49 protein-coding genes, 1 tRNA gene and 1 pseudogene (1 of these 51 running past the window's edge) are annotated in these 57671 nt (G+C 62.5%); 21 read left to right on the top strand and 30 right to left on the bottom strand.

Annotated features, from left to right (window positions below):
* The 6 genes from FOZ70_RS09425 to pyk all read right to left on the bottom strand — a co-directional run.
* Positions 1-908, bottom strand: the 5' portion of a protein-coding gene (locus FOZ70_RS09425) for an L-threonylcarbamoyladenylate synthase (RefSeq protein WP_059552845.1). Its footprint begins 121 nt before the window's first position; the window shows 908 of its 1029 coding nt (coding positions 1-908); the start codon lies at positions 906-908; its stop codon lies beyond the left edge, outside the window.
* Positions 909-919: 11 nt separating this feature from the next.
* Positions 920-2113 carry a 5-(carboxyamino)imidazole ribonucleotide synthase gene (locus FOZ70_RS09420; protein ID WP_219705657.1) on the bottom strand — a complete coding sequence of 398 codons (1194 nt, stop codon included), beginning with the start codon at positions 2111-2113 and terminating at the stop codon, positions 920-922.
* A gap of 90 nt (positions 2114-2203) precedes the next feature.
* Entirely contained in the window at positions 2204-2725 is a 522-nt protein-coding gene (gene purE / locus FOZ70_RS09415) for a 5-(carboxyamino)imidazole ribonucleotide mutase (protein WP_021164114.1), read from the bottom strand.
* 16 nt (positions 2726-2741) lie between these two features.
* Positions 2742-3632, bottom strand: coding sequence for a phosphoribosylaminoimidazolesuccinocarboxamide synthase (locus FOZ70_RS09410; protein ID WP_021164115.1), 891 nt, complete (start codon positions 3630-3632; stop codon positions 2742-2744).
* Between the two features lie 233 nt (positions 3633-3865).
* The gene (fba, locus tag FOZ70_RS09405; RefSeq protein WP_021164116.1) at positions 3866-4930 is read right to left on the bottom strand and encodes a class II fructose-bisphosphate aldolase; all 1065 of its coding nucleotides are present in this window, start codon (positions 4928-4930) and stop codon (positions 3866-3868) included.
* A 315-nt stretch (positions 4931-5245) separates the two neighbouring features.
* Complete coding sequence (gene pyk, locus FOZ70_RS09400) at positions 5246-6682, bottom strand: pyruvate kinase (RefSeq protein ID WP_021164117.1); 1437 nt, start codon at positions 6680-6682, stop codon at positions 5246-5248.
* Here pyk and FOZ70_RS38020 point away from each other — a divergent pair.
* On the top strand, positions 6681-6809 hold the full coding sequence (locus FOZ70_RS38020) for a hypothetical protein (RefSeq protein ID WP_021164118.1): 129 nt from the start codon (positions 6681-6683) through the stop codon (positions 6807-6809). The genes pyk and FOZ70_RS38020 overlap by 2 nt on opposite strands.
* Positions 6810-6966: 157 nt before the next feature.
* Here FOZ70_RS38020 and FOZ70_RS09395 read toward each other — a convergent pair whose 3' ends face one another.
* The 3 genes from FOZ70_RS09395 to FOZ70_RS09385 form a co-directional block, all read right to left on the bottom strand.
* Entirely contained in the window at positions 6967-8163 is a 1197-nt protein-coding gene (locus FOZ70_RS09395; RefSeq protein WP_048024998.1) for a phosphoglycerate kinase, read from the bottom strand.
* Positions 8164-8443: 280 nt separating this feature from the next.
* Entirely contained in the window at positions 8444-8767 is a 324-nt protein-coding gene (locus FOZ70_RS09390; RefSeq protein ID WP_219705655.1) for an AzlD domain-containing protein, read from the bottom strand.
* A complete protein-coding gene (locus FOZ70_RS09385; RefSeq protein ID WP_042978151.1) occupies positions 8764-9519 on the bottom strand; it encodes an AzlC family ABC transporter permease in 756 nt (251 codons plus the stop codon). Before FOZ70_RS09385 ends, FOZ70_RS09390 begins: the two co-directional genes overlap by 4 nt.
* Before the next feature lie 205 nt (positions 9520-9724).
* Between FOZ70_RS09385 and FOZ70_RS09380 the strand changes: the two genes are divergently transcribed.
* The 6 genes from FOZ70_RS09380 (at position 9725) to FOZ70_RS09355 (ending at position 14290) form a co-directional block, all read left to right on the top strand.
* A complete protein-coding gene (locus tag FOZ70_RS09380; RefSeq protein ID WP_011353071.1) occupies positions 9725-10648 on the top strand; it encodes a branched-chain amino acid transaminase in 924 nt (307 codons plus the stop codon).
* A gap of 50 nt (positions 10649-10698) precedes the next feature.
* Positions 10699-10893: a zinc-finger domain-containing protein gene (locus tag FOZ70_RS09375; protein WP_006749970.1), complete on the top strand. Its 195-nt coding sequence runs from the start codon at positions 10699-10701 to the stop codon at positions 10891-10893.
* Between the two features lie 146 nt (positions 10894-11039).
* Positions 11040-12077 (top strand): lipopolysaccharide heptosyltransferase II, encoded by a 1038-nt coding sequence (waaF, locus tag FOZ70_RS09370; protein ID WP_027785312.1) that lies wholly within the window; start codon positions 11040-11042, stop codon positions 12075-12077.
* A 115-nt stretch (positions 12078-12192) separates the two neighbouring features.
* Entirely contained in the window at positions 12193-12639 is a 447-nt protein-coding gene (locus tag FOZ70_RS09365; RefSeq protein WP_006749968.1) for a nuclear transport factor 2 family protein, read from the top strand.
* Between the two features lie 33 nt (positions 12640-12672).
* A complete protein-coding gene (locus tag FOZ70_RS09360) occupies positions 12673-13710 on the top strand; it encodes a hydrolase (protein WP_021163738.1) in 1038 nt (345 codons plus the stop codon).
* Positions 13703-14290: a DUF2946 family protein gene (locus FOZ70_RS09355; protein ID WP_059649788.1), complete on the top strand. Its 588-nt coding sequence runs from the start codon at positions 13703-13705 to the stop codon at positions 14288-14290. The genes FOZ70_RS09360 and FOZ70_RS09355 overlap by 8 nt, the downstream gene beginning before the upstream one ends.
* 39 nt (positions 14291-14329) lie before the next feature.
* Here the strand turns inward: FOZ70_RS09355 and FOZ70_RS09350 are convergent, their stop codons facing one another.
* Entirely contained in the window at positions 14330-16024 is a 1695-nt protein-coding gene (locus tag FOZ70_RS09350) for a M48 family metalloprotease (protein WP_219705654.1), read from the bottom strand.
* A 273-nt stretch (positions 16025-16297) separates the two neighbouring features.
* Here FOZ70_RS09350 and moaC point away from each other — a divergent pair, with 273 nt between their 5' ends.
* On the top strand, positions 16298-16786 hold the full coding sequence (gene moaC / locus FOZ70_RS09345; protein WP_219705652.1) for a cyclic pyranopterin monophosphate synthase MoaC: 489 nt from the start codon (positions 16298-16300) through the stop codon (positions 16784-16786).
* A gap of 130 nt (positions 16787-16916) precedes the next feature.
* Positions 16917-17900: a site-specific integrase gene (locus FOZ70_RS09340; RefSeq protein WP_219705650.1), complete on the top strand. Its 984-nt coding sequence runs from the start codon at positions 16917-16919 to the stop codon at positions 17898-17900.
* A gap of 356 nt (positions 17901-18256) precedes the next feature.
* On the opposite strand, the gene FOZ70_RS09335 is transcribed toward FOZ70_RS09340, so the two are convergent.
* The 5 genes from FOZ70_RS09335 to FOZ70_RS09315 form a co-directional block, all read right to left on the bottom strand.
* Positions 18257-19048 (bottom strand): nucleoside 2-deoxyribosyltransferase, encoded by a 792-nt coding sequence (locus FOZ70_RS09335; RefSeq protein ID WP_219705648.1) that lies wholly within the window; start codon positions 19046-19048, stop codon positions 18257-18259.
* A 162-nt stretch (positions 19049-19210) separates the two neighbouring features.
* Positions 19211-20386, bottom strand: a complete 1176-nt coding sequence (locus FOZ70_RS09330; protein ID WP_219705647.1) for an FRG domain-containing protein — start codon at positions 20384-20386, stop codon at positions 19211-19213.
* A 71-nt stretch (positions 20387-20457) separates the two neighbouring features.
* Complete coding sequence (locus FOZ70_RS09325; protein WP_219705645.1) at positions 20458-22254, bottom strand: DUF262 domain-containing protein; 1797 nt, start codon at positions 22252-22254, stop codon at positions 20458-20460.
* A 190-nt stretch (positions 22255-22444) separates the two neighbouring features.
* Positions 22445-22759 carry a hypothetical protein gene (locus FOZ70_RS09320; protein WP_219705643.1) on the bottom strand — a complete coding sequence of 105 codons (315 nt, stop codon included), beginning with the start codon at positions 22757-22759 and terminating at the stop codon, positions 22445-22447.
* 34 nt (positions 22760-22793) lie between these two features.
* Positions 22794-24404 (bottom strand): lysozyme inhibitor LprI family protein, encoded by a 1611-nt coding sequence (locus FOZ70_RS09315; protein ID WP_219705641.1) that lies wholly within the window; start codon positions 24402-24404, stop codon positions 22794-22796.
* A 139-nt stretch (positions 24405-24543) separates the two neighbouring features.
* On the opposite strand from FOZ70_RS09315, the gene FOZ70_RS09310 reads away from it, so the two are divergent.
* Positions 24544-24786, top strand: a complete 243-nt coding sequence (locus FOZ70_RS09310; RefSeq protein ID WP_219705639.1) for a helix-turn-helix transcriptional regulator — start codon at positions 24544-24546, stop codon at positions 24784-24786.
* Here the strand turns inward: FOZ70_RS09310 and FOZ70_RS09305 are convergent.
* The 3 genes from FOZ70_RS09305 to FOZ70_RS38520 form a co-directional block, all read right to left on the bottom strand.
* Positions 24781-25380: a recombinase family protein gene (locus FOZ70_RS09305; RefSeq protein WP_219705637.1), complete on the bottom strand. Its 600-nt coding sequence runs from the start codon at positions 25378-25380 to the stop codon at positions 24781-24783. The two genes, FOZ70_RS09310 and FOZ70_RS09305, sit on opposite strands and share 6 nt — an antisense overlap.
* 174 nt (positions 25381-25554) lie before the next feature.
* A complete protein-coding gene (locus FOZ70_RS09300; RefSeq protein ID WP_219705635.1) occupies positions 25555-26682 on the bottom strand; it encodes a hypothetical protein in 1128 nt (375 codons plus the stop codon).
* A gap of 6 nt (positions 26683-26688) precedes the next feature.
* Complete coding sequence (locus FOZ70_RS38520) at positions 26689-28206, bottom strand: AAA family ATPase (protein WP_219705633.1); 1518 nt, start codon at positions 28204-28206, stop codon at positions 26689-26691.
* Between the two features lie 472 nt (positions 28207-28678).
* Here FOZ70_RS38520 and FOZ70_RS09290 point away from each other — a divergent pair, with 472 nt between their 5' ends.
* Positions 28679-29029, top strand: a complete 351-nt coding sequence (locus FOZ70_RS09290) for a hypothetical protein (protein WP_219705631.1) — start codon at positions 28679-28681, stop codon at positions 29027-29029.
* 141 nt (positions 29030-29170) lie between these two features.
* On the top strand, positions 29171-29506 hold the full coding sequence (locus FOZ70_RS09285) for a hypothetical protein (RefSeq protein WP_219705629.1): 336 nt from the start codon (positions 29171-29173) through the stop codon (positions 29504-29506).
* A 243-nt stretch (positions 29507-29749) separates the two neighbouring features.
* Here the strand turns inward: FOZ70_RS09285 and FOZ70_RS09280 are convergent, their stop codons facing one another.
* The gene (locus FOZ70_RS09280; protein ID WP_219705627.1) at positions 29750-32677 is read right to left on the bottom strand and encodes a hypothetical protein; all 2928 of its coding nucleotides are present in this window, start codon (positions 32675-32677) and stop codon (positions 29750-29752) included.
* Between the two features lie 618 nt (positions 32678-33295).
* On the opposite strand from FOZ70_RS09280, the gene FOZ70_RS09275 reads away from it, so the two are divergent.
* Entirely contained in the window at positions 33296-33670 is a 375-nt protein-coding gene (locus tag FOZ70_RS09275) for a hypothetical protein (RefSeq protein ID WP_219705625.1), read from the top strand.
* A gap of 665 nt (positions 33671-34335) precedes the next feature.
* On the opposite strand, the gene FOZ70_RS09270 is transcribed toward FOZ70_RS09275, so the two are convergent.
* A complete protein-coding gene (locus FOZ70_RS09270; protein ID WP_219705624.1) occupies positions 34336-39315 on the bottom strand; it encodes a type ISP restriction/modification enzyme in 4980 nt (1659 codons plus the stop codon).
* 344 nt (positions 39316-39659) lie between these two features.
* Here FOZ70_RS09270 and FOZ70_RS09265 point away from each other — a divergent pair.
* Positions 39660-39815: pseudogene (locus FOZ70_RS09265) on the top strand (cyclic pyranopterin monophosphate synthase MoaC); the annotation flags it as partial.
* Positions 39816-39906: 91 nt separating this feature from the next.
* Complete coding sequence (locus tag FOZ70_RS09260) at positions 39907-41112, top strand: hypothetical protein (protein WP_219705621.1); 1206 nt, start codon at positions 39907-39909, stop codon at positions 41110-41112.
* A gap of 126 nt (positions 41113-41238) precedes the next feature.
* Here the strand turns inward: FOZ70_RS09260 and FOZ70_RS09255 are convergent, their stop codons facing one another.
* The 10 genes from FOZ70_RS09255 to FOZ70_RS09210 all read right to left on the bottom strand — a co-directional run bounded on the left by FOZ70_RS09255 (position 41239) and on the right by FOZ70_RS09210 (position 50604).
* Positions 41239-41589 (bottom strand): TonB family protein, encoded by a 351-nt coding sequence (locus FOZ70_RS09255; RefSeq protein WP_048025009.1) that lies wholly within the window; start codon positions 41587-41589, stop codon positions 41239-41241.
* Positions 41590-42041: 452 nt separating this feature from the next.
* The gene (locus tag FOZ70_RS09250; protein ID WP_059552897.1) at positions 42042-43820 is read right to left on the bottom strand and encodes a Wzy polymerase domain-containing protein; all 1779 of its coding nucleotides are present in this window, start codon (positions 43818-43820) and stop codon (positions 42042-42044) included.
* A gap of 153 nt (positions 43821-43973) precedes the next feature.
* Positions 43974-44570: a pilin gene (locus FOZ70_RS09245; RefSeq protein WP_124589332.1), complete on the bottom strand. Its 597-nt coding sequence runs from the start codon at positions 44568-44570 to the stop codon at positions 43974-43976.
* 97 nt (positions 44571-44667) lie between these two features.
* Positions 44668-45372, bottom strand: a complete 705-nt coding sequence (locus tag FOZ70_RS09240) for a TerC family protein (RefSeq protein WP_048025015.1) — start codon at positions 45370-45372, stop codon at positions 44668-44670.
* A 161-nt stretch (positions 45373-45533) separates the two neighbouring features.
* Complete coding sequence (gene sucD, locus FOZ70_RS09235; protein ID WP_006477916.1) at positions 45534-46415, bottom strand: succinate--CoA ligase subunit alpha; 882 nt, start codon at positions 46413-46415, stop codon at positions 45534-45536.
* Between the two features lie 68 nt (positions 46416-46483).
* On the bottom strand, positions 46484-47650 hold the full coding sequence (gene sucC / locus FOZ70_RS09230) for an ADP-forming succinate--CoA ligase subunit beta (RefSeq protein WP_006477915.1): 1167 nt from the start codon (positions 47648-47650) through the stop codon (positions 46484-46486).
* A 68-nt stretch (positions 47651-47718) separates the two neighbouring features.
* Positions 47719-48327, bottom strand: coding sequence for a DUF2889 domain-containing protein (locus FOZ70_RS09225; protein ID WP_042975512.1), 609 nt, complete (start codon positions 48325-48327; stop codon positions 47719-47721).
* Positions 48328-48473: 146 nt separating this feature from the next.
* Positions 48474-49343: a recombination regulator RecX gene (recX, locus tag FOZ70_RS09220; protein WP_124469566.1), complete on the bottom strand. Its 870-nt coding sequence runs from the start codon at positions 49341-49343 to the stop codon at positions 48474-48476.
* Positions 49343-50413 (bottom strand): recombinase RecA, encoded by a 1071-nt coding sequence (recA, locus tag FOZ70_RS09215; protein ID WP_021160193.1) that lies wholly within the window; start codon positions 50411-50413, stop codon positions 49343-49345. Before recA ends, recX begins: the two co-directional genes overlap by 1 nt.
* 50 nt (positions 50414-50463) lie before the next feature.
* A complete protein-coding gene (locus tag FOZ70_RS09210; RefSeq protein WP_153488778.1) occupies positions 50464-50604 on the bottom strand; it encodes a hypothetical protein in 141 nt (46 codons plus the stop codon).
* On the opposite strand from FOZ70_RS09210, the gene FOZ70_RS09205 reads away from it, so the two are divergent.
* The 6 genes from FOZ70_RS09205 (at position 50603) to FOZ70_RS09180 (ending at position 57549) form a co-directional block, all read left to right on the top strand.
* Positions 50603-51331: a response regulator transcription factor gene (locus FOZ70_RS09205; RefSeq protein WP_059649778.1), complete on the top strand. Its 729-nt coding sequence runs from the start codon at positions 50603-50605 to the stop codon at positions 51329-51331. The genes FOZ70_RS09210 and FOZ70_RS09205 overlap by 2 nt on opposite strands.
* A 17-nt stretch (positions 51332-51348) precedes the next feature.
* Positions 51349-52896 (top strand): sensor histidine kinase, encoded by a 1548-nt coding sequence (locus FOZ70_RS09200; protein WP_219705619.1) that lies wholly within the window; start codon positions 51349-51351, stop codon positions 52894-52896.
* A gap of 225 nt (positions 52897-53121) precedes the next feature.
* Positions 53122-54780 carry an MFS transporter gene (locus FOZ70_RS09195; protein WP_219705617.1) on the top strand — a complete coding sequence of 553 codons (1659 nt, stop codon included), beginning with the start codon at positions 53122-53124 and terminating at the stop codon, positions 54778-54780.
* Positions 54781-54935: 155 nt separating this feature from the next.
* Positions 54936-55012 (top strand) — tRNA-Met (locus FOZ70_RS09190).
* A gap of 71 nt (positions 55013-55083) precedes the next feature.
* On the top strand, positions 55084-55236 hold the full coding sequence (locus FOZ70_RS09185; protein ID WP_155634979.1) for a hypothetical protein: 153 nt from the start codon (positions 55084-55086) through the stop codon (positions 55234-55236).
* A 120-nt stretch (positions 55237-55356) separates the two neighbouring features.
* Positions 55357-57549 (top strand): hypothetical protein, encoded by a 2193-nt coding sequence (locus tag FOZ70_RS09180; RefSeq protein ID WP_219705615.1) that lies wholly within the window; start codon positions 55357-55359, stop codon positions 57547-57549.
* Positions 57550-57671 lie beyond the last annotated feature (122 nt).

Below are 57671 nucleotides of genomic sequence, written 5' to 3'. Positions count from 1 at the left end.
CGCAGCATCCCGTACAGGTCGCGTGCATACGCCTGCGGATCTTCCGGCGCCGCGACGAAATGCACGCCATCGGCCTGCGCCCAGCGTCCCGCGCGCGACGCACGGGCGACGAGCGCGACACGCTCGCCGTCGGCTTGCGCGGCCGCGAGCAGCGGCTCGAGCGTGTCGAACGGCAGCAGCGCGAGCGGCGTGCGCGGCGCGTAATGCGCCTTCAGCGTGCCCGATGCGCGCGGCGCGGTCGCGTCGCTGCCGTCCGGCAGCTTCGGCGCGCGGCCGAGCACGTCGGCGATCTGCTGCGGCGTCACGTGGCCCGGGCGCAGCAGCGCCGGGAAACCGCGCGACAGGTCGAGAATCGTCGATTCGATGCCGACTTCGGACGCACCGCCGTCGAGCACGTGCACGGTGTCGCCGAATTCATCGCGTACGTGCTGCGCGGTGGTCGGGCTCACATGGCCGAACCGGTTCGCGGACGGCGCGGCCACGCCGCCATACCCGCCGCGCCGCGCGCTGAACGCGGCCAGCAGCGCCTGCGCGACCGGATGCGACGGGCAGCGCAGCCCGACCGAATCCTGGCCGCCGCTCACGGCGTCCGGAATGCGCGCATGACGCTTCAGGATCAGGGTCAGCGGGCCCGGCCAGAATGCATCGATCAACGCCTGCGCATCGGCCGGCAGATCGTCGGCCCAGTAACCGGGATCGCCGCCCGGCGGCAGGTGCACGATCACCGGATGATTCGCCGGCCGCCCCTTCGCCGCGTAGATGCGCGCGACGGCCTCGGGGTTCGCCGCGTCGCCGCCGAGCCCGTAGACGGTTTCGGTCGGAAAGGCGACGAGCTGGCCCGCGTCGAGCAACGCGGCGGCCGCGTCGATCTGCGCGGCCGTCACGGCGTTCGGGAGATCGATGGACATCGGCCGGCGCCTCAGTCGAGCGACACGCGCAGCAGCTGCGCGCACGCGGTGGCCGCGGCAACGGCTTCGTCGCGCGTTTCGGCCGTGAAGTTCACGTGGCCCATCTTGCGGCCGACGCGCGCGTCTTCCTTGCCGTACAGGTGCAGGTGCGCGGCCGGCATCGCGGCGACCGTGTCCCAGGGCGGCGTGACGGCATCGGCCGCACCGTTCGGGAACCACACGTCGCCGAGGATGTTCAGCATCGCGGCCGGCGAGTGCTGGCGCGGGTTGCCGAGCGGCATGCGCGTCATCGCGCGTACCTGCTGCTCGAACTGGCTCGTTGCGCACGCATCGACCGTGTAGTGACCGGAGTTGTGCGGGCGCGGCGCCATTTCGTTCGCGACGAACGAGCCGTCTTCCAGCACGAAGAATTCGACGCACAGCACGCCGACGTAGCCGAGCGTATCGGCGATCCGCACGGCGGCCTGTTGCGCCTCTTCGACGCGCGCGGCATCGGCGGCCGGCGCGGGCACGACCGTCAGCGCGAGGATGCCGTTGTGATGCACGTTCTGCGCGAGCGGGAACGCGGCCGAGCGGCCGTCCGCGCCGCGCGCGATCAGCGCCGACACTTCGTATTTCAGCGGCAGGCGCTTCTCCAGCACGCACGGTACGCCGCCGAGCGCGGCATGCGCGTCGCGCGCTTCCTGCGCGGTGGCGACGCGCACCTGGCCCTTGCCGTCGTAGCCGAGGCGCGCCGTCTTCAGGATGCCCGGCAGCACCGCGTCGAGCGCGGCATCGTCGAGCGCGGCGAGTGCCGCCGACGATTCGATCACGACGTGCGGCGCGACGGGCACGCCCGACGCCTCGATGAAGCGCTTCTCCGCGATCCGGTCCTGCGCGACCGCGACGCAGCGGCCGGCCGGCGCGACGAACGTCGTGCGCGCGAGGAAATCTAGGCTTGCGGCCGGCACGTTCTCGAACTCCGTCGACACCGCGTCGCACAGGTCGGCCAGTTCGGCGAGCGCGGCTTCGTCGTCGTACGCCGCGCGCAGGTGGCGGTCGGCGACCGCGCCGGCGGGGCTCGTCGGATCGGGATCGAGCACGGCGACGCGATAGCCCATCGACTGGGCGGCAAAGCAGAACATGCGGCCGAGCTGGCCACCGCCGACCATGCCCAGCCACGCGCCGGGCAGGATCGGGGAAACGGAATCAGGAGTTGCGGTCATGTCAGTGGTCGGTCGCGGCGGAACGCGAAAATGCCCGCCGCAGTGGAAAAATCCGGCGCCGGCCGCGTCGTGCGGCCGCGCGCCATGCCGTCATTCCAGCGGCGGCAGCACCATCGCGTGCGCGGCTTCGTTCTGGCGCACGCGGAACGCGGCGAGCCGGTTCGCGTAGTCGGTCGACGTGCCGGACAGGATCGACACCGCGAACAGCGCGGCATTCGCGGCGCCGGCCTCGCCGATCGCGAACGTCGCGACGGGCACGCCCTTCGGCATCTGCACGATCGAGTGCAGCGAATCGACACCCTTCAGGTACTTGCTCGCGACCGGCACGCCGAGCACCGGCACCGTCGTTTTCGCGGCCAGCATGCCGGGCAGGTGCGCTGCGCCGCCGGCGCCCGCGATGATCGCGCGCAGCCCGCGCTCGCGCGCCTTCTCCGCATAGTCGAACATCTCGTCGGGCATCCGGTGCGCGGACACGACCTTCGCCTCGTACGGCACGCCGAATTCCTGCAGGATGGCGACCGCGTGCTTCATCACGTCCCAGTCGGAACTCGAACCCATCAGCACGCCGACGAGCGGCGCGCTGTGCGTGTGGGCAGTCTGGATTTCGCTCATGTCGTATGGACCTCGATCAGGCGAGCGCCTGGCCGGTGATGCGCTCGAGCGCTTCCTGGTACTTCGCGGCCGTCTTCTCGACGACGTCGGCCGGCAGCGCCGGCGCCGGCGCCGTCTTGCCCCACGGCTGCGCCTCGAGCCAGTCGCGCACGAACTGCTTGTCGAACGACGGCGGGTTGGTGCCGACTTCGTACTGGTCGGCCGGCCAGAAGCGCGACGAATCGGCGGTCAGCACTTCGTCCATCAGGTACAGCTTGCCGTGGTTGTCGAGGCCGAATTCGAACTTCGTGTCGGCGATGATGATGCCGCGCGTCGCCGCGTAATCGGCCGCTTCCTTGTACAGCTTGATCGAGATGTCGCGGATCGTCGCGGCCAGCTCGGTGCCGATGCGGCGCTCGGTTTCCTCGAACGTGATGTTCTCGTCGTGCTCGCCCATCTCGGCCTTCGCGGCCGGCGTGAAGATCGGCTCGGGCAGCTTCTGCGCGTTCTGCAGGCCTTCCGGCAGCTGCACGCCGCATACGGCGCCCGATGCCTGGTATTCCTTCCAGCCGCTGCCGGCCAGGTAGCCGCGCACGACCGCTTCGATCATGATCGGCTCGAGGCGCTTGACGACCACGCCGCGGCCCTTCACCTGCTCGACCTCGTCGGCCGCGACGACCGCTTCCGGCGCATCGCCCGTCAGGTGGTTCGGCACGATGTGCGCGAGCTTGTCGAACCAGAAGTTCGCCATCTGGTTCAGCACGCGGCCCTTGTTCGGAATCGGCTCGCCCATCACCACGTCGAATGCCGACAGGCGGTCGGTCGTGACGATCAGGAGCTTGTCGTTGCCGACCGCGTAGTTATCGCGGACCTTGCCGCGACCGAGGAGCGGCAGCGAGCGGAGCGTGGATTCGTAAAGGGTAGACATCGTCTTTTCGCAGATAAGGAGCCAAACAAAAAGGGAAACGCCGTTCCCCGCGGCAGGCGGGAACGGCGGTCTTGCAATACGTCGGCGAACCGGCGGGCGACGGCGCCCGGCGGTTGCCGGCCGGCCCTTGTTCGGCCGGACGGAGCGGCTACCGGGGCCGGATCGGATCCGGCAACCGGGCGGCCAGCCCTTGCCCGGCGGCAGTACCGGGCGGGGGCAATCGTACTACAGTCTCAGCGCACGACCTGCGCGAGCGCGCCGGACTTGTACTGCTCGGCGATCTTGTCGAGCGACAGCGGCTTGATCTTGCCGGCCTGGCCTTCGCAGCCGAACGCGAGGTAGCGGTCGACGCACACCTTCTTCGCCGCTTCGCGCGCGGGCTTCAGGTAGTCGCGCGGGTCGAACTTGCCCGGGTTCTCGAACAGGTAGCGGCGGATCGCGCCGGTGATCGCGAGACGCAGGTCGGTGTCGATGTTGATCTTGCGCACGCCGTGCTTGATGCCTTCCTGGATTTCCTCGACCGGCACGCCGTAGGTTTCCTTCATGTCGCCGCCGAATTCGCGGATCTCGGCCAGCAGTTCCTGCGGCACCGACGACGAACCGTGCATCACGAGGTGGGTGTTCGGGATGCGCGCGTGGATTTCCTTGATACGCTGGATCGACAGGATGTCGCCCGTCGGCTTCTTCGAGAACTTGTACGCGCCGTGCGACGTGCCGATCGCGATCGCGAGCGCATCGCACTGCGTGAGCTTCACGAAGTCGGCGGCCTGCTCCGGATCGGTCAGCAGCTGCTCGCGGGTCATCGTGCCTTCCGCGCCGTGGCCGTCTTCCTTGTCGCCCTTCATCGTCTCGAGCGAGCCGAGCACGCCGAGTTCGGCCTCGACCGTCACGCCGATCGAGTGCGCCATCTCGACGACCTTGCGCGACACGTCGACGTTGTACTCGTACGACGCGACCGTCTTGCCGTCAGCTTCCAGCGAACCGTCCATCATCACGCTGGTGAAGCCGCTGCGGATCGCGGCCGTGCAGACCGCCGGCGACTGGCCGTGATCCTGGTGCATCACGACCGGGATGTGCGGGTACGATTCGACCGCTGCTTCGATCAGGTGGCGCAGGAACGGCTCGCCCGCATACTTACGCGCGCCGGCCGATGCCTGCATGATCACGGGCGCGCCGACCTGGTCCGCCGCCGCCATGATCGCCTGGACCTGCTCCAGGTTGTTCACGTTGAAGGCCGGCAGGCCGTAACCGTGCTCTGCCGCGTGGTCCAGCAATTGACGCATTGATACGAGAGGCATTGTGGAACTCCTTGGAATGAAAACCGGTGCGCCCTGACGCCGGCGCGGCGCTCGCTCCCGTTCGAACCGGGGTGGCGCGGCGCGGCTGAGCGTCGAATAGCCGCATTTTATCGCGAAGCGCCTCCGATTCCGACCGCCCGGTGGCGCCGACTCGCAATTTGTTACGTTCGCACGGCACAATGCGGGCAAAAAAGAGAAAAAAGCCGCGTGGGGCTTCGGACCCCACGCGGCTTTCGCGTATAAAACGGTGCCGGATCGATTTTTCAGCCGATCCGGGCGGCCGGCGCACTGGCCGGCGCGATGCTCAGTCGGTGCTCAATAGTGCTCGCCGACCCGCACGATCTTCAGCGTGTTGGTGCCGCCCGCCTGCCCCATCGGCTCGCCGACGGTCAGCACGACCATGTCGCCGTGCTGCACGTAGCCTTGCTTGACGACGATCTCGAGCGCCGCCTGCAGCGCCGAGTCGCGGTCGCTGTTGAAGTCGACGTGCAGCGGCGTCACGTTGCGGTACAGCGCCATCGTGCGCTCGCTGCCGACGCGCGGCGTCAGCGCGAAGATCGGCACGTGCGTGTAGTGACGCGACATCCACAGCGCGGTCGCGCCCGATTCGGTCAGCGCGATGATCGCCTTCGCGCCGAGGTGGTACGCGGTGAACAGCGCGCCCATCGCGATCGACTGGTCGATCCGCGTGAACGTACGGTCGAGGAAATCCTTGTCGAGCTCGACCTCTTCGGACTTCTCCGCCTCGACGCACACGGCCGCCATCGTCTCGATCGTGACGACCGGGTACTTGCCGGCAGCCGTCTCGGCCGACAGCATCACCGCGTCGGTGCCGTCGAGCACCGCGTTCGCGACGTCCGACACTTCCGCGCGGGTCGGCACGGGCGCGTGGATCATCGACTCCATCATCTGCGTCGCGGTGATCACGAGCTTGTTCGACTCGCGCGCCATCCGGATCATGCGCTTCTGCAGCGCCGGCACGGCCGCGTTGCCCACTTCCACCGCGAGGTCGCCGCGCGCGACCATGATGCCGTCGGACGCGTCGAGGATGCTCTGCAGCGCCGGAATCGCTTCCGCGCGCTCGATCTTCGCGATCATCTTCGGCTTGATGCCGTATGGCGCACCCGCGATGTTCGCGAGCTGGCGCGCCATTTCCATGTCGGTCGCGTTCTTCGGGAACGACACCGCCACCAGGTCCGCGCCAAGCGACATCGCGGTGCGGATGTCTTCCATGTCCTTCGCGGTCAGCGCGGGGGCCGACAGGCCGCCGCCCTGGCGGTTGATGCCCTTGTTGTTCGACAGCTCGCCGCCCACCTTGACGATCGTGTGGATCTCGTCGCCGAGCACGCGCTCGACGGTCAGCACGATCAGGCCGTCGTTCAGCAGCAGCAGGTCGCCCGGCTTCAGGTCGCGCGGCAGTTCCTTGTAGTCGAGCCCCACGCGCTCGTCGTTGCCGAGCTCGCAACCGGCATCGAGGATGAAGGGCTGCCCCGGCGTCAGCGTCGTCTTGCCGTTCTCGAACTTGCCGACGCGGATCTTCGGGCCCTGGAGGTCGGCCATGATCGCGATCTCGCGGCCGACCTTGCGGGCGGCCTCGCGCACCATCTCGGCGCGCTGGCGGTGATCGTCGGCCGTGCCGTGCGAAAAATTGAGCCGCACGACGTCGAGGCCCGCCTGCATCATCTGCAGCAGAATCTCCGGCGAACTGGAAGCCGGGCCGATCGTGGCGACTATCTTGGTGGCGCGCTGCATGAAACTCCTCATCTGGATCAAGGTGGATGCGCTGGGTGAAACGCTGCGAGAGCCGGAAGCGGCAGGCCCAGCGGCGGCCGTTCCGGGGGGCGTGCCGGTGCTTGCGCCCGGCATCGCTTTGTTCTGAATCTCGTGGTGCTGCTCGGCCGCGTCGCCGGCGGCCGCCTGTGCGCGCGGGGCGGTGTTCGCCCGCGCGGGCGCGCGTTTGCGCTTGCCCGCGCCGGCCGGCTGCTCCGCTTTCGCGGAGCGCGCGGCCTTCGTCACCCCTGCGCGCGCCGCCACGCTCAGGCCGCCCGCGTTTCGAGCACTTCCACCGCCGGCAGCTTCTTCCCCTCGAGGAACTCGAGGAAGGCGCCGCCGCCCGTCGAGATGTAGCTGACCTGGTCGTGGATGCCGTACTTCGCGATGGCCGCGAGCGTGTCGCCGCCGCCCGCGATCGAGAACGCGGACGATTTGGCGATCGCTTCCGCGAGCGTCCTGGTGCCGTTGCCGAACTGGTCGAACTCGAACACGCCGACCGGGCCGTTCCACACGATCGTGCCGGCCTTCTCGAGCTGGCTCGCGAGCGCCTTCGCCGTATCAGGGCCGATGTCGAGGATCATGTCGTCCGCTTCGATGTCGGCGACCTGCTTCACCGTGGCCACGGCCGTCGGCGAGAATTCCTTGGCCGTCACGACGTCGGTCGGGATCGGCACCGACGCGCCGCGCTCGCGCGCTTCGTCGATGATCGCCTTCGCCTCGGCGACGAGGTCGGCTTCCGCGAGCGACTTGCCGATCGACAGGCCGGCCGCGAGCATGAACGTGTTCGCGATGCCGCCGCCGACGATCAGCTGGTCGACCTTGCCGGCCAGCGACTTCAGGATGGTGAGCTTGGTCGACACCTTCGAGCCGGCGACGATCGCCACCAGCGGGCGGGCCGGGTTGCCGAGCGCCTTGCCGAGCGCGTCGAGTTCGGCGGCCAGCAGCGGGCCCGCGCACGCGACCGGCGCGTACTTCGCGATCCCGTGCGTGGTCGCTTCCGCGCGGTGCGCGGTGCCGAACGCGTCGTTCACGTACACGTCGCAGAGCTTCGCCATCTTCTGCGCGAGCTCGTCCGAATTCTTCTTCTCGCCCTTGTTCACGCGGCAGTTCTCGAGCAGCACGACCTGCCCCGGCGCGACGTTCACGCCGTTCTCGACCCAGTTCGAGACGAGCGGCACGTCACGGCCGAGCAGCTCGGCGAGGCGCTTCGCGACCGGCGCGAGCGAATCTTCCGGCTTGAATTCGCCTTCGGTCGGGCGGCCCAGGTGCGACGTGACCATCACGGCCGCGCCGGCGTCGAGCGCGGCCTGGATGGCCGGCACGGACGCGCGCACGCGCGTGTCCTCGGTGATGTTGCCCTGGTCGTCCTGCGGGACGTTCAGGTCGGCGCGGATGAATACCCGCTTGCCGGCGAGCTGGCCGGCGGCGATCAGGTCGGTAAGACGCTTGACTTGGCTCATGTTGAACAGATTGAAGTAGTGGATGGGGAAAGGGGGTTCACGCTGGACGTGCGCGGGCTGCCGCGAAAGGGCGCCGGATGCGGCCGTGGCTGGCGGTTCGCATGACGCGCACGGGTAAAAAATCTCGAACGGGCATTCTAGCCGATCCACCTGGCAGACTGACCCGTGCGGCGGCGAATTCCGCCTATTTGGGATCGCGCGCGGGAACGGACACATTGCCGCAACGCAGCAATGCACCTGCGCGAGCGGCCGGTGCCCGGCGGGCCTGAACGGCGGCTCATCAGAAGATCACGCGCAGCGCGGTGAACACGACCATCCCGACGACGATCGTGCCGAGCATGCTGCGGCGCCACAAAAACCAGCCGAGGCCGGCGAGCGCCGCGTAGAACGGATGGTTGGACAGCGCGAACGACAGCCCGGCCGGCGTTTCGAGCACGTCGGGCAGCACGACGGCGACGAGCGCGGCCGCCGGCGCGTAGCGCAGCGCGCGCTGCGCGCGTTCGGGCAGCACGGTGCGCTCGCCGCCGATCAGGAACAGCGCGCGCGTGACCGCCGTGACGATCGTCATCCCGATGATGACGATCCAGATCTCCGTCGCGCTCATTCGATCTCCTTCTCGTGCACGGTTTCGGTGCGGATGCGCCGCCAGTCGGCCCGTTCGACGAAGAAGTCGGCCGTGCAGCCGGCCGCGAGCGCGGCGAGCACCGCGAGCGGCAGCGCAAGCCGGTACGGCAGGTCGAACGCGACCAGCGCCACGATGCCCGCGACCGCGACGGCCGCGAGCGTCGAGCGGTTCGCGACGGCCGACACCATGATCGGGATCAGCGCGAGCGTGCCGGCCAGCTCCAGCCCCCAGCTCGCGGGGAAGAAGCTCGCGAGCAGGATGCCGGCGAGCGACGACACCTGCCAGGACAGCCAGCTCGCGAGCGCCATCCCCCAGAAATACGCTTCCTTGCCGGGCACGCGACCGTAGGCGAAGCCCTGTTTCTGGAACAGCAGGTAGATCACGTCGCCGTTGAAATAGCCGATCGCCAGGCGCCGCCACAGCGGCAGGTAGGAAAAATGGGGCGCAAGCCCGGCGCTGAAGATCACGAAGCGCGTGTTGACCATCGCGGCCGTGAGCAGGATGGTCCAGATCGGCAGCTTCGCCGCGAGGAGCGGCAGCACCGCGAGCTGCGACGAGCCCGCGTAGACCAGCAGCGACATCGCGCTCGCCTGCGCGAGTGTCATGACCGACTTGCTCATCGCGATGCCGGTGACGAGCCCCCACGAGAGAATCGCCATCAGCGTCGGGGAATAGTCGCGCGCGCCCTGGATCAGCGCGAAGCGGTCGGTGGCGGACAATCGAGCGAGCATGGGAAGCGGGCCGCGGCGGGCGGTTCGTCGGGCCGCCGGCGCCTCCTGCCGGTACGACCCGTCGTTATTGGAATCGGTACCGGGCGATTATAGCGCCGGCCCCGTGCCGACCGACCGGATCGCCGGCAAATGACGCTAAAATAAGCGTCTTTCCGGCTCAACGCTGCATACAACCCGCTGTACAACTGCTTCCCAGGAGAATCCTATGTCAATGGCCGACCGCGACGGCAAGATCTGGATGGACGGCAAGCTGATCGACTGGCGCGACGCCAAGATCCACGTCCTGACCCACACGCTGCACTACGGCATGGGTGTCTTCGAGGGCGTGCGCGCGTACAAGTCGGCTGACGGCAGCACCGCGATCTTCCGCCTGTACGAGCACACGAAACGTCTGCTGAATTCGGCGAAGATCTTCCAGATGGACGTGCCGTTCGACCGGGAAACGCTCGAAGCCGCGCAGCTGGAAGTCGTGCGCGAGAACAAGCTCGAGTCGTGCTACCTGCGCCCGATCATCTGGGTCGGCTCGGAAAAGCTCGGCGTGGCCGCGAAGGGCAACACGATCCACGTCGCGATCGCCGCATGGCCGTGGGGTGCGTACCTCGGCGAGGAAGGCCTCGCGAAGGGCATCCGCGTGAAGACGTCGTCGTTCACGCGCCACCACGTGAACGTGTCGATGGTCCGCGCGAAGGCGTCGGGCTGGTACGTGAACTCGATCCTGGCGAACCAGGAAGCAACGGCCGACGGCTACGACGAGGCGCTGCTGCTCGACGTCGACGGCTACGTGTCGGAAGGCTCCGGCGAAAACTTCTTCCTCGTGAACAACGGCAAGCTGTACACGCCCGACCTGTCGTCGTGCCTCGACGGCATCACGCGCGACACGGTCATCACGCTCGCGAAGGACGCCGGCATCGAGGTGATCGAGAAGCGCATCACGCGCGACGAGGTCTACACGGCCGACGAGGCGTTCTTCACCGGCACGGCCGCTGAAGTCACGCCGATCCGCGAGCTCGACAACCGCACGATCGGCAGCGGCGCGCGCGGCCCCGTCACGGAAAAGCTCCAGTCGGCGTTTTTCGATATCGTGTCGGGCAAGAACGCGAAGTACGCGCACTGGCTGACGAAGGTCTGAGCGCGCCGCGCCACCGACCGCCCCACAAAAGAGTGATAAGAGAAAGTCTCATGAGTGAAATCAAGGAAATGCCGCTGGTCGAGCTGACGGCCAAGGATCTTCCCGCGTACTGCCCGAACCCGGCCATGGCGCGCTGGAGCGCGCACCCGCGCGTCTTCATCGACGTCTCGCACGGCGAAGCACGCTGCCCGTACTGCGGCACGCGCTACAAGCTGCGCGACGGCGAGGTCGTCAAGGGCCACTGAGCCCCGGCGGCCGGGCCTGCAGGCTTGCAGGCCCGCCGACCCAAGGCGGCGCAGCCGGGCTTCCGGCGCGCCGCCGTTCTCCATTCTGGCAACCCGAACGCGGCGCCTGGGCGCCGCGCTTCATCAAGACATCGGAAGTCGACCTGATGCGTCGAGCGCTGGTTATCGCACCGAACTGGATCGGTGACGCATTGATGGCGCAGCCGCTTTTTGCGCTGCTGAAGAAACTCCATCCCCGCATCGCGATCGATGCCGTCGCGCCCTCGTGGGTCGCGCCCGTGCTCGAGCGGATGCCCGAGATCCACGATGTCTACGCGACCGATCTCGCGCACGGCAAGCTGCAGCTGCTGCGCCGCTGGCAGCTCGCGAGCGACCTGCGCGACGTCGGCTACGACGCGGCGTACGTGCTGCCGAATTCGCTGAAGTCCGCGGTGATCCCGTGGCTCGCGAACATCCCGCTGCGGATCGGCTACACGGGGGAGCACCGCTACGGGCTGCTGAACGTGCGGCACGCGAACCCGACCAAGTCGGGCGAGCGGCCGCCGATGACGACCCACTACGCGGCGCTTGCGTACGCGCCGGGCGCGAAGCTGCCCGAGTCGATGAAGACGCTGCCCGCGCCGCGCCTCGACGCGGACCTGAACGAGACGGCGCGCGTGTCCGCGCGCTTCAACCTCGATACGCGCAAGCCGCTCGTCGTGTTCTGCCCGGGCGCGGAATACGGCCCGGCCAAGCGCTGGCCGCCCGAGCACTTCGCGTCGCTCGCCACCATCGTCCACCAGTCGTTCCCGTACACGCAGATCGTCGCGCTCGGCTCGCAGAAGGACGCCGCGGCCGCGCAGGCGATCGCCGACCACGCGCCGAACGTGCGCAACCTGTGCGGGCAGACGTCGCTGTCGGAGGCATGCGCGCTGATCGCGCGCGCGAACGCGGTGGTCACCAACGATTCGGGGCTGATGCACGTCGCCGCCGCGCTGCGCCGGCCGCTCGTCGCGCTGTACGGCTCGACGGATCCGCGCCACACCCCTCCGCTGTCGGACCTGGCGAAGGTACAATGGCTTCATCTCGAATGCAGTCCCTGCTTCGAACGCGAGTGCCCGCTCGGCCACCTGAAGTGCCTGCGCGAACTCGGTCCCGAGCAGGTATTCGGCGATTTGCGCGGCATGCTCGTCGGGCAACGCTGACCCTGGCCGGCAGCGTCGCACGACGCGCCGGGCAATCCGATTCACCGGTGTACGGCGGCTCCATCCGGGCCGCCGTGCTGAATACGGCGCGCGACGCGCGCGAGAGATAACCCCGATGCCACGTTTTGCCCGCCTCTTCGAAGCCGCCGCCGATACGCTGAACGCCTATTACCAGGCCGTCGCCGATGCCAATCTCGACGCGCTGCTGGGATTGTGGATCGACGAGGATTTCGCCAGCTGCGTATGGGCGGACGGCGAGCATCTGCACGGCCTCGACCAGATCCGCAGCGGGCTCGCCAACCGGCTCGCCACGCGCCCCGTGACGATCGAGCCGCTCGACATCCGCGTGTACGACAGCCTCGGCACGGTCGTCTATACGATCGCCGAAGCGCATCAGCAGGCCGACCTGACGGCCGAACCCGACATGGTTTTCGCCACGTACGTGATGATTCACGAGCGCGGCGAGTGGCGCATCGCGCATATTCACGCGAGCCCGATTCCCGAACAGGCGGCCGGACAGTTCGCCGCGAAGATCCGTCACGGGCAGGGTCCGCTGCACTGACGAAGAACGAAGCAACGCATTAGCGGGGCGATCATGAGTACGGCTTCTCCGCCCACCTCGCCGCTGACCGGGGCCCCGGCCCCCAACGACGATTCATCGCGCTATCGCGCACCGCGCTGGCTGCCGAACAGCCATGCCCAGACCATCGTGCCCGCGCTGTTCGCACGGCGCCCGGCCGTCGCTTACCGACGAGAGCGATGGGAAACCCCCGACCACGATTTCATCGATCTCGACTGGGTCGCGCATCTCGACAGCGCGGCGCCGCCGCCCGATGCGCCGCTGTTCGTGCTGTTCCACGGCCTCGAAGGCAGCTCGGGCTCGCACTACGCGCTCGCGATGATGGCCGCCGCGCGCGCGAAGGGCTGGCACGCGGTCGTCCCGCACTTTCGCAGTTGCAGCGGCGAGATCAACCGCCAGCCGCGCTTCTACCATCTCGCCGACAGCGCCGAAGTCGACTGGATCCTGCGCCGGCTCGCCACGCAGCATCGCGGGCCGCTGGTGGCGGCCGGCGTGTCGCTCGGCGGCAACGTGCTGCTGCGCTGGCTCGGCGAGCATCGCAGCGACACGTCGATCCTGCGGGCCGCCGCCGCGATCTCGACGCCGATCGACGTGCATGCGGGCGGGCGCGCGCTGTCGCAAGGCTTCGCGATGGTCTACACGCGCAGCTTCCTGAAGACGCTCAAGCGCAAGGCACTCGCGAAGCTCGACCAGTATCCGGGGTTGTTCGACCGTGAAGCGATGCTGCAGGCCGTGACGATGCGCGACTTCGACGAGGTCGTGACCGCCCCGCTGCACGGTTTCGCGAACGCGGACGACTACTGGACGAAGGCGACGACCCGGCCGCTGCTGCCGGAGATCGACGTGCCGACGCTGATCCTCAACGCCCGCAACGACCCGTTCCTGCCCGAATCCGCGCTGCCGGGCCCGGCCGACGTATCGCCGGCCGTCGAGCTCGACCAGCCCGCGGACGGCGGTCACGCGGGATTCATGACCGGGCCGTTCCCCGGCCGTCTCGACTGGCTGTCGGCGCGGGTGTTCGGCTATTGCTCCAAATTCGTCGACCATGGATGACATCGTCAGGCAGGCCCTCGCCAAATGGCCGAACGTGCCGCACTGCACCGGCTGGCTGCTGCTCGACCGGCGCGGCGAATGGCGGCTGCGCGACGACGCGGCCCAGGCGGCCGGCGAGCTCGGCTCGCCGATCCGGCATGCGGCGCTGAACGCGTTCATCGGCCGCAACTACGAATGCGACGCGCAGGGCCAGTGGTTCTTCCAGAACGGACCGCAGCGCGTGTACGTCGAGCTTGCCTATACGCCGTGGGTCGTCCGCCTGGCCGAACACGACGGGCAACTCGCGCTCACCGACCAGACCGGTACGCCGTTCGAACCGGACGAAGCCTGGCTCGACGACGCGGGCGGCGTGCTGTTTCGCTCGGCCGGCACGGCGCCGCGCATCGCGGCGCTGCACGACCACGATCTCGGGCTGTTCGCCGATCACGCGGATTTCGACGCCGCACCGCCGGTACTGCGCTGGCGCGACGACCGCACGCTGCCGCTCGGCAGCATCGTCTGCGCGGACGTGCCTGCGCGGTTCGGTTACGTCGCCAGCCCGGCACGACAGGCCCGCGACGCGGCCGGCGGCGACGCCTGACCCGCAGCGGCTGCGCGCGCACCCGGCGCGCGCCGGACGCTAACCGCGGCCGTTCTTCTCGTCGTCGCGCTCTTCCTTGTAGCGCGCCTCGAATTCCAGCAGCCGCGCGCCGATCATCGACTGCTCGTAGAACGAGACATCTTTCGCGTCGCGCGCTTCCTTCAACTGACGAATCGCAGACGGCCACGCGCCGTCGAGCGCAAGCTTCTCCGCGAGCGCGCGGCGCCGCGCCAGCACGTCGCCCTTGCCGTCGCTCGCCTTCGCGAGATAGTCCCACCAGTCCGGCTGCTCGGGGTCGGCCTTCGCCTGCGCGCGTGCCTGCGCCTGCGCGTCGGCGAAACGGCGCGCCGCGATCAGTGCCTGAAGATGCCCGACGATCGCCGCGTGCGACGCCGGCCAGCGCCGCTGCGCGAGCGCCGCGAGCCGCACCGCTTCGTCGGTGCGCCCCGCACGGCGCGCGATGTCGGCGGCCAGCACGTCGAGGCTCGGCGAACTCGTCGCCGGATCGTCCTCGCGCCGCTCGCGCGCGTCGAACTCAGTGCGTGCCGACGCGAGCGCCTTGCCGGCCGCGTCGTACTCGCCGAGCTGCGCGTTCGCGAGCGCGATGCCGTACCAGTTCGCCGCGACGTTCGGCGCCGTGCGATCGTCGATCTCGGACTGCATCCGGCGCGCTTCGGCCGCGATGTCGGTCGGCACGCGGTTCTGCAGGACCCGCAGCCGCGCGCGCACGAACCCGTATTCGGGCGACTGGCGCGGCTGCCGGTACGGCGCGCGGCGCGCGCGATCCTCCATGTCGGCGATCCGCTCGCCGGTCAGCGGGTGCGTACGCGCATACGCGGGCACGCCCGCATCACCCATCGACGCGCGATCGAGCCGCTCGAAGAAACCCGGCATCCCGTACGGGTCGTAGCCCGCGCCCGCGAGCAACTGGAAGCCGACGCGATCGGCCTCCCGCTCGGCCGAACGCGAGAAGCGCAGCTGGTTGTCCACCGCGTACGCCTGCCCGCCCACCGCGATTGCGCTGCCGAGGTCGCCGCTTCTCGCGAGCACGCCGGCCAGCACGCCGAGCAGCATCGTCGCGAGCGCCGTATAGCCGGTCTTCTCGTTCGCGCCGATCATCCGCGCGATGTGCCGCTGCAGCACGTGGCCCATCTCGTGGCCGACCACCGACGCGAGTTCCGACTCCGTCTGCGTCGTGACGACGAGCCCGCTGTTGATCCCGATGAAGCCGCCCGGCATCGAGAACGCGTTGATCTGCGGATCGCGCACCGGGAACAGGTCGAAGTCCGGCGTGTAGCCGCCGATGAAGCGCGCGGCCGCCGCGGCCGCGAGCCGCGCCGCCATCGCATTCAGGTAGTCGCGCACGAGCCAGTCGTCGAGGTAGTCGGGATCGCGCCGCACTTCGCGCATCACCCGCTCGCCGAGCCGGCGCTCGGCCTGTGGCGTCAGCGAACCGCCGGAGCCGTCGCCCAGGTCGGGCAGCTCGAGCGCGCGCAGCGGCGCGCGCAGGCTCGCGGCCGGTGCCGATGCGCCGCCCGCGTCGGAGAACCGGCTCTCCGCGCCGCCGTACGTACCGAATACGCCGGCCGCGATGCCGGACGGCACGGTGGAAATCGACCGGGCGCCGTCGACCGCCGCTTCGAGCGGCGGTGCGGAGGCACGCTGCGCATGGCCGCTCGGCGGCAATGCGAGCGCCACCGACAACGACACGGCAAGCAACTGTTTGACACGCATGGCAGGATAAAAACGACGCCGTCCCGCGCGCCGGGCGCGCATCGCGGCGTTTGGTCTGAATATTCGGGCCATTGTACCGGCGCCGCGATGACTGTCCCGTGCCGCGCCGGCGCCATCTGCGCTCCGGCGACGCGAACGCCGCTGCTATGATAAGCGCCCGTTGAAGCGTTGCATCGGGTCGGGGAGCCGGTTTCGGATGCCGCGCGCTGCCCGATCGCGAAGCAGGATCGACGGACGTGCTCGTGCAAGCACGCCGTTCCACTGGAGCATGACATGTCAGGACTCACCCATTTCGACGCCGCCGGCCATGCGCACATGGTCGACGTCGGCGGCAAGCAGGAAACCCAACGCATCGCGATCGCGCGCGGCACGATCCGGATGCTGCCGGCCACGTTCGCGCTGATCCGCGACGGCAAGGCCAAGAAGGGCGACGTGCTCGGCGTCGCGCGCATCGCCGCCATCCAGGGCGCCAAGCGCACGGCCGACCTCATCCCGCTGTGCCATCCGCTCGCGCTGACGCGCGTGGCCGTCGATTTCGAGCTCGACGACACGCTGCCGGGCGTCCACTGCGTCGCGCAGGTCGAGACGTTCGGCCGGACCGGCGTCGAGATGGAAGCGCTGACCGCCGTGCAGGTCGGGTTGCTGACCGTCTACGACATGTGCAAGGCGGTCGATCGCGGGATGGTGATCACCGACGTGAGCGTGCGCGAGAAACGCGGCGGGAAGTCGGGAGACTGGAAGGCGGAAGATGTAAGCGATTGATTTACAAGCCTTTCCTTCAATGCCATACCGGCCACCCGGCGTCGTCATCGTCTGACGAAATCGCCCCGAACCTGACTGCTGGCACACAAAAAATCGGTCTTGTCCCACTCCTGTCCCACAGGAGACTGGAATGGCCTCAATTCGCCAACGAGACGGGAAATGGCAAGTACGTGTTCGGCGTAGAGGATTCGCCGACGAAGCAAAAACATTCAGCACTCGCGCAGATGCGGAACGATGGGCGCGATCTGTCGAAATTGAGATGGATCGCGGAAGCTTCGTCAGTCGTAGCGAGGCAGAAGCAAACACCCTCGAAGACATCATCAACCGCTACATCGACGACGTATGCCCGACACAACGTAGTGGCGCTGACGCAATCATTCGGCTTCGCGCCACCTGCCGCAACACGTTGGCAAAACTCAGCATGGCGGCATTGACGCCGAAGGCTGTCGCAGCTTACCGGGATGAACGACTCAAACAGGTGAAGCCTGCGACCGTGATTCGTGAACTGGCGTTCCTGTCGGCCATCATCAACCACGCTCGTCGTGAATGGGACATCAACATTACGAATCCCATCGCCCTGATCCGCAAACCGTCCACTCCCCAAGGCAGGGATCGAGTGCTGTCCGCCGACGAGGAAACACGGCTTCTTGCCGAACTGGTTCCGACTGGCCGCATCAATGTATGGCTGCTTCCGGCAACTATCCTGAGCTTGGAGACCGGTATGCGACGCGGCGAACTGGTCGAACTTCGGTGGTCGAACGTCAATCTCGAAGCCCAGACTGCGCATTTGCCGATGACCAAGAATGGGACAGCACGAACCGTCCCACTGTCTAAGAAGGCTATCGCCACGTTGACGGCGCTACCACGATCCATCGATGGCCGGGTCATTCCTGTCAAAGGACTCACGTTGCATGCAGCGTTCCGGAAAGCTTGCGTACGAGCAAGGATCACCGACTTTCACTGGCACGACCTAAGGCATACGGCCATCACGCGAATGGCGCAAAAGCTGCCGAATGTCATCGAACTGGCGGCTGTCTCCGGTCATCGCAGCTTGGCAATGTTGAAGCGGTACTACCACCCGTCCGCGACCGATTTGGCCCGGAAGTTGGGCTAGAAGAGTTCGTAAGGCAACCAATTCATCAGGTACCCACAAGTGCCGGATAAAGGAATTCGGCTCACTGCTAACGCACCGATACCGGATGTCAGTTATCTATCGGCAAGTCGCAATAACGCCATGTCTCGTTCGGCGAGTGCCTGTAGTTCGGTCGAATCAGCACTGTTCCGCATTCCCGACACCTGTACGTCGAACTCTCCCACCCTATCAATGCCGCATGAGTGCTCAGCAGCAAGTCACCGTTGAACGTTGCCAGTTCCCGGTGCGGGCATTTACGGCAGTCGGTGTCAATCAGCGCGGTGCAAGCGTAGCACGGTGTCACCAGTTCTCCTTTGTCAGAGAAGAAGGGGAACTGGTCAAAACGGAATGCTATCGTCGAGGTTTGTGTCTTCAGCCTTCTTCCCTGTCGAGTGGAAGGCAAATTTACCCTCATTCACCTCAATCCACTGCCAGCCATTTTCGGTCACGCAAACGCCATCGTAGGTGTCGTAGCTGCTGCCATCGCTCATCTCTTTTATCTCTACGAATTCTTTGCCTTTCAACCGTCTGAGACCAAGATTGAACCCAAGGTTGTTCAACCCCGCACGTTCGCAGTCGTTTTTTACCTCCCACAACGGCGTCGCACCATCGTCGCGAAAGACGCTACTGGCAATCACTCCGAGCACCGTTAGCTCCTGAGATGACAGCCCATCGATGCTAGCCACATTCGACTGTTCCGCCATCTCTTCCAAAACCTCCCCTTGCTCCAGCATGGCTTTCAGACGCTCAGTCAAATTGTTCTTGAACACCTGAAAGTCGCGTGAGGATTCTGTTTTGTAGGTGACGATGGCTCGATGCTGGATATCAAACGGGAACCGCTTCCCAGCCTTCTGCCGATCGTCCGAGCAGGCCATCACAACGGGGCGTCCGGCTGCGTACGCGAACCCGAGTTCGTACCAAACGTTCGGATTGTCTTCCGTGATGTCCGCAAGACACACCGCCGCACGCTTGATGTTTTTCTCAATTGCCTCGACCAGCACCGTCGCGGACGAATCCTGATCGACCCGATAGGCTGTCATCCCCGCAGCCTCGATGGCGGGTTTGTACAGGTCGTCGAATCGCTTGTTGTAGATGTCAGTGAACGGCTGAATCACAAAGCAAATCGACATGGCTGCCCTCGGTTGTTTGCCTGAATTTCGCATGATTTTACTGATAAGGCGCCACGCGCAAAATCCCCGTTCGACCTATGTTTCCAACTGATCCCATTCTCACCAAGCGCCCATCAAGCCACACACCCGCATCGATCAGCACATTGAACACTGGCATCCCCCCTACTCGGACTTTTCTGCGTCCGCCATCTCTTTGCCTTCACTGGGTCTCGCCGGTGTCGGCAACGCTTCGCGCCGGAACACCATGGCATGGCGCATCATCCGACATACGCCGTCGAGACCGGGGAATAAGCTAGCTGCGGTGAGACCCATGAAAGCCAAGTCTTCGAGTGCCTCACTTGCAAACGATACGGGAACCTCTGCTGCCATCAGGTATCGAGCTTCGTAGTGGCGCTCAATATTGCAGATAAACTGTTCGATGTTGCCAACGTTGGAAGCTAGAAAGCGTCCCTGCTGCGCATATAGCCGTGGATTGTCGCGCGGGGAGACCTGCAAGAAGCAGACATATGGTTCCAAGAAGGGAACTGTCACTATCGGTGGACTGAACCGTTCGACAAATGACCGCGTTAGTCCGTAGACCCGCACGCGCGTAGCGTTCGGTCGGGAAGACCTGTTCTCCAACGCATCCGAAAATGCAAAGAACGCCGCGATGTATGGCGAATCAGTCCAGTCAAGCAACGGAGTGGGAAGCCCGTGATGCTGTGCCAATCCAAGCAGTGTCGAATAGTCAGCAGAATCTCCGGGGTTCAGTCTACGGTTCGTTACCGCTTCGACATGTGAATGAAAGAGAGGCAGCGTTTCCGCGCAATATCGCCCAAGCTGGGTTCGACCCGCACGATAGAGACTCGTCTCCAATCTGAATGCATGCGAACCATGCCCCCGGAACGCCACCGCTCCCTCAGTGCGGACGCGACCGGCCCACTGCTTAAATTCATTCCATGACGCACACTGATGAACGTCCGCTAAACCTCCGCGTGACGGCAATGGCTTTAACGAGATTTTTCCACCAGGTCCATCTGCATCCAACCAGGTTCCGCTCATTCCACTGCGAGTCGCCTTGAGCATGGCTCGCGTGGACAACATCAATCGCTGCGCACGCTCACCAACAGGCGGTTCAAATACGTTACCGTGTTGGTTGAGGGTGAAAAGTTTCGCTGCCTGAAACTCAGAAACATTTCCCCTTTGTGCTACTCGCCTGCCGAGTACGGCAACCGCATGCGTCTCCGGAACACCCCACCAGTGGAGCATGATTTCGTCTGGGCGATCTTCATCGCAGCACATCATTGCGAATGCCTTCCCCTGACGCGTCTCAATCGATCCAAATAGCTGCTTTTCCATACGCGTTGCACTCCAACAGTGTCCGATGATTGCGTGACCGCTCGCAATCGACGTATCGACTACGGGTCGAGTTAAAGTCCCTCGTAGTAGCGCCGAATCTTCGAGGCCATGAGCTGCCGCCGCGCCTTCAGGAACTCGTCAAAGCAGTCTTCACCCATCTGGAAAACAGAATCAGGCACGCAGTTCGCGGCCAGGTTCGCATGCAACGTTGCAATATCAGTGATCGCACCGTATTTCACCTGTCCGCCGTTGCACTGATTCAATACGTGGTCAAAGTACGTCGATGGTGCCTTGTTGCCGATCTTGATGTTGGTCTCTTCTTGCGTGTAGGCATAGTTAGCGATCTGGTTGTACTGACTCCGTGACAACCCAGCCTTCTTCAGAAGATCACGCGGGAAGATGTGGTGGATATCGCCCAGATGGCTAACCAACTCCCTGACCGTGATGTCGCGCGACAGCAACCCCTTGTCATTGGCGCGAACTTGCGCAGCAACGAAGACCCAGAAATAGGGGCTGGTAGTCCCCGATGTTTCCAACTGCTGAGTCAGTCCGAAGTCCCAGAATGCGGGAGAGAGTTCTGCTTGCTCGATCTTCCCAAGAATTTCTGCAAAGTCACCGGTTGCAATCTGGCGGATGTCCTTGTCGAACTGAGTCTCTGACGACCCGGAATACCTCCCCGTCAGGATCGACATAACGAACCAACGACGTACCAGGGACTCGATCTTACCGTCCTGAACCCCACTAGCCCGAAGTCGCAGATACACGATATACGCGAAATTCAGCGCCCCACGCGTGCGGATCATGCTGCCGTCGATGAAGCCCGCCGACTTGATAACCATCACGAACCGGTTGAAATTCGATTCGTTGATGAAGTCCAGCACCCCGCCCGTCAGCTTCGCAAATGAAGCCTCCGCAATGGTTTCCTCATAGTCTTTGGTCTCGAAATTGCGTCCCGACAATAGACTCACAAGGTCAGGCAGCTTGCCACGGCCGAACTCTTTGGTGAAAGCCACACGTAACAGATCGTTGTAGGATGGATCGTAGAGATTGCCATTCTCATTCCGTAACCACGCCATCTTCTGGAAGTACGGGGTCTCCACGAATTCCGTGTCAGCTTCCTTGATCTGGGAGTAGAACTCAGGCGCAATCGCCATGTGGCAGAAGTAATCGATGCACTTCCGCAACTGCTGACCACCGTATTTCTGATCAGCCGCGATCTTTGACATGACGAAATCCGCTTGCGACAGCACCGTGCCCTTTGAGTTGATGCGGATGAAAATCTCGGTGACGGTTTCGATGTCGAGGTCGTGCGCAAGTTCGACGAGACCGATCTGCTTCTTCGCAATCGCCGTCAACTTTGCCAAGTTCTCTTCCACCACGTCTGGATCGGCACTCGGGTTCGCATCCATGTATTGCCGATGCGCTTTAATCAACCCCACCTGCCCACTGACCAACGGCGAGATGTCCGAAATCCATACGGCGTCTTTGGTGATCGCGGGGTTCGTAACCTCAAAACGCTCTTCGAGCGGATTAAACGCAATCGAAATCCTTACCTTGCGGTAATCCTTATTGATGACCTGTTGCCCAATGATCGCTGCCGTCAGCGCCGTAACCCGCTGCTGGCCGTCAATCAGTATCATCTTTCCCGATGCGGTAGTGCCGTCCTTCAACTGAACGTCAGGATTCCGCCACGCGATCAAGTATCCGACGGGGTACCCCTGATAGAGCGAATCCAGCAAATCGCGAACCTGACTACTATCCCAGACGAATGGGCGCTGTATTTCCGGGATCGCGATTTCATTCTCACGAACCTTGGCGAGAACACTCTCGATGAGATACTGATTGACGGCGTATTTCTGAGTTTGCATGGACCGACCCCGATTTTGGTCTTGTTAGCACTGTTTCCAACGATCATATCCCGAAAGTCGCCGAAAACAGTGCACCGCCAGCGGGGTGAAAAAGCGGTGCAGCCGACCGGTCACGCTACCCCAGTCCCGCCGCGAATGCAGCAATTCGCCATTCGGCGTGCCGTCGTCCCGCGATGGCCGCGTCGTGAGACTAGTCGTTGGCCGGTCCCATGAACTTTTTCCCGAACGCAGTCAGGCGCACATCCTTGCCGATGGTGTACTTCCGCGTCGTCGCGGGGCTGGCCCCGTCCGATTCGTCAACTTCAATGATGCCGTCGATGTCAGTGTAGTTCCAGCTTGCATTCACGCCCTTCTCGGTCGTGCTGGCTTCAAATTCGCAGCCGTTACACGAACGTTTGTCCGTCAGCGTAATGCGTTCGCCACCATCCTTGATGGTGCCGATGACATGTGCGTCCGCTGCTGTCATTCCAGCAGCCAGCAACAGACCAATAATCAATCGCTTCATTGCATTCCCCTCGTGTAGTCGTTGTCGAAAATCATCACAGCGCGGACAGGGCTTGGATTCGTGCGTCCGTCACGCGCACCAAGCAGGCCGCATCGTCACAGGCGTTGCGTTCCTTCAACCAGTCCCTTTGCTGTTGCTTCAGTGCTGCCGGATCGCTCGATTTCGCTATTGCCGTGCGGTAGACGTCGGCAAGTTGCTTATCTGCCGTCGCGGTTTCCGCGCTGGAACAGATCAGCTTCTCGATCTTCGAAGCAGCCTTGGTGCAGTCGAACGATGCGACGACTGAGGCTTGTGCGGGCTGTGCCGTTTCCAGTTGTGCCGTATTGTTGACCGGGGCCTGTGCACCATCCAGCGCGGGCGTTGCCGTTGCCGGAACATTCGACGCCACGGCCTGATCGCCAAGAATCGATGCAACGCTTTGCGTCATCGGGCACTGCTGGCCGAGGGACTGCACCAGCTTGTTGAGGTTGACGTAACGATTCGCAAACATGCCGCCTGCCTGCTGCGCGAAGCCGAATCGCCACATGTCCTTCTCGGGAACAACCTTTTCGAGTTCGCTGATCCGGCACGTGCATCGGTCAAGGTCGAACGTCTTGCTGCACGACTGGATCGCGTTGTCCTTGAATGTCTTGTCCCACGATGCCGCGTTGTTCGAACTCGCTGTAATATCGGCCCCGGACAGGGATAGCACCTCGTAGTACATCGCATCGGTCTTCAGCAGCTTATCGACTCGACGATCCTCTTCCGTGGTCAACGTGACAATCGGGCCGTTTTTCTGTTCGGCGGCATCCGAAGGCGTGGCAACCTGATACGTGATCGCCGCAGTGAACGTCGCATCCGACACCGGCGTATGGTTGCCAACCAGCATCACCGGGCCAAAGGTGTCCTGCTGCTGCGCACGTTCCAAGTCTTCTTTGGGGAAATCGATCACGAAGCTGGCCGCGCAATCGATGTTCTTGGACTCGTCATTTCGCGCCGTTTCCCGGATTGCATCAACGTGAAACTTGATCCGGTTATCGCGCAAGGCCCAGACCAGATCGGGAATGCCGGTCTTCATGAGCGGATCGGTGCCATACGCGTCTATGACGTATTGCTTCACGTTCGGCGCTGCACAGTCCAACTTGTTGCCGCTGCCGAATAGGCTGGCAAGACTGAAGGACGATCCGCTCGACGACTGATCGGTAGCCCCACCGCTGGTGTCGGCACCGCCGTGCGTCGCGACCAGCAGACCGAAGACGGCGGCGGCATAGGCAATGACGCATGCGAATGCGACCAGTAAGGGTTTCACCAGCGATTTCTTCGCATAGGTCTTGCCGAACTGTTCCCTCACATAGCTGACTTGCTTGCGCCCGGACAGGGCATACCAGACGACGAAGTAGACCAGTCCGCCGATATTGACGGCACCGCGAACGGCGTCTTTGTCGGGGCCAGCCTTGCCGACCAGGCCAATGGCAACAAAACCCATCGCAGCCAGGATCAGCAGGCTGACGTAAAACCATACCTTCGACGCGGCAGCGCGTTCCGGTTGGCCGAGAGTGCGCCAGTTCGACGCGTGAAGATAGCTACCGAACGCCGGGGTCAGCAGAACGCTGAGACTGGCAGCAGTCGCGGGATTCCAGATTCGTTGATTCTGGGTGTTTTGCATATGGAGACTCCCCGAAGGTTGTGTTTCTTCTGAATAGGCGCGTCCCGGTAAGCCCGCTCCACCACGAGGTAGAGCAGATCGCCGGCACAGAGGACCATGGTCCGTCGAATTGGGCGATGTTACCCCACACGATGACGGGATGCCAATTAGCACCCGTCAACACAAGGACCCGTCATTGATCGCACTCGGCGATGCGATTCGCCGCCGACGCGAAACGAAAGAACTCTCGCAAGAGCAACTGGCCTTACTCGCCGACGTTGATCGCAGCTATGTTGGTCGGGTTGAACGCGGCACGAACAATGCAGCCACGTTGACGCTTAAAAGACTGGCGAACGCCCTCGGCATAACGTTGGCTGAGTTGATTGCCGATGCAGGTTTATGAGACAACCGTTGCTTGGGTACCGACTGCTTCCCGTACTCGCATAATGGTCTGCCGACTGGTCTGCATCTCTCGCGCAATCTGCGCAACGGCGACACCGGCTTTCAGTTGAGCCACGACGGTCACGCGCTGCGCCTCAGTCAGCGCAGATGGACGCCCGAACGCCTTGCCTTCCGCCTTTGCCCGACGGAGACCAGACTGAGTACGTTCGATGAGAAGATCGCGTTCAAATTCTGCCACTGCGCTAATCACGCCCATCGTCATCTTCCCGGCTGCACTCGTCAGGTCTACACCGCCCAGGGCGAGACAGTGAACGCGGACGCCAATAGATGCCAGTCGTTCTACGGTAGCCCGTACATCCATAGCGTTTCTGCCAAGCCTGTCGAGTTTCGTGACGATCAGTACGTCACCGTCTTCCAGTCGATCCACCAGCTTGGAGAATGCCTTTCGCTCGAACGCCGGCACGGACCCGCTGGTCGTTTCGCTAATGACCCGCTGCTTCGCTACTGCAAAACCGGCTGCTTCGATTTCTTGTACTTGATTGTCCGTCGTCTGGTCGGCAGTTGATACCCGGCAGTACGCGAAGATTCTTGTCATTCACACCTCGACATGTACGAAATGGGAGTCCGAATAGTACGTCCTGTCCGATACGTATACAAGCTATTTTTCGGACATACTGGAATTGGGAGGTCCGGAACCGGTCGATTTCGGACACCATTACTTGACGATTGGTAGCGCGACGACCGAGCGTCGCGCGGAGCCTGCCCCGTTCTATGCGAGAGATAATCTCCCCCCCGCACACCCCCATCTAACGATATATGCACCGACCTCTTTCCATTCGCTCATAATTCGAGAAGGTATAGATGTGAGACTATGTTCATACTGCGCTCGGCGCTTCGCCTCATCCTCGTCGAATAGCGAAAGAACCTCTACAAGCGTCTTTTTTCCTATCGGCTCGTAGAGATTGCACGTATTCTTACACCTATGCCACTCACCCCAGTGCTTACAAACTTCATCCTTTTTTTCAAGCGAGTTAATATTTTCGATCCAATAACCACCCTTCGAGTCCGCAACTTTTAGGATACTGCATTTGAGTGGCCCTTTGAGCGGTGCATAAGCCCCCGCCGGAATTGAAGCCAGAGTTGAAGCGTCTTTGAACCATCGAACCCCTTCTACATTGACCCCTTTTTTCGCTTGTGCCTCATGAATAAGCGAAGGTGGGACAATATTCTCGATGGAGTAACACTCCAAAATCTTTACATCTGAAAATGGAGATATCGAATCTCTCTCGTGCTCAAAAATTGGAGCCGCAACGTTCGCTCCGAGTGCTGCTCCTGGATGATCCTTATCGCTATCCACAACACACAGAACAAATCGCCTCTTTTCGTCTTTTAGCTTTTTGTACTTCTTGGGCGTCTCACTACCGCCAGCTGCCTGAACATCAAAGGCTAATTTAAGTCCACCTGAAACACATCGTCTCGACTCAAGATATTCACCAATCAATTTAAAAAACTGACCATCACTCTCATTTTCCACCAACAAAACCGGATCATTGAACAAAGTATCTTTATTCAGCATCGAAAGTGGAACTCGCACCACAATTTGGCTACCAACTACTTGTTTCCGCCAGTCTCCATCAGAAACCACCTCGATGTAGCCAGGCACTGATTTGAACAACGCCCGCTTTCCACGTTGACGAGACTTTACCGACGATATGGTCTGCTTCGCTCGATCCGACAGCCCTGGGATAGACCACAGAGTGTCGAGAGTTTTCTCTGATGCGTAAATGATGTGACGCCCTCGACGCCGAGCCGAAAACAAATCCTCCACAAAATCTTGAAGCGCCCCCGGGTTTTTCTGAACAACAGCCTCAAGAGACTCAGTGAGATAGAATAACATGGCATCTCACTCCGCAGGATCGAAAAAGCCATACGGCCAATTTTCAAGATAACCTTCGGAATCGTATCTCGATTCACGCACCAATGTTTTCCCAGACACGCCAACCTTATCAAACAAATAAATCTTCACATCCTCTTGATTATAATCTCCTTTATCAATCGCGCGACCAAATCTGTTTATTAGCGTCTCGCTATGCGTCTCCAAGACAATTCGAAGATTAGATGGCAAATCCTCCTCATCCTTTGTGACGCTGATAAGCAAATCAGCCAACTTGGCCTGCATGCGCGGATGCAAATGGAGCTCCGGTTGCTCTATCGCGAAATAATGAGGAGCGTTCGCGCTAGTCTTTGTTCGTGACGCCTGCCAAAGTTGGGCAAGAATCGGCAAAACTTGTGAAAAACCAAAACCAGTGTCGGCCAGATTAGTGATTTTATTGCTTCCAGGATCGCTAATAACGACAGAAATATGCCCCTGACGCGCCATTGCCCTAACTTCAAAACCCATATGCTTCGCAGTCCAATGAGCAAATTCATTCGCCTCTTCGTCGGTAAGATTTGCCAAAAACATTGCAACATTCCGCCCTTGCGGATCAATCTCATCCACCGCCAACCCTTGAGTCCGATAATAACGCTCAGCCGTTGCGCGTAATGGCGTCACATAGTGAATGCGCTCCGCAATGATCGAAATATAATCCCCGGCCGCCTCCATAAGCTTATAAAATTCCTTGGCATACAAAAGAGTCACAATTGACTTTAGTTGCGGCGACTCTTTAGTCCACTGACCCACGCGATCTGCCCAGTATGTTCCGAGCGACAGCCCTTTCAATTGATCCAAGATGGCCGATGGCGAGCCTACACTGAGATCACGCAAGGACGAATATATCGCCGAAGAATCCTTTTTACCATGAACATAATCCCTCATCGCCGCACATATCTTTGAGTCAAAATAACTTCTCTCCAACTCCAAGTCACTCTTCAGCGTCACCGCTGGAAGTAAATTAAATTGCCTAAATAGCGCATACTCCCCAGCTGCAGCCGCCGTGAAATCCTGACCATTAACGACAAAGGATTTTATTTTTAAATCTTGATTTATAGTTAATGAAATTTTTTGATCATAAAGTCTGAAATCATACCCAGACAAATGCTTTCCACTTACCTCAGGATCAGGAGAAATTGAGACCCGAAAATGCATCGGCATCAAGATGCGTCTAGAAAACTTCATACCGCTATGAGGTCTGAACCTTATTCTTCTAAAAGGCGCACGAAATGCAAATTCGATGCTAATTGCCTCACCCGACGCATCCTGACTAAGAGCCTCCTCAAATGTACCAAAATCAACAAAAGGCCCAAACCACAAAATCCCCGACGTTGTCTTAACTTGCACACTTTGCTTCACAAGAGGGAAAACTCGGATAAATGTGCTTTTCCCCGAACTATTTTGCCCAACCAGAACATTGATCCGCCCAAATTTAAGCGCATCCGTATCACCGAGACTTCTCAGATTCCTTACTCGAATACTCTCCACAAGCCTTCCCCTAAATCCATTTAAAGCTATATAACAAAACCATCACTCGAAGTTTAACCACCATAACCGATCAATCCGCGAGCCATTTATGGAAACAACAAACTCGACCATTACAGTCCCGACGAGGCATCCCAGGACTCTTCACTCCAAAGATACATGAGCCACATCATAGTCAGACGGACAGATACTTGCATCTGTCCTGAGATAAATCGCTGTAATGAGATTCGTTCCGGTCCGCCAGCATGACAACCGTCTACATACGCTGACTAGGTACCCATCGCCCCATCCGACAGATACTCATCGCATATCACACGTATGCTGGTCAAGCTGAATCTCGATCTGATTCACCAGCACACCAGGAAATATTGTCCATCCTGCTACAGGTAAAGAAAATCCTTATACTGCCGATAATCAAACGTAGCAGCTACTGACACCGCCCTATCGCAGAGCGCCGCAGTTTTACTACGTCCGAATGGACAAGCACGGAGAATCCAAAAAAATGGCTATCACTTGCCCAAAATGTAACAGCCTGCAGATAGACAAGCGCAATTACGGAAAAAAAGCAGGCACTGCGGTTGGGGCGGGCGCAGGAGCAGTGGGAGGCTGGCTGGGCGCAGGCGAAGGAGCGGTGGCCGGTGCCGCAATCGGATCGGTCGTGCCTGTCGTCGGAACCCTGCTTGGCGGCATTGCAGGCGGTATTTTGGGTGCGCTAGGCGGTGCTGCCACGGGTGCGGTTGTCGGTTCAAAGGCCGGCGAGATGGTGGATTCGCATGTGCTTGCCAACTACAAATGCCTTGATTGCAGTTACACATTCAGCGAGTAAGCCCTCTTGAGCCGTCCGATTCGCTACGTCGTTGCGATCCGGCAGACGAAAAATACTGACGGAATGTTAGCGTCCGGCATTTCGAAGTCAGCCCGGCGGCCTCGATGCAGCCCCCCCCGTGATCTCCCGATCAGCTAAAACATGACCGACAAGACACTCGAACAGTTCGACCAAGCAATGCGCGGCATCTACGACGCCGCACGAAAACTGAAGCCGCCATACCACGCGACATACTTTCTGCGCATGGTGGGCGAACACGGCGGCAAGGAGACGGCGAACCGACTGCTGGCAACGAACAAGCCATCGGAAGGATTCACCGAACTCTTTCTCCGTGGACGGGAAAACCTTCGCCTGAGCGTCGAATATCTTGTCCTTCAGAAACCGTGGCGTGATCTGTTCACGCCCGAACAGCTTGCGGTCGCGAGGAAGCGATTGATGGCGGTTGAATGTCCTTTGCCTGCGGACGATCAAGGTTGACTTGACTTCGACTTGCACGGCGCGCATTTGGGCTTGGTTGTGTAGTCTGCGGCATACCCATGTGGGATAGTTGCTCAATGCGCCCCCGCCCTGCGGCACGACACCGCCGTTAGGATGCCGGTAGGGAGATAGGGGAGATAAAGGAGACAAAATCCGCTGATTAAAGACGAACATTTTCAAAACCTGTTTCCAAGTAACCGGTTTTATCTCCTTTATCTCCTTTATCTCCTCCTACTAGTCAGTTCAACCGCCCACGCGCCACATGCGTCCGTTCTTGTTGTCACTGACCACTTTCAGTTGCAGGCCGTCACAGAGGCGATTCCTCCGATTTGACAGCACCTTTCCGACGCTAGTTGCTGAAATCTTCGGGCTTGTCGAAACAGCAATCACAGCCTCATTCAACCTGCTGTCGTTCGATTCCGAATAAGTGGTGGCCCGCAAACAGGTAGATGCCACCTCGTTCGCGGTGAATACGCGATCCCCGAAGCAACCATGCAGTGCCAGAAGGAGATTCCGCAGGGATTCTTTTTGCGGGTCTTCCGCCTGATTCTTCTTCGTCAGGTCCATCACATCGCCAAACTGGCCGGGTGCAATGGTGTGGTTGATGAAGACGATTGTCTGCCGGACAAAATCGTCCCACTTTCTAAACGACCCCATTTCTCCGAGGGCCGGACGGCTCACCTTCGCAGACAGGTAGTACCGAATCAACGTCAGGGTCGCTGCAACCATCTTCTGTCGGTTCACCGAGCAGTATCTAAGCGGTTCCACACTGAAGGACCGGTCGAACGGTGTCTCGGACTGCGGATCAATCCGGCATGGCACGACGCGACGTGGCATATCACCAGCCAGCATCATGTTGTTGCCAGTCAACAGAACCATAGCATTCGTCGGAACACTCGGGGTTTCCGACTTCCCCAACTTGCGGTCCTGAAACATCTGGCTGGTGAGCAAACTTGCCAAGGCTGCACTGTCAAAGGTTCCAAGGATATTGTCCAACACGATTGCCCGCTGACCTGCCAACAAGGCCGAAAACAGTCTTTTCCGCATCTCAGCATCGTCATTGCCGGCGATATGCGGATAAACCACTGGCTCACTACCGGTCGCGAGAACAGCTACGCACTGCGCCAACAATGTTTTCCCACTACCTTGTACCGGTGCGTCATACCCAAACGCAGGTGCGGTCGGCAATGATGCGCGGACTGCCGCAGTCACCAGGGCAGCAAGATGGGCAGTCCGCGCAAGGTCGTCCACGAACGGAAAGTTCTTGAACGGGAACCACAGGGTATCGAGCGCCATGCGGGCTTGCGTCTCGGTCGGTGCGAATGGCACAGGGAATACATCGTCTTCATCGATGTCCAGATACAGCCCACTATCCCGGTCATATCCGGGTTTCGCCAGTACAGCGCCGTCTTCGCGAAGCGTTGGCGAAGTGATGATCGCGCGCAAAGGTTTGAGACCGCGTTCGCTGCCAAGGGCCATTATCGTTTTGCAGATAGACAACGGTGGGTCTTCCAATACCTCATAGGTCTGGCCGTCCGCCCCTGTTTTCTTGTGAAAAAACTGAACAACGCCAGCGGCCCAGTAGCGGAGGCTTGCCTCATTCAAGCTGACGGCCTTACCGTCGTTAACCTTCACGACAGCGGTTCCGAAATCGAAAATTTCGGGGCTTTCCCTCATCACTCGTAAGAGACTGTCTACCGCTTCCACTTCCCGACCAGCCACTCTTTCGATCTGCACCAAGTTGCGGCACAGCTTGAACGTCGCGCCCCCATGCGCGAAGCTGTGTATACGGGGCTGCCCAGAACAGTAAATCTTGCCTACGGCACGGCGACCGTCGTATTCCGGTTCCAGCGGGTCCAGTGTGAGACGATTGTCGTACTTCTCGGGGTTGTCGAGGATCGCATCCACCGTGACAAACGATTCACCGCCGTTGGTATCGATAACCACGATTTGCCAGTCACCCATCAACTGACGACGGTCAACGGCCAGATTGACGATAGTTGCAACTGATCGAGAAGTCAGTGATGGCCGCGACGCGGAAATGCTTTCGGTTCGGCTTCGAACCCACTCGCCGCGCTGGCGATCCGCCAAACCCGTCACCGCAGCCCTTGCAGTGGCCTTGTGGCGTTCAGCGGCAGCCACAATATCGCTCGACGGTTCAGGGACCGCACGACGGCTATCAACCGTGCGAAGCGCCTTTTCAAGGACGACTGGAATCCCACGACGTTGTTCCAGCGGCGAGTCGCACGATGCGCCTCCGGCGAAATCGATGCGGTTGGTCTGCCATACGCTGGCATCGAACATGCCACGTTCCAGCAAAAAGCCACCGGAAGACACCTCAAAGCGACCGTGTCCAGCGGCCCATAGGTGTGTCAGCAACGACTTTCCGGCACGAGGTATATCTGATGCATCGTCCAGGATGAAGTAGAGACGCTGGCCTTTGACGCCCACCAACTGTTCGCCCGTTTCGGCGTTGTAGATTTCCGACGAGGTACTGGGCCACCAAAGCACATCGGATTCGGCCAGCATTGGACAGACGGCGTGTACCGCCTCAATTAGTTCGTCTTCCGTCAATGCCGTCGAGTCATCTTTCGGCGCGTCATAGTCCAACATCAAGATTCCCCGACCGGACGGCCACGCGAACGCTTCGGCTGTACGAGGAACCGAGTCTTCCGGGCAGCCCGCCGCATACCACGACGACTTCGTCGTCAGACGCAGTTCGTCGCGAGGACCAACACCGTAGACGACACATTGATCGGGCGTCAGTCCGATCAGTAGGTCCGCGAAGTCACTAAGGTTGCCAAGACGACGCACGCTGAGATTTCCAGACCACACTTGCGCCGCAGTCTGCTTTTCCAGCTTACCGTCCGGGGAAAGACGAAATTTCTTGGTGACGGGCGCGCTCGCAGTCAAGACGGTGAGTGCAACCTCGCTTGTGGAAGCTTGATCACCAGAATCTGATGCGGCACTGTCGCTAGTTGAGGCTGCACGAATGTGCGAATCCAACTCTGTCGAACGATGTGCTTCGTTGACGCATCTGGCTTCGAAGGCAGTCGCTTCGATGACAGAAAGGTCGATTGAGCAATTTTCATCGCCCCAATCACCGAGATCGAAGGCGTGGATACTAATAGGATTGCTTACAAATTGTTGTGTTCCAGCGTGGTTTAACATGATGTCACTGCGCATACAGCGCATAGCTTTTGAGTCCGCACGCGACCGACAGCACCGTACCCGCGAGTTATCGCGTGGGCTGCGCTTCGGCCAGCGAACCGACCATTAGTTTGAATTTTGCCCGCAATCGACCCAATCCAGATGCGAATTGACTCGACGCATGTGGAATGCGCCGCGCTCGACTGCGTGCTGCTAGATAATCATATAGATACGGGACCGATACCGATCACCGTGAAGACGAGCGTTTGATGTTGAGTCAAACGTCTTTTGCTTGGCCCCTACTACGAAGCGTGTTTGACGCCACACAGCAAGCCTTACCAAGAAACAACATTATCGCACAACAAACGCAATGCCGTCAAATAAAACTGGTGCCTTCGTGTTTTCTGTGGTAACGCGCCAACATTCCGCGATCTAAGGGTTTGCTACCGCCAGCCCAGTCGCTCGCGAGATGCCGTACCTCCGCGTCGATAGTCTTGACGGCAGCAGACGTGTGTCCTACGTGCAGCCGCCAGGGCGGTACATCAGTGCGCGATAGCTTGTCGGGCGCTAGAATCTGACGTTGCGGAACACCGGTACTGAATCGCCGAATACCGATAATCGCTACGGGGAGCAACGCAGATGCTTTATTCAATCGACAGCGACAAGTACATCACCGACATTCCATATGAGAAGGACTTTCGTCGCTGGAAAAGTCGTCTCTCTCAGTCAGAATACGATGCCCTTGTTGCCGAACTGAACAACCGAATCGACGGCGGCCAGATTCACACATCCAGTTGGATACCGGGGAACGACTGGTCAGATACGGTCTACGATCCGATCTACCGGAAGGCTTGCGAATACGATGAAGTCGAATCGGGCAAGTGCTTTGGACTATTCGTCTGGGTCGTCCTTCAGCAGCATCAAGATGTCTGGGCGTTTGGGCGCTACCAGAAAGACGGCATTCAGATTCGCGGGTTGACCTACTTCAAGCTCGACAATCCGCCACCGCGTTGAACGCAGTTGAGAATGGATGCCCCCGATAGACCGCGTCAATGCATGGAACCGTTGGAGACCGGTAGTCGCGCCAATGCGCCGGCAATGGTGGGCGACTGTCGCCACTGTAGGCACGGGTCCACCAGCAACACCTACCCACCCGCACCGCACCATACCGACCAGTGTCAACGATGCGGTCCCGTGCCACCGGTACGACAGGTTGATAGGCGCGGTACCGACGCCATTGACCGTCTAGTAACAGCGTCGCCATAGAGGTAACGCCGTTACCCGGCACAGCGTAACGGTCACGGGTGACTGTACATTCCATTCCCGTTGTCACAACGGCAACCAGATCACCGTCAACGGTAGCACGGGCACTGGTTGCGGCCTCACCGTAACGGGTGACCGCGCATTGATTCTCGTCGCCGAACCGTGACCACACAACCTACAGTCGATCAAAGGTCTATGGTTGGCAACCACAACCACTGGCGACTACTGATCAACTGTAACAACCAGTGCTTCGGGTCCACCACGCGTGTAATGACTACCCTTAACCACTGAACACTGACCGGACCACTGCGACTGTTGCCCCTATAGTCGTTGCCAACAGGCATCGACGCCATTGAAACCCGCGTCTCGACAACAGTCGGCATCCACCATTGCAGATGTCAACCGTTGAGAACCAATCAGGCAGTCAATGCGTCTGGTTCGTCCTTAGCTTCCATCAACTGCCCTACAGTCGGACCAGGCTGCTGAATGTCCAGACGCGGCAGGGTCTTCACAATCTTCATCGTTTCCAGACTCACCGTGACGACCCGTTGAAACAGCTCCAATGGATAGCGCGGATTGTTCATTGTTTCGACCGCATAGTCGTTGGCGTCGTTGACGATGCCACTATCTTTGTCAATCTTGACGCACTGGCGTTCGACGACCCAATCCAATGCTGGTTTACCGTTGACCACGTATTCATAGGCTTCCAGCGGGATGCCCTTCAGCGTGATCTTGTCGTTGTAGATCAGCGTCGTGAGGTCTTTGTCCTTGCTCTTCTTGGGATACTTCATCTTCTCGACACGGTAGTCCGCATCCGTCAACAACGGTCCTTCGCCTTCGATCTGCAACGGGAACTTTTCTACCGTCTCGTAGTTGATGTGCAGGTCGGCGAGCTTTCGTCCAGCCTTCGAAAACGCCCAAAAGTCAGTGGCTGTCTTCACGCATGGGATGCGCGGCAACTCCTTCGACAGATTGTCGGCATAGCGTTCGCGGTAGTCAGGTGAATGCAACAAGCCATAGACGTAGTAGAAGATGTCTTCTTTGCTGATCTGTTCGCCGGGATATGCAACTTCGAAGTGCGCGAGTCCTTCGTCAGTTAGCGCATCTCGGCGTTTGCGCCTAGCGGCCTGATCGGGGTCAAACAATCCGGCTTGTAACTGCTCGTCGCCCACTTCGCCATTCGGTTCGTCGTAGAGATAGAGCGGGAAGCACTGAGCACCGCCATCAGGTTGAAGGGAGACGACCTTGTCCACCATTAGCGCAAACTGACCGGCATCGGCGAGATTGCCTTTAATCATGATGGCGCGATTCTCCGCCGTCGCGTCGGGAAAGATACGCGGCATCTGCAATACCATTTCATTGAAACGGCGGTTGAAATACAGCCATTGCTTGCTGAATGGCCGATACAGACTTGGTGTCAGGCATTCCGGTTCGAAGGCAAACCGTCGGTTCTTGACTAGTTCCTGCTTCAGGCCACGCGTCCAACTGATCCGAGAAGGATCATTGTCAATGAAGTCATCCACGCGCAACATCTGAGTCTTCGGGTCCAGCCGACCGAATTTGCTTGAAAACCTTAAAACTTCATGGTTGTAAGCGTCAATCATGCGTGACATGCTCGCTGTCACGCCGCTCTTGGAAGCGTTGTAGCACCATGCGTCACGGTTTGTAGAAACACCCAACGAGAAGTTTTCAAATAGCCTTGGCGCGTTGCTTCTCTTGTCGCCCAACACGATGTATTCGCCGAAACGGTCGTCTCGCTGGTTCAGCCAATCACCGTGTTGGTCAGGGACGATGTGTTGCCAGCCACCTACTTCCCCGATCCCTTGAATGCTTCTGAATGCACTTACCTTCTCCAATTTCTCTTCGCGGCTGAGATAGTCACCGATGTCGTGGAAGTAAATCTGACCATGCTGCACGGCATTCGGATTCTTGACCAGCACAGAAATCGCAATAGGAGCGCGACTGCCGCTTCCAAAAATCTTGCCACCTTCCTTTCGCGACTGTTCTCCCGCCGTGCGTTGATTGCCGCGCAGATGAAACACATAGATAGTCGAAAACTCTTCTGCCAGACATTGGCGAAGACCATCAGCAGTGTTGGCGTCGAGAAAGCCCGCATTGGTCACAAAGCCGATCACGCCACTGTTGCCGATGCGGTCACTGGCCCAGCGAATAGCGCGAATGTAGCTGTCGTACAACCCCTTGGACAGAGCGGCGCTTGACCGCTGCACGTAAGTTTCCGTGATTCGCTTGTCGAGATGCGGGTATGCGACATTCTGGTTGTTGTCATTCGCACTGGCTTGTCCTACCGAATACGGCGGATTCGCCATGATGACGCGAATGTCCAGCTTCTTCTGACGCTTTCGGCGGGCGCTGTTCTGCTCCAACAGCGCATCAACCATGTCTTCCGTCTCGTACATCTGAAACGTATCTGTAAGGCAAATGCCTTCGAACGGCTGGTACTTGCCGCCGACGATGCCGTGATACACCGCTTCTATGTTCACGGCTGCGATGTAGTAAGCCAGCAGCACGATCTCGTTCGCATGAATTTCATGCTTGTACTTGCGTGGCAGTTCTTCGGGCGTGATGTGGCCGCTTTGCAGAAGCCGTGTCACGAACGTGCCCGTACCAACAAAGGGATCGATAATGTGGACGCCCTTGCTACCCAAGGTCTGGCCGAACTCGGACTGCAACACATGGGCAACGCTATGAATGATGAAGTCCACGACTTCGACCGGCGTGTAGACGATCCCCAACCGCTCAGTCATCTTCGGGAAGGCATTGCGGAAGAACCTATCGTACAAATCGACGACGATCTTCTGCTTGCCCGCCGCGTTGTCGATGCCTTCCGCCCGGAGTTTCACACTCTCATAGAACCGTTCCAGCGTGTCGGCTTCCTTGTCCAGCCGATGTTCATCCAGCACATCCAACACATGCTGCATCGCCAGCGACATCGGGTTGTGCTTCGCAAAGCTGTAGTCCGCGAACAGGGCATCGAACACCGGCTTCGTGATGAGATGCTGCGCCAACATCTCGATGATTTCGCCATCGGTGATGCTGCCATTCAGGTCATCACGCAGTTCTGCGGCAAACTCGTTGAACGCGTCTCGTTCCTTCGCGTTGGCAGGGTTCTCGACGATGGCCGTAATACGGTCGATGTGAGTGCGAGCTATCTTCGCGATGTCGTTCGCCCAATCTTCCCAGTGGTGACGGTTGCCGACCTTCTGCACCAGTTTCGCGTAGATGGCCTTCTCGATCTCGCCGATCTCGAATTGCAGTTCGTGCTGTTCCTGCGCGGTGCGCTTCTTGACCGCTTCGCCAATGGTGAAGCCGCCCTTACCAGCGTCCTTGTTCTTCGTCCCGTTGGCTTTCTGCTGCTTCTTCTGAATCTTGTCAGTGATCGCGATGACTTCCATCTTGCTAGTGTTCGGCCCGTTCAATTCGAGCTTGTTCACCATTGCATCGAAGCGGTCGTCGTGCGACCGAAGCGCCTGTAAGACCTGCCAGACGACGGCGTAGGTCTTGTTATCATTCAGGGCTTCGTGTGGTTCGACGCCTGCCGGAATCACCACCGGCAAGACCACATAACCGCGCTTCTTCCCCGGTGCGTTGCGCATCACGCGACCGACCGACTGCACCACGTCAACCTGCGAGTTACGCGGCGTCAGGAACAGCACGGCATCCAGTGCCGGAACGTCCACACCTTCGGACAGGCAGCGAACGTTACTGAGAATGCGGCAAGTGTTTTCGGGCGTCTCGGCCTTCAGCCATGTCAGCTTCGCTTCCTTCTCGCTGGCATTCATGCCACCGTCAACGTGTTCAGCTTCGCAGTGAAGTCGGGCCGCCTGTTCGAATTCTTCCGTCTCTTCAGACTCCTGATACGCTTCAACGACCGCTTGGAACATCCCGGCGATCTGTTTCGAACTGACCTTGTGCGTCTTAGCCCCTTTCGAGACTTCGATGACCTGACAGAAGGCCACTGCACGACTCATAGGATCGCCGTCGCCAACCAAGTCGTCGGTCAATCCCTGCTTCGACAGGGCTTTCCAGCAGCCAACAATCTTGGCTGCGTCGTCAACCTTCAACTGGTTGTTCTCATCCCGCAGCAGGTCTTGCAGACGCCGGTTGACGTGCGTCTCTTCGACCGCCAGCACGATCACCTTGTAATCGACCAGCAACCCGCGTTTGACGGCTTCCGAGAACGTGATGACGAACAGTTCTTCGCCATACAGCGCCTTGTCGTCCATCGAACAAAGCGCAACGTTGTCACGTTCAGCCGTGGCCTTGGCCGAATCTCCGTAGATTCGCGGCGTCGCCGTCATGTACAGGCGCTTGGCAGCGCGGATGTAGTCGGCATCGTGAACCCGAACGAACGTGCTTTCGTCATCGTCGCCAAACGTTGCGCCCGTCGTGCGGTGCGCTTCGTCGCAGACGATCAGGTCGAAGTCGGCCATCCCGAACTGCTTCTGCGCACGGCTGATGACATCAATCGAGTGATAGGTCGAGAAGACGACGCTCATGTGCGACGCATCGTGCCGCTTCGCCATCTCTGCCGCCAGTCGGGCCGAATCCGTCGTGGCCGGATAGCGCAGTTCATGGACGAAGGTTTGCACCATGTCGTCTTCTTTCTTGCGTTTCTTGCCAACATCGCTATCCGAGCAAACCGCAAAACTATGAAGCGGCGTCCCGCTCTCCTGAGTCCATTCCGTCAAGGTCTGTGAAAGTAGCGACAGACTCGGTACAAGGAACAGCACTCGCTTGCCAGCACCGGCCAGCGTTTCTGCGATTTTCAAGCTGGTGAACGTCTTGCCGGTACCACAGGCCATGATCAACTTGCCCCGGTCGGCATCAGAAAGACCATGAACAACTGCATTCAGTGCGTTGGTCTGGTGTGGGCGCAGTTCCTTCTTCGCCTTGATGACCGGCGCAGCCTTGGGCTGGTACTGGCCCCACTCGATCTGGCTTTCTTCAAGAGCAGTCAGATCAATCTTGCTGACGGGCGGCTGCTGATCCAGCAAAGCGTCTTCGGCGTGTTCGCTCCAATGATTCGTCGTAGCGACAATGATTCGACGCGTGAACGGCTTCTTGCCTGATGCCGTGAAAAAGCTATCGATGTCGCTCTTCTGAACCTTGTGTTCGGGCGCAAACAGCTTGCATTGAATCGCATGGAATTCGTCCGTGCCACGCGTCTTCGCAACAAGGTCAATGCCGGTGTCCCGTTTGTCCAGCCCTTGCAGGTCAGCCCATTCCGCATAGGTCCACACGTCGCTGTACAAATCGCGGTACGTGGCCTCGTTCCGCAAATAGGTGACGATCAACTCTTCGAAGTAGGTCCCCTTCTCCCGTTCAGTCACGGCGGTTTGGCGGAAGGTGTCGAGAAGCATTTCGAGTGCGGTCATAGTGCTGAGGTGCTTGTTATTGTGACGATTAAGCCACGAAGCCGACATTATGCCGTTCAGCCAATCCCTCGACACCTGACGAAATCACGAAGCACGTGCCAGCAACGCGGACTGAATCTGATCCAGCGCGATACAACACGTCACCACGCTCCGGCGCACGTCCAACGATGCGCCGAATGATCGCGTCCGAAATATCCTGTCGTGCTACGACATGTACTTTCCCCCGAACGGTTCGATCGCGTAAACTCGCGACACAGTGCGGTCCGATTGTTGTCCCAAATCCGTCCCACTGCTGTCCCACTTTATCAACCGAGTGGGACAAGATCGAATGAGGCGCCATCAGTAAGTCTTTGATTTAAAAGGCCGTGCAGGTCGGGTTGCTGACCGTCTACGACATGTGCAAGGCGGTGGATCGCGGGATGGTGATCACCGACGTGAGCGTGCGCGAGAAACGCGGCGGGAAGTCGGGAGACTGGAAGGCCGAAGACGTCGCGGGTTGACCGCCAGCGGTAACAAACCGCCATTCACGGGGCAGCGCCGGCCGTAGCGATGCCCCGTTCGAACGATAAAAACCAGAAAAACGCCTCACTCATGAAGAATCTCACGCTGAAATACGCCGCGCCGCTGCTGTGCGCGCTCCTCCTGCTGCCGGACGCCGCATCGGCCGCCGGCGCCTGCCCCGCCGCCGACACCGCCGCACGCGCGGCCATCGACGCGCAACACCGTGTACAGCAGGTCCGCAATCCGCCGAGCGACGGGCCCGGCGTCGAGATTTCGCCGCCGCTGCGCGACGCGCTGCGTACGTACAAGCAGGCGCTCGCCGGCGCGATCGATGCGCGGCTCGCCTGCAGTGACGAACAGGTCGACCCGACCGCGCTGAAACGCACGCTCGCAGCCGCGCTCGGCGTGCCGGCCCGGCCCGTCCAGCCGAAAGACGGCGAATCGGCGTTCGGCCGCAATCCGGACGTCGACGTCGAACGCGGCGGCACGTCCCGCCCGTTGCTCTTCGTGCGCGCCGGCTTCGACATCGCATGCGGCGACGACAACCTGCTGACCGCCTACGCATGGGAAAACGGCGGCTGGCGGCGCGTGCTGCGCTGGCAGGCCGACGACTACAAGGACATCGGCGGCGCATACGGCGGCGGTTTCTGGTTCTCGGCGCTGCCCGGCAGGCAGGTCGCGGTCGTCCACGGCACGCCGTGGTGCGCGTCGCGCTGGAGTCAGTTCGCCGCGGACGTGGTCGCACCGGCCAACGGCCCGACCGCGCAACGCGTGCTGTTCCATGCAGAGAACAGCTACGTTCTCGACGAAAACCCCATCCGGTTCAAGGTGCGCCCCGACGGCTTCGAGGTGCGCGCGACGGTCAGCTCGATGGACAGCGAACTGTTGACGCGGCCAGGCGTCTTCCGATATCGCGTCGACGGCGGCACCGTGCAGCGCGTACAACCCGTCGCGCTCAACGGCCGCGATTTCGTCGACGAATGGCTGAATGTGAACGATGCGCAGGCGCGCGAATGGAGCGAACCCGCCGCGGCGGCTGCCGCGCTAAAGGGCCGGCAGGCGTTCGACAAGGCCCGCAAGGCGCCCGGCACCGGGTTCGAGTACGGCCCGGTGCGCAGTTGCTCGGACAGCAAGGACCGCTTTCAGGTCGAACTCGATCTGACGGGCAACACCGGGGAAACGGTTGCGCGGCACTATGCGCAGATTCGCCAGGAACGCAACGGGTTCACGCTGCTCGGGCTGAGCACGGCGGCCGAGCCGGCTTGCCGCGGCGCGAACCTGATGCCGCGGCACTGAACGTCGGGCACGCGCGGCCCGACGGCCGCGCGCGGCGACATTCGGCGGCCATGCGCCACGAAGGGGCCGGCAGGAGACCATACCGGACGGCAACCGGCACGCACGCCACGCCGCGCCGCCCGCGCATCACTTGCCGCGCTGCGGCTCGAACACGAACGGTTGGGTCAGCAGAAACGGATTCGCGGTCGCGCCCGTCTGCACGCAGGTTGCGTGCGTCATCGCGTCGGCGGCCGCGCGATCGGCCGCCGCATTACGGCTGCTCGTCGTCACGGTGACGTTCTGCGCTTCGCCGGACGTCGTCATCAGCGCGCGCACGAGCACGGTCGCCTGGCGCGTGAGCGGCTTCGCGGTATCCGGATAAACGGCGCGGGGGATGTGGCAGGTCAGCTTGCTTTCCTGCGACGACGACAGCATCGCGCAGCCGGAAAACAGCATCGCGACGGCGGGCAGGATCAGGTAGGTCGAGCGAATAGCCATGGTCGAATATCGTTCTTCAGCACTGTTGCGGACGAACGCGCCGCGCGCCGGGGAACATCACCCGGCCGCATCGCATGCGTCACACCGCGCCGCGGCCATCGGACCGGCGCCCCGTTACGGCCGCACGGCCGATCGATGCTCGGCCGCGATCCTGCGTGGCGGACTTCCCGGGTAGCCCGGTGTTGCCGGTGTTCGCGCCGCCCCTGCCTCACACGGGCCGGCACGCGAGCGCTTTCGCGCATTGTGCACGCGCCGCCCGGCGAGCGGCGGCGATTTGACAATGGTTGACGCGAATCGCCGCGCCTTCAGCCGGAATCCGCGCAATCCACGAGGTAATCGATACGCGCCGGATTCGCCCGGTTCACACCGCGCGGTTGCGTTCGGCACGCGCAGCAGCTCCCGCACGGCACGGCCCCTGCCGGCATTCCCCGTTCCGGCAGAGGCCGCGCGTATCAATCCGAATCGTCGTCGTCCTCGTCGTCGGCCGCGTCGGCCGGAACTTCGCCGTATTTCGCGACGACCGCCCCCTTGAACGTCTTCAGCGCCGGTTGCTGGTCGCACAGCTTGTACAGCGCCGCCAGCTGTTGCGGCCAGTCCTTCAGCTCCTTGGCGAACACGTGCAGGCGCGCGACGGTGTCGAGTGCGTCGGCTTCGCGGCCGGCCAGTGCCTGCAGCACCGCATAGCGGCGCAGCACCGTTTCGCCGGGCAGCAGCGCGATCGCGCGCTCGTGCGCGGCGAGCTTGGCCGGCAGGTCGTCCGCCGAAATCGGGAGCAGCGTGGCCGCGCCGTATTCGCCCCAGGCGCCGAACAGCAACGACGGCGCGTCGCGGTATTGCGCGGCCGGATCGCTGCCGTAATACAGCACTTCCGCGCGCTGGTAGTCGCGCAGCACGGGCACCGCCGCCAGCACGCCGCCGACCGACAGCACCGCGAACAGCCCGAAGGCTGCGCGCCCCGGCAGGAAACGCAGCGGCTTCACGTCGAGCAGCCCGATCACGAACATCGCCGGCAACAGGAAGAACATGTACTGCTGCGGATACTCGACCAGCGCATGCATCAGCAGGATGCCGATCAGCGCGAAGCCGAACACGCGCATGCTCGACTGCGGCGCGCGCACCGCACGCACGAACCACGTCACGAGCGCGACGACGAGCACGCCCAGGCCCACGAGGCCGGACTTCGCGAGCAGGTCGATGAAGATGTCGTGCGAGTTGTTCGCGATCTCGACGCCGCCCAGCGAGCGCACGAGCGCGAACTGGTGTGACGGGAATTCGCCCCAGCCGACGCCGAGCAGCGGGTGCTCGCGGAACATCGCGAGCCCGTACTTCCACAGTGCGAGGCGCGGCGCGATCTGCCCCGCGTCACGCATCCGGTCGGCCGCGGATTCCGCGAGGTTCAGGTGATAGTGCACGTTGGCCCAGCGTACCGCGACGTTCACCGCGATGAACGCCACCGCAAGCACGACGGGGATCAGCCACGCGCGCGCATTGCCCGGCGCGCGGCGCGATTCGAGCCACGCCATCCAGAAGCCGGCGACGACCATCACCGCGACCTGCAGCCACGGCCCGCGCGACACCGTCAGCGCAAGACCGACCGACAGCACCAGCGACAGCGCGAGCCACGCCCATACCGCGAGCCGGCGCGTCTGCACGAGATACAGCGCGCCCGCAAGCGCGAACGCGATGTAGCTGGCCAGATGGTTCGCCTGCGCCATGTTGCCGTACGGGCGGCGATCGACCGCGACGTTGTACACCACGACGAAAGGCGACAGCGCCGACTCGAGGTGGAACAACTGCACGATCTGGGTGCCGACCGCGAACACGCCACCGACGAGCAGCGCGCCGGCCATCATCCGCGACACGGCCTCGGCCAGCCCGTCGCGCGCGAGCGTAAAGCCTGCCTGCATCGCGACCAGCGCGGCGGCGAGATAGCCGACCGCGAGCCAGTTCATCGACGGCACCTTGAGCGGGATCAGCACGACCTGCGCGATGAGCACCGCCGCGAACCCGAGCGGCGCAACGAACGCGGCCGGTGCGGCGAACGGTTCGGCCGGGCGACCGGTGCGCGCGAGCAGCACGACGGACACCCCCACCAGCAGATACAGCACCAGCGCGGAAAACTCGGAATAGAAGGTCGGGATCGGATACGTGTGATTCGTGATCGCGTACGGCACGATCAGGGCGACAGCCAGCGCAACGAGCGGCAACGAACGGGAAAAAGTAGAAGGCATGAGCGAACCGGGTGTCAGCAACCGGCGCACTATACAAAACTTTCCCCCCTCTGTGCGGGGCCTTCGCGCCGCGCCCCGGCGCGGGGCGGCCGCCCCGGCCGACCGAAGCGGCGGCCGGCATGCTGCCCGTGCCGCCCTGCTCCGCTGCCGGCACTATGCGCGGCACTCCGCCGGCGCATATTTCGCAGGCAGCGTCGCGGCATCGCCCGGCAACGGCCCGGCCCCCGGCGCCGGCAGCGACGACGCGCCCTTGCCGGCGGCGAAGCACTCCCACGCGATCGCGCCGGCCTGCATCGCGCCCTTTTTGAGCGGCACGCGTGCGGTGGGCGCGTCGGCCTTGTCGGGCGCGGACGGCACGAGCACCAGCGTATTGGCGCCCGCCGCCGCGACGCGCGTGGTGAAGGCGACCGTGATCTGGCCGGTCTCGCCGTCGATCGCGACGGATTCGACGTTGCGGGTCGCGGCCGGCGGGCTGTAGCCGGCGTCGAGGCCCGCGCCGCTCGCGGCGTTGTCGGCGACGGCCAGCCGCGCGGACGACGCAAGCGCGAGCCCCTCGCCGACACGCGAGCGCGCAAGGTAATCCTGGTACGCGGGAATCGCATAGGCGGCGATCACGCCGACGATCGCCAGCACGATCATCAGTTCGATCAGCGTGAAGCCGGCCGGCCGCCAGCGCGGCGACGACCGGTTTGCGCGCCGCAGGTCGGCGGCAACACGACGGAACAGGGAAACGGAAAAGGCTTCGAACATGGCAGGCTCCGGAAACGAAAAACGCCTGTCGTTAAAGGCAGGCGTCTCGATCGTAGCCAGCAGGCCGTGAATCCGGCAGTCGGCCGGATGGCCAGTGTCAGTGCGCGCGCGGTGCGCCACTGCGCCGCCTGAGCGCGTAACCGATCGCCACCACGAACAGTGCGCCCGCAATACTCGCCCCGTACAGCACCGGCTGCGTATCGAGCACCGGCCAGCGGTCGCCGACCGGGTCGTTCACGATCAAGCCGCCCGCGATCCAGCCGAGCAGCCCGGCGCCGAGCGCCACGACGATCGGGAAACGGTCGAGCAGCTTCAGCACCAGCGTGCTGCCCCACACGATGATCGGCACGCTGACGACGAGCCCGAAGATCACGAGCGGGATCCGGTGCGACGGGTCGGCCTGCTCGGCCGCACCGGCGATCGCGATTACGTTGTCGAGGCTCATCACCGCGTCGGCGATCACGATCGTCTTCACGGCGTCCCACAACCGGCTGGCCGGCTTGATGTCGTCGTGCGCATCGGCGGCCGGCGCCATCAGCTTGATACCGATCCACAGCAGCAGCAACCCGCCGCCGAGCTTCAGGAACGGCACGTCGAGCAGCGCGACCGCAAACGTGATCAGCGCGACGCGTAACAGGATCGCACCCGCGGTGCCCCAGACGACACCACGCAGCCGCTGGTTCGCGGGCAGGTTGCGGCAGGCGAGCGCAATGACGACGGCGTTGTCGCCGCCGAGCAGGATATCGATGATGACGATCTGGAGCACGGCGCCCCAGTGCAGCGACGTCAGGAATTCGAGCATGGGGTGATGTGCGGGGCAGTGGCGGCCTGGCAGGCGGCCGGGTTCATCGCCGGCGCATGCACGACGCATGTCCGGTGGGTGCTTACGAATTCATTGCGCGAGCATAACAAAAAACGCCGGCAAGGCCGGCGTTTTTTGCAGGACGAACCCAGGGGGAAATATTACAGCGCCTTCTTCAGCAGACGGCCCATTTCCGACGGGTTGCGCGTGACGGTGATGCCGCACGCTTCCATGATTTCCAGCTTCGCTTCGGCCGTATCCGCACCGCCCGAGATCAGCGCGCCGGCGTGGCCCATGCGCTTGCCCGGAGGCGCCGTGACGCCCGCGATGAAGCCGACGACCGGCTTCTTCATGTTGTCCTTGATCCACTCTGCCGCGTTGGCTTCGTCCGGACCGCCGATTTCGCCGATCATCACGACCGCATCCGTATCCGGATCGTCGTTGAACATCTTCATCACGTCGATGTGCTTCAGACCGTTGATCGGGTCGCCGCCGATACCGACTGCCGACGACTGGCCGAGGCCCAGTGCCGTCAGCTGCGCAACGGCTTCATACGTCAGCGTGCCCGAACGCGACACGACGCCGATGCGGCCCTTGCGGTGGATGTGACCCGGCATGATGCCGATCTTCAGTTCGTCCGGCGTGATCGTGCCCGGGCAGTTCGGCCCGAGCAGCAGCGTCTTGCGGCCTTCGCGACGCATGCGGTCCTTCACTTCGATCATGTCGCGCACGGGGATGCCTTCCGTGATGCAGATCGCGAGATCGAGATCGGCTTCGACCGCTTCCCAGATCGCAGCCGCTGCGCCTGCCGGCGGAACGTAGATGACCGACACGGTCGCGCCGGTTTCTGCCTTCGCTTCCTTGACGCTCGCGTAGATCGGAATGCCTTCGAAATCTTCGCCGGCCTTCTTCGGGTTCACGCCCGCGACGAATGCTTCGCGGCCGTTTGCGTATTCACGGCAGGCGCGCGTATGGAACTGACCGGTCTTGCCGGTAATGCCCTGCGTGATGACCTTCGTGTCCTTGTTGATCAGAATCGACATGTATTTTGACCTCTGTTCGATTGGCGTCGCGTGCAAGCCGCGCCGCCATACCTATTCATTGAGCGCGCTTACTTGCCTGCGGCAGCCGCGACGACCTTCTGCGCAGCTTCTTCCATGCTGTCCGCCGAGATGATCGGCAGGCCCGAATCGGCCAGCATCTTCTTGCCGAGGTCCTCGTTCGTGCCCTTCATGCGCACGACGAGCGGCACGTTCAGGTTCACGGCCTTCGAACCGGCGATCACGCCTTCCGCGATCACGTCGCAGCGCATGATGCCGCCGAAGATGTTCACGAGGATCGCCTTCAGGTCCGGGTTCTTCAGCATCAGCTTGAACGCTTCCGTGACCTTCTCGGTCGTCGCGCCACCGCCGACGTCCAGGAAGTTCGCCGGTTCGCCGCCGAACAGCTTGATGGTGTCCATCGTCGCCATCGCGAGGCCTGCGCCGTTCACGAGGCAGCCGATGTTGCCGTCGAGCGAGATGTACGCGAGGTCGAACTTCGACGCTTCGATTTCAGCCGGATCTTCTTCGTCCAGGTCGCGGTATGCGACGATTTCCGGGTGGCGGAACAGCGCGTTCGAGTCGAAGTTGAACTTCGCGTCGAGTGCGGTGACCTTGCCGTCGCCGGAGACGTTCAGCGGGTTGATTTCAGCCAGCGATGCGTCGGTTTCCCAGAATGCCTTGTACAGGCCTTGCAGGATCGCGCGCGCTTGCGGGATCGAAGCGGCCGGCACGCCGATCTTCGCGGCGAGGTCGTCGGCTTGCGCGTCCAGCAGGCCCGTCGACGGCTCGACGATGACCTTGTGGATCAGTTCCGGGTGCTTCTCGGCAACTTCCTCGATGTCCATGCCGCCTTCGCTGGAACCCATCAGGACGATCTTCTGCGAGATGCGGTCGACGACGAGGCTGACATACAGTTCCTGCTTGATGTCGGCGCCTTCTTCGATCATCAGGCGGTTGACCTTCTGGCCTTCCGGACCGGTCTGGTGCGTGACGAGCTGCATGCCGAGGATCTGGTTCGCGTATTCGCGGACCTGCTCGATCGACTTCGCCACCTTCACGCCGCCGCCCTTGCCACGGCCACCCGCGTGAATCTGAGCCTTCACGACCCATACCGGGCCGCCGAGCTCTTCTGCCACCTTGACGGCCTCGTCAACCGAGAACGCCGGCTTGCCGCGCGGTACCGCGACTCCGAATTTCCGCAGGATTTCCTTACCCTGGTACTCGTGAATCTTCATGCGTGATTCCCTTCAGTCTGAGAGTTGGATGAAAAGTCGCTTTAGACGCTTCTTCGAATGATTTCCGTTCATTCCTTCGTGCTGCCATCACCGGGCAAATCCGGCCGAAGCGGGCCATACCACCGCGGGTAATACTGCCGCACGACCTCGCCGTCGAACCGCAACGCCCGGCAGCGGCCGAGCTGGAAAGGCGGTTCGGCGTGCACGTCGCCCTGATCCGGCCCTTCGCCACCCTCCTCGCGCACATTCCACACGTCACCGGCAAACGCCTGGATCGCTGCGGTCGGCAGCACGGCGCACAGTTCGGTGAGATGGGAACAGCCTGCGACGCCGGCGAGCAGCCGGTTCGCGTTGCGGCGGAAATTGCGGAAGAGATTGAGCCCGATGAGGGCCCGATAGGCAGGAGGGGCGGATTGACAGTGACCGGGATAGGGAACCCATTCCGAAGACGCTTCGGCGTCGACGACATTGAGGTCACGATCGATAGTCACGCGCAGCCAGAGTTCGTGGATCGGCAGGCCCTGGGGCCGGATGCCCGACGCAAGCGCGACATCGCGCGGCTTGTGGTCGGTCAGGCAGGCTTCGATGTCCCACAAGCCGTCGCCGCGCTCGTAAGCTTCCGCTCGGATTGCGCGTCGATGTCGCAACTGACGGGGCACGGGCTCGGATAGCGGCATGCTGGAGGTTGAGGCCGAAGAGGAAAACCCACGGATTTTAGCATATTGGGTATTTGAGACACTTTGACGCGACGGCGGGTATTCCCGCCTGTCCGGAAGCAGTTGCGTTGCAGCAAAATCGCGCGCCACGCGCGCGATCGGCACGGTCAGTCGTCGATCGGGAAATCGTCGCCAACCTTCAGCAACTTCACGATGGTCGCGCTCGAGAAGCCCCGCGCCGCGAGAAAGCGCGCCTGCTTCGCCCGCTCGGCCGGCGTTTGCGGCAGTGCACCGAATTTCTTGCGCCAGACCGCCTGCGCACGCGCCCATTCGGTCTCGCGAAGCTGCGCGTTGACCTCCTCGACGAGCGTGTCGCCGACCGCATGACGCTTCAGCTCGCTGACGATGCGTGCGACGCCGACACGCGACGCGCGGCGATGCACGAGACTCTCGGCAAAACGCGCATCGGACAGCCAGCCATCCTTCTCCAGCGCATCGAGCACCGGTTCGACGGACTCGTCTTCGCCGACATACGGTGCGAGCTTGCGCGCGAGTTCCGTGCGGCTGTATTCGCGCCTCGACAGATAGCCGAGCGCACGGCCTTTCAACGAACGCGGCGGCTTCGACGACTTGCGCGCGCCGGCACCCGGATCGTCGCCGGAAGCAGCGCTTGAAGCACCACCCGACGCACGGCGTGTGCGGCGCGGATGCTGGCTGCTGCGCGTATAGACATCTTCCGTCGCAGGCGCCGACGCACCGGATGCGCGATCGCCAGGGAAACTGACACCGGACACGCGACGACGGGAGCGATCGTGTGCGTCGAATGATTCATCGTCGTCGAACGGATCGTCCGGTGCGGCAATCTCAAACGAAACGAGGGCATCGTCGGATGCCCTCGTCGCGGTGCGGTTCGCGGCATGGCTGCCCGCGATCCGCCGATCGGCGCTCGAGGATCCGGCTCGCCGGCCGGGGCGACCCGCCGCTTCGGGCGCGTCGCTCTCCTCCGGCTCGCCAGCCTGACCTCGGCGCCCGACCATCACTCTTCTTCGTCCACCGCCTCGGCTTCGTTGCCTGCACCATCGGGCATTGCGACGACGCCGAGCGATTCGCGGATGCGGTTCTCGATCTCGCGCGCGATTTCCGGATTCTCGCGCAGGAATTCACGCGCGTTGTCCTTGCCCTGGCCAATCTTCTCGCCGTTGTAGCTGTACCAGGCGCCTGCCTTGTCGACGATCTTCGCCTGCACGCCGAGATCGATGATCTCGCCCTGACGCGAAATGCCCTCGCCATACAGGATGTCGAAGATCGCTTCGCGGAACGGCGGCGACACCTTGTTCTTGACGACCTTCACGCGGGTTTCGTTGCCGATCACCTCGTCGTTCTTCTTGATCGAGCCGATCCGGCGGATATCGAGGCGCACCGACGCATAGAACTTCAGCGCGTTACCGCCCGTCGTGGTTTCCGGGTTGCCGAACATCACGCCGATCTTCATACGAATCTGGTTGATGAAGATCACCAGGCAGTTCGTGCGCTTGATCGTGCCGGTCAGCTTGCGCAGCGCCTGCGACATCAGGCGGGCCTGCAGGCCCGGCAGCGAATCGCCCATCTCGCCTTCGATTTCGGCCTTCGGCACGAGCGCCGCGACCGAGTCGATGACGATCATGTCGATCGAGCCCGAGCGCACCAGCGCATCGGTGATTTCCAGCGCCTGCTCGCCGGTGTCCGGCTGCGAAATCAGCAGCTCCGGCACATTCACGCCGAGCTTCGACGCGTACTGGACGTCGAGCGCGTGCTCGGCGTCGATGAACGCTGCGGTGCCGCCCAGCTTCTGCAGCTCGGCGATGACCTGCAGCGTGAGCGTGGTTTTACCGGACGATTCCGGGCCGTAGATCTCGACCACCCGGCCGCGCGGCAGGCCGCCGACGCCAAGCGCGATATCGAGGCCCAGCGAACCCGTGGAGACGACCTGGATATCTTCCGCCGCCTCGCCGTCGCCCATGCGCATGATCGAGCCCTTGCCGAACTGCTTCTCGATCTGGGCAAGCGCGGCGGCCAGCGCCTTGCTCTTCTCGGCGGTCATCCCGGAGCCCTTCTTGCTATCTTCCATGAATCGTCCTTTGCTATGATGAGCAGCGTCTGTCAGAGGCGCGCCCGCTTTCAAGCGCCGCCCACGAATGCAGACACTGTATAAAAAAACAGTGTTTTGTGCAAGCCCGCAATGCAGGCTGCGTTGTACACGAATAACTTCGGAGACAGCCGGCCGGCGCGAACGCCCTGCCGGCCATCGGTCAGCACCATGCGAATTCTCATCGCGGAAGACGACAGCATACTCGCGGACGGCCTCACCCGGTCACTCCGCCAATCGGGCTATGCGGTCGACCACGTGAAGAGCGGCGTCGATGCCGATACGGCACTGTCGATGCAGACGTTCGACCTGCTGATCCTCGACCTCGGGCTCCCGAAAATGTCCGGGCTCGACGTGCTCAAGCGCCTGCGCGCCCGCAATTCCAACCTCCCCGTGCTGATCCTGACGGCCGCCGACAGCGTCGACGAGCGCGTGAAGGGGCTCGACCTCGGCGCCGACGACTACATGGCCAAGCCGTTCGCGCTCAACGAGCTCGAGGCGCGCGTGCGCGCGCTGACCCGGCGCGGTGCGGGCGGCGGCCCGACCGTCGTGCGCCACGGCTCGCTCGCGTTCGACCAGGTCGGCCGCATCGCGTACGCGAACGATCGCGTGCTCGACCTCTCCGCGCGCGAGCTCGGCCTGCTCGAGGTGCTGCTGCAGCGGATCGGCCGGCTCGTGTCGAAGGAGCAGCTCGTCGACCATCTGTGCGAATGGGGCGAGGAAGTCAGCAACAACGCGATCGAAGTCTACGTGCACCGGCTGCGCAAGAAGATCGAACCCAGCGGCGTACGGATCTCGACCGTGCGCGGCCTCGGCTACTGCCTCGAGAAGGCCGCGCCCGCCACGCCGGCCGACTCGGCCGCGCCCCAGCCCGCGGTGGCCGGCACGCCGCTGCGCTGACCCCGGGCGTTGCCGCGATGGCCACGCCGGCCCCTACCCGCCACCCGACCGGCGCGCCGTCGTCGGCCGCCGACGAGGCGCGCGACGCGCGCTACGAGAACCCGTTCGCGCCGCCCGACGAAACCGATGCGCCCGAGGCGCCGCGCCCGCGCTCGCTGTTCGGCGAGATCCTCGACTGGATGCTCGCGCCGCTGCTGTTGCTGTGGCCGATGAGCATCGCCGTCACCTACCTCGTCGCGAAGACGATCGCGAACGGCCCGTTCGATCGCGCGCTCGAGACCAACGCGTACGTGCTCGCGCGGCAGATCCATCCGGTAAACGGCGTCGCCGAGCTCACGCTGCCGCAGCAGACGCGCGACTTCCTGCGCGCGGACAACGTCGACAGCGTCTATTTCCAGGTGCTCGGCACCCGCGGCGAACTGGTCGCGGGCGAAGCCGACATGCCGCTGCCACGCGACGAGGACCGCCCGCCGCCGGGCGTCGTCATGTTCCGCGACGACCTGCTGCGCGGCAACGACGTGCGCGTCGCGTATACGACGGTCGCGCTGCCGCAATCGGACAGCACACAGCCCGTGCTCGTGCAGGTCGGCGAAACGCTGGACAAGCGCAACGCGCTCGCGAACGACATCATCAAGGGCGTGATCCTGCCGCAGTTCGTGATCCTGCCGCTCGCGATCCTGCTGGTCTGGTTCGGGCTGTCGCGCGGGCTCGCGCCGCTCAACGCGCTGCAGGCGCACATCCGCGCGCGGCGGCCCGACGACCTGTCGCCGGTCGAGGCGCAGCGCGCGCCGCCCGAGATCGAACCGCTCGTCACGTCGTTCAACGACCTGCTCGCCCGTCTCGAACAGAACATGGCGCTGCAAAAGCGCTTCATCGCCGACGCCGCCCACCAGATGAAGACGCCGCTCGCGGGCCTGCGCACGCAGGCCGAGTTCGCGCTGCGCCACCCCGTCCCGCCCGACGTGCAGCGCTCGCTCGAACAGATCGCGACGAGCTCCGAGCAGGCAGCACGGCTCGTCACGCAACTGCTCGCGCTCGCGCGCGCCGAGAACCGCGCGAGCGGGCTGACGTTCGAGCCGGTCGAGATCGCCTCGCTCGCGCGGCGCGCGGTGCGCGACTGGGTGCAGGCCGCGCTCGCGAAACGCATGGATCTCGGCTACGAAGGCCCGCCGGACGACACGCCGCTCGACGTCGACGGCAACCCGGTGATGCTGCGCGAGATGCTCGGCAACCTGATCGACAACGCGATCCGCTACACGCCGGAAGGCGGCCGCATCACGGTGCGCGTGCGCGCCGAGCCCGCCGCGCGGCTCGTGCATCTCGAAGTCGAGGACACCGGGCCGGGCATCCCGGCCGCCGAACGCGAGCGCGTCGTCGAGCGCTTCTACCGGATCCTCGGCCGCGAAGGCGACGGCAGCGGCCTCGGGCTCGCGATCGTGCGCGAGATCGCCGCGCAGCACGGCGGCACGCTGACGCTCGACGATCACGTCTACCAGCACGCCCCGCGCCTCGCCGGCACGCTCGTGCGCGTCAGCCTGCCGCTGACCGAAACCGCCCCGGATTAACCCTGACGCACGCCGCCGCGGCCCGCCCCGATTACGTCAAAATCGACGATTTTGGCGACGTTGAAAGCGCGATAGGCACTCAAAGCCGAAAATTAGACGCAAGTCGACGCACATCCGCTTTGCACACGCGAGTCAGTCCGCCGTAAGTTTCCCTACCAATAATCGTCAACAGGCCCGCCCCACCCAAGGCGGCCGCACACCTACAAAGGGACTTGGAGACGACTCATGGCAACGTTAGGCGGGCAAATTTCGCACGCGCCGATGACGGGCGAAGAGAAGAAGGTGATCTTCGCGTCGTCGCTCGGCACCGTGTTCGAGTGGTACGACTTTTACCTGGCCGGCTCGCTCGCGGCCTACATCAGCAAGAGCTTCTTCTCCGGCGTCAACCCGACCGCCGCCTTCATCTTCACGCTGCTCGGCTTCGCGGCCGGCTTCGCGGTGCGGCCGTTCGGCGCGATCGTGTTCGGCCGCCTCGGCGACCTCGTCGGCCGCAAGCACACGTTCCTCGTGACGATCGTGATCATGGGCATCTCGACCTTCGTGGTCGGCTTCCTGCCCGGTTACGCGTCGATCGGCATCGCCGCGCCGGTGATCTTCATCGCGATGCGGCTGTTGCAGGGTCTCGCGCTCGGCGGCGAGTACGGCGGCGCGGCGACCTACGTCGCCGAACACGCGCCGGCCAATCGTCGCGGCTTCTACACCGCGTGGATCCAGACGACCGCCACGCTCGGCCTGTTCCTGTCGCTGCTCGTGATCCTCGGCGTGCGCACCTTCATCGGCGAGGAAGCGTTCGGCAGCTGGGGCTGGCGCGTGCCGTTCGTCGCGTCGATCCTGCTGCTCGCGGTGTCGGTGTGGATCCGGATGCAGTTGAACGAATCGCCGGTGTTCCTGCGCATCAAGGCGGAAGGCAAGACGTCGAAGGCGCCGCTGACCGAAGCGTTCGGCCAGTGGAAGAACCTGAAGATCGTGATCCTCGCGCTCGTCGGCCTGACCGCCGGCCAGGCCGTCGTGTGGTACACGGGGCAGTTCTACGCGCTGTTCTTCCTCACGCAGACGCTGAAGGTGGACGGGGCGAGCGCGAACATCCTGATCGCGATCGCGCTGCTGATCGGCACGCCGTTCTTCCTGTTCTTCGGTTCGCTGTCGGACAAGATCGGCCGCAAGCCGATCATCCTGGCGGGCTGCCTGATCGCGGCACTGACCTACTTCCCGCTGTTCAAGGCGCTCACGCACTACGCGAACCCGCAGCTCGAGATCGCCACGCAGAAGGCGCCGATCACGGTCATCGCCGATCCGGCCGCCTGTTCGTTCCAGTTCAACCCGGTGGGTACGTCGAAGTTCACGAACTCGTGCGACATCGCGAAGAGCGCGCTCGCGAAGGCCGGCCTGAACTACGAGAACGTCGCGGCACCGGCCGGCGCAACGGCGGAAATCAAGGTGGGCGACACGGTGATCCCGGCCTACGAGGGCAAGTCGACCGACGCGAAGGCGCAGGGCGCGGCGTTCGACAAGACGCTCGCGTCGACGCTGAAGGCGGCCGGCTACCCGGCCAAGGCGGACCCGGCGCAGCTCAACTGGCCGATGACGATCGTGATCCTGACGATCCTCGTGATCTACGTGACGATGGTCTACGGCCCGATCGCCGCGATGCTGGTCGAGATGTTCCCGACGCGGATCCGCTACACGTCGATGTCGCTGCCCTATCACATCGGCAACGGCTGGTTCGGCGGCTTCCTGCCGGCCACCGCGTTCGCGATCGTCGCGGCGAAGGGCGACATCTACTCGGGCCTCTGGTATCCGATCGTGATCGCGCTGGCGACGTTCGTGATCGGCCTGCTGTTCGTCAAGGAGACGAAGGACTCGAACATCTACGCGCAGGATTGAGGGTGAAGGGCGGGTTGTCGTTTGCCGGACGCGGGTTCCGGCGACCGACACCCCGCCCCACGGCGAGGCCGGCACGGGCCGCCGGCAACTTTTTTCGCGGAAGATGAAAAAAGGTGTTGACAGCCCAAGCGTCGATCTACATAATTCAAGTCTTCGGCGAATTAGCTCAGTCGGTTAGAGCGACGGAATCATAATCCGCAGGTCCGGGGTTCGAGTCCCTGATTCGCCACCAAATGCGAGAGCCGCTGTTTCGAAAGAAACAGCGGCTTTTTCATTTTCCCGATGCCGCGGCAAGTGGCACGGATGATCAAAATTCCCTGCCCGCGACGCGATCGCCACGGCACCTGGTATCTCCGGGTCGCCCCCAATCTCTTCAAGCTGCGCTCAGCACCCGGCGACCTGAACAAATTTCGCATCAATCTCAAGCAAGGCATCATCAACGCCTGTACGCGGTGATACCGAACGGCGCAAGAATCGATACCCCGCGCAATGCCACCCGGCACACCGCAGTAAGCACACAACACCGCGCTTAGAATCCGTACGTCCAAATTCCCGCTGCATCCGGGCACAACGTCAATGAGAAAACGCCTCGCATGCTTCCTGTCGATTCTGATCGGCATCGCACTCCCGCTCGCCTGCCGGGCCGACCCGCTGCCAGACACCACCGTCGACGGCCTGCATTGGAGATTCGAGCAACTGCACGACACCGGGCACGACGACGATTACGAAGTAGCCGCCCGTCGAGGCGAACAGGTGCTGATCTGGGACAACGGCAAGAACCGGCAAGCTTATGCGGGAGCGGTGTTCCTGCTGGTCTCCGCTCCCTATGATCAGGTGCAGCCGCTCGTGGAGCGCGTGCTGCAACGGACGAGCCCGGTCAAGGCCAGTGCCGATAGCTGGCAGTTGCAGAATTTGCCGGACCCCTGGAGCCATGTCCTGTTGTCGCGCCGGCCGGACCTGCGCGCAGCCATCGCCGACCATGCGACCTTGCCGAGACTGCAGCAGGCGCTGCAACAAGGCGCAATCACCCGGCAGGAACTGGACTGGCGCATGGATCAGGCCCGGGCCCGCGTCGACCGGCTGTTCAGCGGCTCCGGCCTGCCCGCGCTGCAACCCACCTACGCGTTCTGGGAGGCCCGCCAGGATCACAGCGACGGCATCACCGGCCAGTACCGCAGCGCGCTGTTCGTCAGGGTCCAGGACACGAGCATCATATTCGGGCATCCGGCGACGGTCGTTCAGTTCGGTCGCATCGACTCCCGGCCCAACCCCGACTACAGCCTGTGGAAGGCATTGACACTCCAGGACCTGGACGTGTTCAGCGGCAACCGGACGCAATCCAGCAGGACCGGCATCTCCGTCGTCCCGGCCGACGTGTTCACGGCATTGACCGACGCGTTGTCCGCACTGCCAGCCAGGCTGGAAATCGCCACGTCGCCCGCTGCATGGCAGTTGCCCTCGGCACCGTCGATGCCGCCCCCTGCCATCAAGCCGGTGGCGCCGGACCCGAGCGCCCCGGTAATCAAGCCGTCGATCATCCGCTGGGACAAGTTCGTGACCGACCCGTCGCAACGCACGTTGCTGTACCCGCACGACATCCTCGACCTGCCGGATGGCAGCCTGCTGTTCAGCGCCCAGGTGGCCGACAATCGCGGCTGGAACCAGTACGTGTGGCGGCTGCGCGCGGCCAACGGCGCGTTGCAGGCGGACGAAATCTGGCACGGCAAGGAGGGGCCGCGACAGATGATGATCAACGGCGACGGCAGCGCCGTCTGGTTCGACGGCCAGCCCGACGCCAAGAGCAAGCCATGCCTGTACCGATACGACATCGCGAGCAGCAAGGTCGATCGTCATGAAGTCGTCTGGCCGAGCGAGACCGATTGGCGAGACCATCAGATGAGCGATATGTCCTGGATTATCGATGACGACCTGCCGGCCAATTTCTGGCATGACCTTCGGCATGGCGAGAAGGACGCGAATCCGGTCGGCTCCGCGTTCCTGACCGTGCAGCGCCCGGCGTCACCGCCGCCGGGCAACGACGATCCATGGCCGTTCGTCACGACGCTGTCGTCGGTACGCCAGTCGCTGATGGACGAGATCAGCAACGGCAGCAATGCGCTGATCTGGCCGGTACGCTGGCGGCCTTCCGGGAGCTACTGGACGGTGGATTCGCAAGGGCTCGCCGAGCTGGACGCCCGCACCGGCCGCACGCTGCGTACGATCGTATTGCCCCGGCGCTTTGGCGCGCCGGATTCCGTCAGCGCCGCCGGCATCGCTCATTGGGCGCCCAAGCCGCTCGGCTCGCCGCAGGGTCAATGGATCGCGACAGGCTTCGAGCTGTTGCTCGACGACGACGGCAGCACGCCACCTCCCGTGAAGGCCCCGGACCCGAAACGGACGCGCTTCGTCGGCATGCACGTAGTGGATCTCAAGAACGGGCACGTACTGTCGCCCCTGCTGGGCGCTGCCGACTCCTTCAAGGCCGCCGCCCGTTCGGCAAACGGTCGCTTCCTTGCGATGGGTACGACCTACAAGGCGGGCGGCTGGCAACATCGCGTGGCACTCTGGGATGTCGCACAGGGCCGCACGCCCGTGCAGCTCGACGCATCGTCGCTACCCAAAAACAGCGAGATCCAGGCGCTGGCCTTTTCGTGGGACGGTTCCGCGCTGTGGGCAATCGGCACGCGCGAACTGATGCTGTGGAAATTGCCCGCCGCACTGCGCGATCGGGCGGGGCATGGCGCTGTTCCGGATCAATCCCGCAACTGAAACCGCGGCATCGACACGCGGCTTTTCCGGGACGCCAACACCGCGGTGACCGGCGGCACGGCCACCCCGGCCGCGCCCCGGCGCGTCACGCCGCCACCGCCCCTCGCTGCAGCTTCTCCGCC

The sequence above is a fragment of the Burkholderia sp. COPS genome (assembly GCF_019425585.1).
Taxonomy (GTDB): Bacteria; Pseudomonadota; Gammaproteobacteria; order Burkholderiales; family Burkholderiaceae; genus Burkholderia; species Burkholderia cepacia.
This window is presented reverse-complemented; position numbering and strand designations above follow the sequence as displayed.

What these genes read in the sequence shown, in the direction of transcription:
- sucD (WP_006477916.1), bottom strand. Translation starts at nt 46,415, where the DNA reads ATGTCGATTCTGATCAACAAGGACACGAAGGTCATCACGCAGGGCATT.
- FOZ70_RS09340 (WP_219705650.1), top strand. Translation starts at nt 16,917, where the DNA reads ATGGCCTCAATTCGCCAACGAGACGGGAAATGGCAAGTACGTGTTCGG.
- FOZ70_RS09305 (WP_219705637.1), bottom strand. Translation starts at nt 25,380, where the DNA reads ATGACAAGAATCTTCGCGTACTGCCGGGTATCAACTGCCGACCAGACG.
- FOZ70_RS09385 (WP_042978151.1), bottom strand. Translation starts at nt 9,519, where the DNA reads ATGCTCGCTCGATTGTCCGCCACCGACCGCTTCGCGCTGATCCAGGGC.
- moaC (WP_219705652.1), top strand. Translation starts at nt 16,298, where the DNA reads ATGTCAGGACTCACCCATTTCGACGCCGCCGGCCATGCGCACATGGTC.
- FOZ70_RS09420 (WP_219705657.1), bottom strand. Translation starts at nt 2,113, where the DNA reads ATGACCGCAACTCCTGATTCCGTTTCCCCGATCCTGCCCGGCGCGTGG.
- FOZ70_RS09335 (WP_219705648.1), bottom strand. Translation starts at nt 19,048, where the DNA reads ATGTCGATTTGCTTTGTGATTCAGCCGTTCACTGACATCTACAACAAG.
- FOZ70_RS38020 (WP_021164118.1), top strand. Translation starts at nt 6,681, where the DNA reads ATGAAACTCCTCATCTGGATCAAGGTGGATGCGCTGGGTGAAACGCTG.
- FOZ70_RS09280 (WP_219705627.1), bottom strand. Translation starts at nt 32,677, where the DNA reads ATGTTAAACCACGCTGGAACACAACAATTTGTAAGCAATCCTATTAGT.
- FOZ70_RS09245 (WP_124589332.1), bottom strand. Translation starts at nt 44,570, where the DNA reads ATGTTCGAAGCCTTTTCCGTTTCCCTGTTCCGTCGTGTTGCCGCCGAC.
- FOZ70_RS09200 (WP_219705619.1), top strand. Translation starts at nt 51,349, where the DNA reads ATGGCCACGCCGGCCCCTACCCGCCACCCGACCGGCGCGCCGTCGTCG.
- FOZ70_RS09275 (WP_219705625.1), top strand. Translation starts at nt 33,296, where the DNA reads ATGCTTTATTCAATCGACAGCGACAAGTACATCACCGACATTCCATAT.
- sucC (WP_006477915.1), bottom strand. Translation starts at nt 47,650, where the DNA reads ATGAAGATTCACGAGTACCAGGGTAAGGAAATCCTGCGGAAATTCGGA.
- recA (WP_021160193.1), bottom strand. Translation starts at nt 50,413, where the DNA reads ATGGAAGATAGCAAGAAGGGCTCCGGGATGACCGCCGAGAAGAGCAAG.
- FOZ70_RS09380 (WP_011353071.1), top strand. Translation starts at nt 9,725, where the DNA reads ATGTCAATGGCCGACCGCGACGGCAAGATCTGGATGGACGGCAAGCTG.
- FOZ70_RS09255 (WP_048025009.1), bottom strand. Translation starts at nt 41,589, where the DNA reads ATGGCTATTCGCTCGACCTACCTGATCCTGCCCGCCGTCGCGATGCTG.
- FOZ70_RS09195 (WP_219705617.1), top strand. Translation starts at nt 53,122, where the DNA reads ATGGCAACGTTAGGCGGGCAAATTTCGCACGCGCCGATGACGGGCGAA.
- FOZ70_RS09250 (WP_059552897.1), bottom strand. Translation starts at nt 43,820, where the DNA reads ATGCCTTCTACTTTTTCCCGTTCGTTGCCGCTCGTTGCGCTGGCTGTC.
- FOZ70_RS09355 (WP_059649788.1), top strand. Translation starts at nt 13,703, where the DNA reads ATGGATGACATCGTCAGGCAGGCCCTCGCCAAATGGCCGAACGTGCCG.
- FOZ70_RS09395 (WP_048024998.1), bottom strand. Translation starts at nt 8,163, where the DNA reads ATGAGCCAAGTCAAGCGTCTTACCGACCTGATCGCCGCCGGCCAGCTC.
- FOZ70_RS09350 (WP_219705654.1), bottom strand. Translation starts at nt 16,024, where the DNA reads ATGCGTGTCAAACAGTTGCTTGCCGTGTCGTTGTCGGTGGCGCTCGCA.
- FOZ70_RS09300 (WP_219705635.1), bottom strand. Translation starts at nt 26,682, where the DNA reads ATGTTATTCTATCTCACTGAGTCTCTTGAGGCTGTTGTTCAGAAAAAC.
- FOZ70_RS09270 (WP_219705624.1), bottom strand. Translation starts at nt 39,315, where the DNA reads ATGACCGCACTCGAAATGCTTCTCGACACCTTCCGCCAAACCGCCGTG.
- FOZ70_RS09180 (WP_219705615.1), top strand. Translation starts at nt 55,357, where the DNA reads ATGAGAAAACGCCTCGCATGCTTCCTGTCGATTCTGATCGGCATCGCA.
- FOZ70_RS09315 (WP_219705641.1), bottom strand. Translation starts at nt 24,404, where the DNA reads ATGCAAAACACCCAGAATCAACGAATCTGGAATCCCGCGACTGCTGCC.
- pyk (WP_021164117.1), bottom strand. Translation starts at nt 6,682, where the DNA reads ATGCAGCGCGCCACCAAGATAGTCGCCACGATCGGCCCGGCTTCCAGT.
- fba (WP_021164116.1), bottom strand. Translation starts at nt 4,930, where the DNA reads ATGCCTCTCGTATCAATGCGTCAATTGCTGGACCACGCGGCAGAGCAC.
- FOZ70_RS09285 (WP_219705629.1), top strand. Translation starts at nt 29,171, where the DNA reads ATGACCGACAAGACACTCGAACAGTTCGACCAAGCAATGCGCGGCATC.
- FOZ70_RS09320 (WP_219705643.1), bottom strand. Translation starts at nt 22,759, where the DNA reads ATGAAGCGATTGATTATTGGTCTGTTGCTGGCTGCTGGAATGACAGCA.
- purE (WP_021164114.1), bottom strand. Translation starts at nt 2,725, where the DNA reads ATGAGCGAAATCCAGACTGCCCACACGCACAGCGCGCCGCTCGTCGGC.
- FOZ70_RS09365 (WP_006749968.1), top strand. Translation starts at nt 12,193, where the DNA reads ATGCCACGTTTTGCCCGCCTCTTCGAAGCCGCCGCCGATACGCTGAAC.
- FOZ70_RS09330 (WP_219705647.1), bottom strand. Translation starts at nt 20,386, where the DNA reads ATGGAAAAGCAGCTATTTGGATCGATTGAGACGCGTCAGGGGAAGGCA.
- FOZ70_RS09225 (WP_042975512.1), bottom strand. Translation starts at nt 48,327, where the DNA reads ATGCCGCTATCCGAGCCCGTGCCCCGTCAGTTGCGACATCGACGCGCA.
- FOZ70_RS09260 (WP_219705621.1), top strand. Translation starts at nt 39,907, where the DNA reads ATGAAGAATCTCACGCTGAAATACGCCGCGCCGCTGCTGTGCGCGCTC.
- FOZ70_RS09360 (WP_021163738.1), top strand. Translation starts at nt 12,673, where the DNA reads ATGAGTACGGCTTCTCCGCCCACCTCGCCGCTGACCGGGGCCCCGGCC.
- FOZ70_RS09390 (WP_219705655.1), bottom strand. Translation starts at nt 8,767, where the DNA reads ATGAGCGCGACGGAGATCTGGATCGTCATCATCGGGATGACGATCGTC.
- waaF (WP_027785312.1), top strand. Translation starts at nt 11,040, where the DNA reads ATGCGTCGAGCGCTGGTTATCGCACCGAACTGGATCGGTGACGCATTG.
- FOZ70_RS09375 (WP_006749970.1), top strand. Translation starts at nt 10,699, where the DNA reads ATGAGTGAAATCAAGGAAATGCCGCTGGTCGAGCTGACGGCCAAGGAT.
- FOZ70_RS09240 (WP_048025015.1), bottom strand. Translation starts at nt 45,372, where the DNA reads ATGCTCGAATTCCTGACGTCGCTGCACTGGGGCGCCGTGCTCCAGATC.
- FOZ70_RS09205 (WP_059649778.1), top strand. Translation starts at nt 50,603, where the DNA reads ATGCGAATTCTCATCGCGGAAGACGACAGCATACTCGCGGACGGCCTC.
- FOZ70_RS09410 (WP_021164115.1), bottom strand. Translation starts at nt 3,632, where the DNA reads ATGTCTACCCTTTACGAATCCACGCTCCGCTCGCTGCCGCTCCTCGGT.
- FOZ70_RS09210 (WP_153488778.1), bottom strand. Translation starts at nt 50,604, where the DNA reads ATGGTGCTGACCGATGGCCGGCAGGGCGTTCGCGCCGGCCGGCTGTCT.
- FOZ70_RS09290 (WP_219705631.1), top strand. Translation starts at nt 28,679, where the DNA reads ATGGACAAGCACGGAGAATCCAAAAAAATGGCTATCACTTGCCCAAAA.
- FOZ70_RS09310 (WP_219705639.1), top strand. Translation starts at nt 24,544, where the DNA reads ATGCCAATTAGCACCCGTCAACACAAGGACCCGTCATTGATCGCACTC.
- recX (WP_124469566.1), bottom strand. Translation starts at nt 49,343, where the DNA reads ATGGTCGGGCGCCGAGGTCAGGCTGGCGAGCCGGAGGAGAGCGACGCG.
- FOZ70_RS09325 (WP_219705645.1), bottom strand. Translation starts at nt 22,254, where the DNA reads ATGCAAACTCAGAAATACGCCGTCAATCAGTATCTCATCGAGAGTGTT.
- FOZ70_RS09185 (WP_155634979.1), top strand. Translation starts at nt 55,084, where the DNA reads ATGATCAAAATTCCCTGCCCGCGACGCGATCGCCACGGCACCTGGTAT.